General features: G+C 73.1%; 43 protein-coding genes and 1 pseudogene. 17 read left to right on the top strand and 27 right to left on the bottom strand.

Going from position 1 to position 43,835, the window contains the following annotated elements:
- Window positions 1-756 precede the first annotated feature (756 nt).
- The 4 genes and pseudogenes from ACEPPI_RS23115 to ACEPPI_RS23100 form a co-directional block, all read left to right on the top strand.
- Window positions 757-1,806: pseudogene (locus ACEPPI_RS23115) on the top strand (ADP-ribosylglycohydrolase family protein); the annotation flags it as partial.
- Window positions 1,803-2,696 carry a ribokinase gene (gene rbsK, locus ACEPPI_RS23110; RefSeq protein WP_373917155.1) on the top strand — a complete coding sequence of 298 codons (894 nt, stop codon included), beginning with the start codon at window positions 1,803-1,805 and terminating at the stop codon, window positions 2,694-2,696. The pseudogene ACEPPI_RS23115 and the gene rbsK, both read left to right, overlap by 4 nt.
- The gene (locus ACEPPI_RS23105) at window positions 2,693-3,907 is read left to right on the top strand and encodes a CaiB/BaiF CoA transferase family protein (protein WP_373917154.1); all 1,215 of its coding nucleotides are present in this window, start codon (window positions 2,693-2,695) and stop codon (window positions 3,905-3,907) included. Before rbsK ends, ACEPPI_RS23105 begins: the two co-directional genes overlap by 4 nt.
- Window positions 3,904-4,719 carry a CoA ester lyase gene (locus tag ACEPPI_RS23100; RefSeq protein WP_373917153.1) on the top strand — a complete coding sequence of 272 codons (816 nt, stop codon included), beginning with the start codon at window positions 3,904-3,906 and terminating at the stop codon, window positions 4,717-4,719. Before ACEPPI_RS23105 ends, ACEPPI_RS23100 begins: the two co-directional genes overlap by 4 nt.
- 60 nt (window positions 4,720-4,779) lie before the next feature.
- Here ACEPPI_RS23100 and lgt read toward each other — a convergent pair whose 3' ends face one another.
- The 11 genes from lgt to hisI form a co-directional block, all read right to left on the bottom strand.
- The gene (lgt, locus tag ACEPPI_RS23095) at window positions 4,780-5,766 is read right to left on the bottom strand and encodes a prolipoprotein diacylglyceryl transferase (RefSeq protein ID WP_373917152.1); all 987 of its coding nucleotides are present in this window, start codon (window positions 5,764-5,766) and stop codon (window positions 4,780-4,782) included.
- Window positions 5,767-5,856: 90 nt separating this feature from the next.
- Complete coding sequence (locus ACEPPI_RS23090) at window positions 5,857-6,783, bottom strand: thioredoxin domain-containing protein (protein ID WP_373917151.1); 927 nt, start codon at window positions 6,781-6,783, stop codon at window positions 5,857-5,859.
- Between the two features lie 95 nt (window positions 6,784-6,878).
- Window positions 6,879-7,697, bottom strand: a complete 819-nt coding sequence (gene trpA / locus ACEPPI_RS23085; RefSeq protein WP_373917150.1) for a tryptophan synthase subunit alpha — start codon at window positions 7,695-7,697, stop codon at window positions 6,879-6,881.
- A complete protein-coding gene (gene trpB / locus ACEPPI_RS23080) occupies window positions 7,694-8,956 on the bottom strand; it encodes a tryptophan synthase subunit beta (RefSeq protein ID WP_373917149.1) in 1,263 nt (420 codons plus the stop codon). Before trpB ends, trpA begins: the two co-directional genes overlap by 4 nt.
- A gap of 204 nt (window positions 8,957-9,160) precedes the next feature.
- Window positions 9,161-9,370 carry a tryptophan biosynthesis modulator TrpM gene (gene trpM / locus ACEPPI_RS23075; RefSeq protein WP_266838532.1) on the bottom strand — a complete coding sequence of 70 codons (210 nt, stop codon included), beginning with the start codon at window positions 9,368-9,370 and terminating at the stop codon, window positions 9,161-9,163.
- 8 nt (window positions 9,371-9,378) lie between these two features.
- Window positions 9,379-10,188: an indole-3-glycerol phosphate synthase TrpC gene (trpC, locus tag ACEPPI_RS23070; protein ID WP_030228144.1), complete on the bottom strand. Its 810-nt coding sequence runs from the start codon at window positions 10,186-10,188 to the stop codon at window positions 9,379-9,381.
- 181 nt (window positions 10,189-10,369) lie between these two features.
- Window positions 10,370-10,891, bottom strand: coding sequence for a DUF2752 domain-containing protein (locus ACEPPI_RS23065; RefSeq protein ID WP_373917148.1), 522 nt, complete (start codon window positions 10,889-10,891; stop codon window positions 10,370-10,372).
- Window positions 10,892-10,943: 52 nt separating this feature from the next.
- Complete coding sequence (locus ACEPPI_RS23060; RefSeq protein WP_356214246.1) at window positions 10,944-11,195, bottom strand: HGxxPAAW family protein; 252 nt, start codon at window positions 11,193-11,195, stop codon at window positions 10,944-10,946.
- 92 nt (window positions 11,196-11,287) lie between these two features.
- The gene (locus tag ACEPPI_RS23055) at window positions 11,288-11,935 is read right to left on the bottom strand and encodes a TIGR02234 family membrane protein (RefSeq protein ID WP_373917147.1); all 648 of its coding nucleotides are present in this window, start codon (window positions 11,933-11,935) and stop codon (window positions 11,288-11,290) included.
- A 14-nt stretch (window positions 11,936-11,949) separates the two neighbouring features.
- Window positions 11,950-13,440 (bottom strand): anthranilate synthase component I, encoded by a 1,491-nt coding sequence (locus ACEPPI_RS23050; RefSeq protein ID WP_373917146.1) that lies wholly within the window; start codon window positions 13,438-13,440, stop codon window positions 11,950-11,952.
- Between the two features lie 19 nt (window positions 13,441-13,459).
- Window positions 13,460-13,825, bottom strand: coding sequence for a phosphoribosyl-AMP cyclohydrolase (gene hisI / locus ACEPPI_RS23045; protein ID WP_373917145.1), 366 nt, complete (start codon window positions 13,823-13,825; stop codon window positions 13,460-13,462).
- An 84-nt stretch (window positions 13,826-13,909) separates the two neighbouring features.
- Here hisI and ACEPPI_RS23040 point away from each other — a divergent pair, with 84 nt between their 5' ends.
- Window positions 13,910-14,542 (top strand): TIGR03085 family metal-binding protein, encoded by a 633-nt coding sequence (locus tag ACEPPI_RS23040; protein ID WP_373917144.1) that lies wholly within the window; start codon window positions 13,910-13,912, stop codon window positions 14,540-14,542.
- 199 nt (window positions 14,543-14,741) lie between these two features.
- Here ACEPPI_RS23040 and hisF read toward each other — a convergent pair whose 3' ends face one another.
- The 8 genes from hisF to hisD are packed head-to-tail and all read right to left on the bottom strand — an operon-like array spanning window position 14,742 to window position 20,428.
- Entirely contained in the window at window positions 14,742-15,497 is a 756-nt protein-coding gene (gene hisF, locus ACEPPI_RS23035; RefSeq protein ID WP_373917143.1) for an imidazole glycerol phosphate synthase subunit HisF, read from the bottom strand.
- On the bottom strand, window positions 15,494-15,880 hold the full coding sequence (locus ACEPPI_RS23030; protein WP_373917142.1) for a RidA family protein: 387 nt from the start codon (window positions 15,878-15,880) through the stop codon (window positions 15,494-15,496). Before ACEPPI_RS23030 ends, hisF begins: the two co-directional genes overlap by 4 nt.
- A complete protein-coding gene (gene priA / locus ACEPPI_RS23025; RefSeq protein ID WP_373917141.1) occupies window positions 15,877-16,602 on the bottom strand; it encodes a bifunctional 1-(5-phosphoribosyl)-5-((5-phosphoribosylamino)methylideneamino)imidazole-4-carboxamide isomerase/phosphoribosylanthranilate isomerase PriA in 726 nt (241 codons plus the stop codon). The genes ACEPPI_RS23030 and priA overlap by 4 nt, the downstream gene beginning before the upstream one ends.
- The gene (hisH, locus tag ACEPPI_RS23020) at window positions 16,602-17,243 is read right to left on the bottom strand and encodes an imidazole glycerol phosphate synthase subunit HisH (protein WP_266838543.1); all 642 of its coding nucleotides are present in this window, start codon (window positions 17,241-17,243) and stop codon (window positions 16,602-16,604) included. Before hisH ends, priA begins: the two co-directional genes overlap by 1 nt.
- Complete coding sequence (locus ACEPPI_RS23015) at window positions 17,240-17,407, bottom strand: hypothetical protein (RefSeq protein WP_373917140.1); 168 nt, start codon at window positions 17,405-17,407, stop codon at window positions 17,240-17,242. The genes hisH and ACEPPI_RS23015 overlap by 4 nt, the downstream gene beginning before the upstream one ends.
- A 2-nt stretch (window positions 17,408-17,409) precedes the next feature.
- The gene (hisB, locus tag ACEPPI_RS23010) at window positions 17,410-18,003 is read right to left on the bottom strand and encodes an imidazoleglycerol-phosphate dehydratase HisB (RefSeq protein WP_030155936.1); all 594 of its coding nucleotides are present in this window, start codon (window positions 18,001-18,003) and stop codon (window positions 17,410-17,412) included.
- The gene (locus ACEPPI_RS23005) at window positions 18,000-19,127 is read right to left on the bottom strand and encodes a histidinol-phosphate transaminase (protein WP_373917139.1); all 1,128 of its coding nucleotides are present in this window, start codon (window positions 19,125-19,127) and stop codon (window positions 18,000-18,002) included. The genes hisB and ACEPPI_RS23005 overlap by 4 nt, the downstream gene beginning before the upstream one ends.
- Window positions 19,106-20,428: a histidinol dehydrogenase gene (hisD, locus tag ACEPPI_RS23000; RefSeq protein ID WP_373917138.1), complete on the bottom strand. Its 1,323-nt coding sequence runs from the start codon at window positions 20,426-20,428 to the stop codon at window positions 19,106-19,108. The genes ACEPPI_RS23005 and hisD overlap by 22 nt, the downstream gene beginning before the upstream one ends.
- A gap of 123 nt (window positions 20,429-20,551) precedes the next feature.
- On the opposite strand from hisD, the gene ACEPPI_RS22995 reads away from it, so the two are divergent.
- The 3 genes from ACEPPI_RS22995 to ybaK are packed head-to-tail and all read left to right on the top strand — an operon-like array spanning window position 20,552 to window position 23,418.
- Entirely contained in the window at window positions 20,552-22,141 is a 1,590-nt protein-coding gene (locus ACEPPI_RS22995; RefSeq protein WP_373917137.1) for an oxidoreductase, read from the top strand.
- A 34-nt stretch (window positions 22,142-22,175) separates the two neighbouring features.
- A complete protein-coding gene (locus tag ACEPPI_RS22990; protein ID WP_373917136.1) occupies window positions 22,176-22,916 on the top strand; it encodes an LON peptidase substrate-binding domain-containing protein in 741 nt (246 codons plus the stop codon).
- A 4-nt stretch (window positions 22,917-22,920) separates the two neighbouring features.
- The gene (gene ybaK / locus ACEPPI_RS22985) at window positions 22,921-23,418 is read left to right on the top strand and encodes a Cys-tRNA(Pro) deacylase (RefSeq protein ID WP_356214271.1); all 498 of its coding nucleotides are present in this window, start codon (window positions 22,921-22,923) and stop codon (window positions 23,416-23,418) included.
- A 178-nt stretch (window positions 23,419-23,596) separates the two neighbouring features.
- Here ybaK and ACEPPI_RS22980 read toward each other — a convergent pair whose 3' ends face one another.
- From ACEPPI_RS22980 to ACEPPI_RS22965, 4 genes are read right to left on the bottom strand one after another with little or no spacing between them, the layout of a single operon-like run.
- Entirely contained in the window at window positions 23,597-24,241 is a 645-nt protein-coding gene (locus tag ACEPPI_RS22980; RefSeq protein ID WP_373917135.1) for a hypothetical protein, read from the bottom strand.
- Window positions 24,242-24,275: 34 nt separating this feature from the next.
- The gene (locus ACEPPI_RS22975; protein WP_373917134.1) at window positions 24,276-25,061 is read right to left on the bottom strand and encodes an ABC transporter permease; all 786 of its coding nucleotides are present in this window, start codon (window positions 25,059-25,061) and stop codon (window positions 24,276-24,278) included.
- Complete coding sequence (locus ACEPPI_RS22970) at window positions 25,058-26,095, bottom strand: ABC transporter ATP-binding protein (protein ID WP_373917133.1); 1,038 nt, start codon at window positions 26,093-26,095, stop codon at window positions 25,058-25,060. Before ACEPPI_RS22970 ends, ACEPPI_RS22975 begins: the two co-directional genes overlap by 4 nt.
- 28 nt (window positions 26,096-26,123) lie before the next feature.
- A complete protein-coding gene (locus ACEPPI_RS22965) occupies window positions 26,124-27,443 on the bottom strand; it encodes an NYN domain-containing protein (RefSeq protein WP_373917132.1) in 1,320 nt (439 codons plus the stop codon).
- Window positions 27,444-27,665: 222 nt separating this feature from the next.
- Here ACEPPI_RS22965 and ACEPPI_RS22960 point away from each other — a divergent pair, with 222 nt between their 5' ends.
- Window positions 27,666-27,833 carry a hypothetical protein gene (locus tag ACEPPI_RS22960; protein WP_167456802.1) on the top strand — a complete coding sequence of 56 codons (168 nt, stop codon included), beginning with the start codon at window positions 27,666-27,668 and terminating at the stop codon, window positions 27,831-27,833.
- Window positions 27,834-27,935: 102 nt separating this feature from the next.
- Here ACEPPI_RS22960 and dnaE read toward each other — a convergent pair whose 3' ends face one another.
- Window positions 27,936-31,478, bottom strand: a complete 3,543-nt coding sequence (dnaE, locus tag ACEPPI_RS22955) for a DNA polymerase III subunit alpha (protein ID WP_373917131.1) — start codon at window positions 31,476-31,478, stop codon at window positions 27,936-27,938.
- 166 nt (window positions 31,479-31,644) lie between these two features.
- On the opposite strand from dnaE, the gene ACEPPI_RS22950 reads away from it, so the two are divergent.
- The 5 genes from ACEPPI_RS22950 to ACEPPI_RS22930 all read left to right on the top strand — a co-directional run bounded on the left by ACEPPI_RS22950 (window position 31,645) and on the right by ACEPPI_RS22930 (window position 37,561).
- The gene (locus ACEPPI_RS22950) at window positions 31,645-32,979 is read left to right on the top strand and encodes a DUF2252 domain-containing protein (RefSeq protein ID WP_373917130.1); all 1,335 of its coding nucleotides are present in this window, start codon (window positions 31,645-31,647) and stop codon (window positions 32,977-32,979) included.
- 62 nt (window positions 32,980-33,041) lie between these two features.
- Window positions 33,042-33,731, top strand: a complete 690-nt coding sequence (locus ACEPPI_RS22945; protein ID WP_373917129.1) for a hypothetical protein — start codon at window positions 33,042-33,044, stop codon at window positions 33,729-33,731.
- Between the two features lie 52 nt (window positions 33,732-33,783).
- Entirely contained in the window at window positions 33,784-34,578 is a 795-nt protein-coding gene (locus ACEPPI_RS22940) for a DsbA family protein (protein WP_373917128.1), read from the top strand.
- A gap of 119 nt (window positions 34,579-34,697) precedes the next feature.
- Window positions 34,698-36,380, top strand: coding sequence for an alkaline phosphatase (locus ACEPPI_RS22935; RefSeq protein ID WP_373917127.1), 1,683 nt, complete (start codon window positions 34,698-34,700; stop codon window positions 36,378-36,380).
- Window positions 36,381-36,604: 224 nt separating this feature from the next.
- The gene (locus tag ACEPPI_RS22930) at window positions 36,605-37,561 is read left to right on the top strand and encodes a zinc metalloprotease (protein ID WP_373917157.1); all 957 of its coding nucleotides are present in this window, start codon (window positions 36,605-36,607) and stop codon (window positions 37,559-37,561) included.
- Window positions 37,562-37,690: 129 nt separating this feature from the next.
- Here the strand turns inward: ACEPPI_RS22930 and ACEPPI_RS22925 are convergent, their stop codons facing one another.
- Entirely contained in the window at window positions 37,691-38,269 is a 579-nt protein-coding gene (locus ACEPPI_RS22925; protein WP_373917126.1) for a dienelactone hydrolase family protein, read from the bottom strand.
- 63 nt (window positions 38,270-38,332) lie between these two features.
- On the opposite strand from ACEPPI_RS22925, the gene ACEPPI_RS22920 reads away from it, so the two are divergent.
- Complete coding sequence (locus ACEPPI_RS22920) at window positions 38,333-39,370, top strand: mechanosensitive ion channel family protein (RefSeq protein WP_373917156.1); 1,038 nt, start codon at window positions 38,333-38,335, stop codon at window positions 39,368-39,370.
- Between the two features lie 20 nt (window positions 39,371-39,390).
- Here the strand turns inward: ACEPPI_RS22920 and ACEPPI_RS22915 are convergent, their stop codons facing one another.
- Together ACEPPI_RS22915 and ACEPPI_RS22910 are read right to left on the bottom strand one after the other, a co-directional pair.
- Window positions 39,391-40,770, bottom strand: a complete 1,380-nt coding sequence (locus tag ACEPPI_RS22915) for a sensor histidine kinase (RefSeq protein WP_373917125.1) — start codon at window positions 40,768-40,770, stop codon at window positions 39,391-39,393.
- Window positions 40,767-41,450 (bottom strand): response regulator transcription factor, encoded by a 684-nt coding sequence (locus ACEPPI_RS22910; RefSeq protein WP_373917124.1) that lies wholly within the window; start codon window positions 41,448-41,450, stop codon window positions 40,767-40,769. Before ACEPPI_RS22910 ends, ACEPPI_RS22915 begins: the two co-directional genes overlap by 4 nt.
- A gap of 73 nt (window positions 41,451-41,523) precedes the next feature.
- Here ACEPPI_RS22910 and ACEPPI_RS22905 point away from each other — a divergent pair, with 73 nt between their 5' ends.
- Both ACEPPI_RS22905 and ACEPPI_RS22900 read left to right on the top strand, forming a co-directional pair.
- A complete protein-coding gene (locus tag ACEPPI_RS22905; RefSeq protein ID WP_373917123.1) occupies window positions 41,524-42,705 on the top strand; it encodes a glycosyltransferase in 1,182 nt (393 codons plus the stop codon).
- On the top strand, window positions 42,702-43,700 hold the full coding sequence (locus tag ACEPPI_RS22900) for an SDR family NAD(P)-dependent oxidoreductase (protein ID WP_373917122.1): 999 nt from the start codon (window positions 42,702-42,704) through the stop codon (window positions 43,698-43,700). The genes ACEPPI_RS22905 and ACEPPI_RS22900 overlap by 4 nt, the downstream gene beginning before the upstream one ends.
- The last annotated feature ends 135 nt before the right edge of the window (window positions 43,701-43,835 follow it).

Genomic DNA, 43,835 nt, shown 5'->3' with positions numbered 1-43,835 from the left:
GCCGCGGGCGGCCGGCCGGCCCCCGCGCGGGCCGGCGCCTCCCCCGCCCCGGCCCCACCGGAACTCCGCGCCCTGGCCTGCCGGCTGCTGGACGAACTCGCCGCCCTCCCCGCCCCGTCGGCCTCGCTGGAACCCACCGCCTGGCCGGAGATCCGCGCCACCTGGACCCCGGACCCCGGTGCACGGACCTCAGGGCCCCCCGCCCCATCCCCGACCCGGGGCCCGGACGACGCAGGGCCGCCGACGAACGGCCCGCAACCGTCCCCCAAGACGAACCCCGCTCCGGAACCGGAGCCGGAGCACGGGCCGGGACGGGTGGGGCCCGGGCACGGGCACACGCCGGCGCCGGGGCCCGGGCACAGGGCGGCCCCGGAGACGGAGCACGGCCACGGACCGGGACCGACGCCCGCGCCGGGTCCCTGGCCGGGGCCGGAGTGCGGGCACGCGCCGGAACCGGGTCCCGGGCCGGGACCGAGGCCGGAGCACAGCCACGGACCAGGACCGGCACCCGCGCCGGGACCTGGCCCGGGACCCGGGCACGGCCATGGCCCGGAGCGCGGGCGCGGGCCCCGCCCGGGGCCGGAGTACGGGCGCGGGCCCGGGGCGGGTCCCAAGCCGAAGCACAGCCACGGACCGGGACCGACGCCCGCGCCGGGTCCCTGGCCGGGGCCGGGGCACGGGTCGGGGCCAAAACCCGGGATGGGGCCGGGGCCGGGGCGCGCGCCCGGGCCAGGGCCCCGGGTCGACCCCGTGCTGCGCCGCAGGCTGGAGGCCGCCTGGCTCGGCCGGGCCGTCGGCTGCGTGCTCGGCAAGCCCGTCGAGAAGCTCCCCCTCGACGGAATCCGCGCCCTCGCCCGCGCCACCGGCAACTGGCCGCTGGCCGACTGGTTCACCGCCCGCGGCGTCCCCTCGGAGCTCCTCGCCGCCCACCCGTGGAACCGCCGCTCCGCCGCCACCTCCCTCGCCGAGAACATCGACGGCGTCCCCGAGGACGACGACCTCGACCACCCCCTCCTCGGCCTCCTCCTGCTCCAGCGGCACGGCAAGGCCTTCGCCACCGCCGACCTCGCCCGCCTCTGGCTCGACGAGCTCCCGGCCGGCCGTGCCTTCACCGCCGAACGCGTCGCCTACCGCAACCTCCTCCTCGGCCTGGAGCCCCCGCGGACCGCCACCCACCACAACCCCTTCCGCGAGTGGATCGGGGCCCTGATCCGCGCCGACGTGCACGGCTGGACCAACCCCGGCGACCCGGTCGCCGCCGCCGAACAGGCCTACCGGGACGCCACCCTCACCCACACCGCCAACGGCGTCTACGCCGCCCTCTTCACCGCCGCGACGATCGCCGAGGCCGCCGGCGGCCGGGCCGACGTGCACACCGCGCTCCGGGCCGGGCTGGCCGTCGTACCGCCCCGCTCGCGCCTCGCCGACGCCGTCCGCTTCGGGATCCGTACCGCCCGCGACGAGGCGGACTTCGACCGGGTCGTGGACCGGCTGCACGCCTGCTACGGGCACTACCACTGGGTGCACGCCCTCCCCAACACCGCCCTGATCGCCGCCGCCCTCACCCACGCCGACGGGGACTTCACCCACTCCGTGTGCCGGGCCGTGTCCGGCGGCTGGGACACGGACTCCAACGGCGCCACGGCCGGCTCGGTCGCGGGGATCCTGGCGGGGTCCCCCGACCGCATCCCGGAGCGCTGGACGGCGCCCCTCAAGAACCGCCTCGCCACCACCGTCGCCGGTTTCGACGGCATCGGCTTCGACACCCTCGCCCACCTCACCGCCCAGGAGGCAGCCCGATCATGACGGCCATCGCCGTGCTCGGCAGTACGAACATGGACCTCGTCGCCTACGTGCCCAAGGCACCCCGTCTCGGGGAGACCGTCACCGGACGGGAGTTCCGCACCGTCCCCGGCGGCAAGGGCGCCAACCAGGCGGTGGCCGCCGCCCGCCTCGGCGGGGAGGTGGTGATGATCGGCGCCGTAGGGGCGGACGACTTCGGCGTACGGCTGCGCTCCGCGCTCACCGAGGCCGGGGTCGAGACGGCCGCGCTGCGCACCGTCGAGGTGGCCAGCGGCACCGCGCACATCACCGTCGACGACGAGGGCGCCAACAGCATCGTCGTCATCCCCGGCGCGAACGGCACCGTCACCGCTCTGGAGGCGGGCGACGCCTCCCGCATCGGAGCCGCCGACTGCCTGCTGCTCCAGCTCGAACTCCCCCTGGAAGCCGTCCTCGCGGGCGCCGCGGCCGCCCGCGAGCAGGGGGTCCGTACGGTGCTCACCCCGGCCCCCGCGCGTCCGCTGCCGCGGGAACTGCTGGAGCTGATCGACCTCCTGGTGCCGAACGAGCACGAGGCGGCGGCCCTCACCGGCTTCACCGATCCCCTCGGAGCGGCGGAGGCCCTGCTGCGCGACGTGCCGGAGGTGGTGGTGACCCTGGGCGCGGCCGGCGCCCTGTACGCGGCGCGCGGGCGGGAGCCGGTGACCGTACCGGCGCCCCGGGTGCGGGCGGTGGACACCACCGCCGCCGGGGACACCTTCGTGGGGGCCCTCGCCGTGGCCCTCGGGGAGGGCCGTCCGATGCCGGAGGCCCTGGCCTGGGCCGCCCGCGCGGCTTCCGTCTCGGTCCAGCGCCCCGGCGCCCAGGACTCGATGCCGACCCGCGCCGAGGTCGACCCCGGGGGCGAGCTGTGAGTGACCCCGGGTCCGGACCCCGCTCCCCGGGGCCACTTGAAGGGCTCCGGGTGCTCGACCTCGCCACCCTCTTCGCCGGGCCGCTCGCCGCCACCCTGCTCGGGGACTTCGGCGCCGAGGTGGTCAAGGTCGAACACCCCGACCGCCCCGACCCCTCCCGCGGCCACGGCCCCGCCAAGGACGGCGTCGGGCTCTGGTGGAAGCTGCTCGGGCGGAACAAACGGACGATCACCCTCGACCTGTCCACCCCCGGCGGCCGGGACACCCTGCTGCGGCTGGCCGCCACCGCCGACGTGGTCGTCGAGAACTTCCGCCCCGGCACCCTGGAGAAGTGGGGTCTGGGCTGGCCGGAGCTTTCGGCCGCCAACCCGCGCCTGGTGCTGGCCCGCGTCACGGCGTTCGGCCAGCGGGGCCCGTACGCCCACCGACCCGGCTTCGGCACCCTCGCCGAAGCGATGAGCGGCTTCGCCGCGATCACCGGCGAGCCGGACGGCCCGCCCACCCTGCCGCCCTTCGGACTCGCCGACTCGATCGCCGCGCTCACCACCGCGTACGCCGTGATGACGGCGCTCGCCGGACGGGACCGCACCGGCCGCGGGCAGGTCGTGGACCTGGCGATCATCGAGCCGATCCTCACCGTGCTGGGCCCCCACCCGCTCTGGTACGACCAGCTCGGCTACGTCCAGCCGCGCACCGGCAACCGTTCCACCAACAACGCGCCCCGCAACACCTACCGCAGCGCGGACGGCCGCTGGCTGGCGGTGTCCACCTCGGCGCAGTCCGTCGCCGAACGGGTGCTGCGCCTGGTCGGCCGGCCGGAGCTGATCGCGGAGCCCTGGTTCGCGACCGGCTCCGGCCGGGCCGCCCACGCGCACGTCCTCGACGAGGCGGTCGGCGGCTGGATCGGCCGTCACAAGGCCGACGACGTGGTCGCCGCCTTCGAGGAGGCCGAGGCGGCGCTGGCCCCGGTCTACGACGTCCGGGACGTGATGGCCGACCCGCAGTTCGCCGCGCTGGACACGGTCACCGAGGTCGAGGACCCCGAGCTGGGCCCGGTGCGCATGCAGAACGTCCTCTTCCGGCTTTCGGACACCCCCGGCGGGATCCGCTGGGCGGGCCGCCCGCACGGCGCCGACACCGATGCCGTCCTGACCGAGCTCGGCCTGACCGGGGCCGAGATCGCCGCCCTCCGAACGGAGCGTGCACTGTGATCCTGACCTGGCTCTACGCCCCCGGGGACCGCCCCGAGGTGGTGGCCAAGGCCCTGCGGTGCGGGGCGGACGCCGTCATCGTCGACCTGGAGGACTCGGTATCGGCCTCCCGCAAGGAGTACGCCCGCGCGGCCACCGCCGAGCTGCTCACCGAGCGGCCCCCGGTCCCCGTCCACGTCCGCGTCAACGCGCTCGGCTCCCCCTGGGCGGGCGCCGACCTCACCGCGCTGGTCCGCCTCCGCGGGCTCGCCGGACTGCGGCTGCCGAAGATCGACGCCCCCGAGCAGATCGGCCGGGTCGCCGACCGGGCGGGCGGGGTGGCCCTGTACGCACTGCTGGAGTCCGCGCTGGGCGTGGAGCGGGCCTACGAGATCGCCCGCGCCCACCCGTCCCTGCACGGGCTGACCCTCGGCGAGGCCGACCTCAAGGCCGATCTGGGCGTCACCGCGGAGGCAGGGCTGGACTGGCCGCGCTCCCGGGTGGTGGTCGCCGCCCGCGCGGCCGGGCTGGCGCCGCCGGCCCAGTCGGTGTTCCCGGACATCCGGGACCTGGAGGCACTGGCCGCCTCCTGCGCGCGGGGCCGGGCGCTCGGGTTCCTCGGCCGGGCGGCGATCCACCCCCGCCAGCTCCCGGTGATCGAGGGGGCCTACCTCCCCCGGCCCGAGGAGGTCACCGCCGCCGAGGAGATCGTCACCGCCGCCCGGGCCACCCCGGGGGCCCTGGCCCTGCCCGACGGCCGCTTCGTGGACCCCGCCGTGGTGGCCGCGGCCCACCGCACCCTGACCCTCTCCCGCCGGGCGGTCACGCGCTGACCCCGGGTACGCCGGAGGGGGCGCCGCGGCCCGCGCGACGCCCCCTCCGGTACAACCCGTTCAGCTCTTGTCGGCCCCGTTGGCCGCGCCGTCGGCGGCCTTGGTCAGATCCGCCTTCGCAGCGCCCTCGGCACCCTTCTCGTCCACGGGGGCGGCCTTGGTGAGGTCGGGCTTCGCGTCGGCTTCGCCCACCTTGGGCTTGTCGGCAGCGGCCACATCGCCCGGACCACCGGAGGTGTCGGGTTCCACGACCTCCTCACGGCCCGGCCGCAGCTTCGCCGAGAGGACGAAGTAGACCACCGCGGCGATGAAGACCACGATCGCGGTCCAGACGTTCAGCCGCACTCCGAAGATGTGGTGCGCCTCGTCGACCCGCATGTACTCGATCCAGCCGCGGCCCAGGCAGTACGCGGCCACGTACAGGGCGAAGGCCCGGCCGTGCCCGAGCCTGAACCGGCGGTCGGCCCAGATCACCAGCGCGGCGACGCCGAGGCACCACAGCGATTCGTAGAGGAAGGTCGGGTGGTAGGTACCGGCGACCCGGTTGGGTCCTTCGCTGATCTTCAGCGCCCACGGCAGGTCGGTGGCGCGCCCGTAGAGCTCCTGGTTGAACCAGTTGCCCCAGCGGCCGAAGGCCTGGGCGATGGCGATGCCGGGGGCCAGGGCGTCGGCCCAGGCGGGCAGCGGGATGCCGCGCAGCCTGCAGCCGATCCAGGCTCCGACCGCGCCGAGCGCGATCGCGCCCCAGATGCCCAGGCCGCCTTCCCAGATCTTGAAGGCGTCGACCCAGTCGCGGCCCTCGCCGAAGTAGAGCTGGTAGTCGGTGATCACGTGGTAGAGGCGGCCGCCGACAAGGCCGAACGGCACCGCCCACACGGCGATGTCCGCGACCGTGCCCGGCTTTCCGCCGCGCGCGATCCACCGCTTGTTGCCGAGCCAGACGGCGACGAAGACGCCGATGATGATGCAGAACGCGTAGCCGCGGAGCGGGATCGGTCCGAGATGGATCACGCCGGTCGACGGACTGGGGATATAGGCAAGGGTCATGGCAGACATGACGCTACCCTGCCGGGCGGTACCGACCGCAACCCGCCCGGCAAGCTGAAACCAAAACCACACACGGCGGAGGCCGGCCGGTCACCCCTGGGCTGCCCCCTTGGACAGGGACTTCGAGCCGCCCGACCCGGACGCCCTGCCCGAGGCCGACGCCGACGGCGACGCGGTGCCCGACGGGGACGCCGATCCGGACGGCTTGCCCTTCGAGGCCCCGGCGGCGGCCTCCACCTTCGCCTTCAGCTTCTGCGGGGTGAGCGGATCGGCCTGGTCGGCGAAGATGTCCTTGCCGTCGAGCAGGACGGTCGGGGTGCCCCGGAACTTGCCGGCCGCGAAGGCCCCGTGCGACTTGGCGACCCAGCTGTTGTGCGTGCCGTCCTCCACGCAGGCGCGGAACGCGGCGGTGTCCAGCCCGTCCACCTTCCCGGCCAGCTCCAGCAGCCTGGCGTTCTTGCCGTAGGCGTCGTCGGTCTCCTCGGGCTGGTTCTGGAAGAGGAGGTCGTGGTAGGCGGCGAACTTTCCGGCGTCCTGGGCGCAGGCCGCGGCGTTGGCCCCCTTGAGCGAGCCGCTGCCGCCCATGTTCCCGTCGATCAGGGTGACGAGGTGGTACTCGACCTTGAGCAGCCCCCTGGATTCGAGATCGTGGATCGTGTCCCGGTAGTTGGTCTCGAAGGCCTTGCAGGCGGGGCAGCGGAAGTCCTCCCAGACGGTCAGCTGGGACTTGGCCCCGGCCGGACCGGTCTGGATGGCGAGCGCGTCCTTGCCGGTGGCTCCCGACGGCGCGGCCACCGGACCGGCCTTGGCGGACTTGTCCCCGGACCCGGCGTTGGCGGCGATCAGGCCGACCACGGCCGCCAGGCCGAGTACGCCGACCACCGCCGCCGAGACGATGAGGGTCCGCCGGCGCTTGTCCCGGGTCTTCTGCCGCTCGCGCTCCTGCTGGAGTCGCTCCCGGGCCGATCGTTTCGTCGTCGCATCGCGGTTCGCACCGTCGTCGTTCTTCTCGCTCACGTTCGGCCAAACGAAGCGGGGAGGCACTCGCGTGCCTCCCCGCTCCCGTTTCCACTCGATCGGGCTACAGAACCCCCGTCGGGGCCCGCCCGGCGTCAGGACCTGCGTACGCCTTCCGCGAGCTCGCCCGCCAGGGCCCGTACGGCGGCCAGCCCGGCCTGCTCGTCCGGCGCGTCCAGCAGCAGCTTCACGAAGGCCGAACCGACGATCACGCCGTCGGCGAAGCCCGCCACCTTCTTGGCCTGGACGGCGTTGGAGACGCCCAGACCCACGCAGACCGGCAGCTCGGTGGTGGTGCGGGTGCGGCGCACCAGCTCCTGGGCCTCGTTGCCGACGGACTCGCGGGTGCCGGTGACGCCCATGAGCGAGGCGGCGTAGACGAAGCCGGAACCGGCGGCCGTGATGGTCGCCAGGCGCTCGTCACGGCTGCTGGGGGCCACGACGAACACGGTCGCCAGACCGTGCTCCGCCGCGTGCTCGCGCCACAGCGCGGACTCCTGGACCGGCAGGTCGGGCAGGATGCAGCCCGCGCCGCCCGCCGCCGCCAGCTCGGCGGTGAACCGCTCGACGCCGTAGCGGTCGATGGGGTTCCAGTAGGTCATGACGAGGATCGGGACCCCGGTGGCCTCGAAGGTCTCGCGCACGGTCCGCAGCACGTCGGCGATCTTGACACCGCCGCGCAGGGCGATGTCGTCGGCCGTCTGGATGACCGCGCCGTCCAGGACGGGGTCGCTGTGCGGCAGGCCGATCTCCACGACGTCCGCGCCGCCCGCGATGATCGCCTTGGCGGCCTCGATCGCGCCGTCGACGGTCGGGAACCCGGCCGGGAGGTAGGCGACGAGGGCCGCGCGGTCCTCGGACTTCGCCTTCGCGAGGGTGGCGCTCAGCAGTTCGATGTTGCCCTGGTTGCTCACTTGTTCTCCCCCTCGGTCCCGTTCTCGGACTCGCCGTCGTACAGGCCGAAGTAGCGTGCGGCCGTGTCCATGTCCTTGTCGCCGCGGCCGGACAGGTTGACCACGATCAGGCCGTCCTTGCCCAGCTCCTTGCCCAGGTCGAGGGCTCCGGCGAGGGCGTGCGCCGACTCGATGGCCGGGATGATGCCCTCGGTGCGGGAGAGCAGCCGCAGGGCCTGCATGGCGGCGTCGTCGGTGACCGCGCGGTACTCGCCGCGGCCGGTGTCCTTGAGGTAGGAGTGCTCGGGGCCGATGCCCGGGTAGTCCAGACCCGCGGAGATCGAGTAGGGCTCGGTGATCTGGCCCTCCTCGTCCTGGAGGACGTAGGAACGGGAGCCGTGCAGGATGCCGGGCTCGCCCGCGGTCAGGGTGGCCGCGTGCTCGCCGGTCTCCACCCCGTGTCCGGCGGGCTCGAAGCCGACCAGGCGGACGTCGGCGTCCGGAATGAAGGCGTGGAAGAGGCCGATGGCGTTGGAGCCGCCGCCGACGCAGGCCGCGACGGCGTCGGGCAGGCGGCCCGCGCGCTCCAGGATCTGGCGGCGGGCCTCGACGCCGATGACGCGGTGGAAGTCGCGGACCATGGCCGGGAAGGGGTGCGGTCCGGCGACGGTGCCGAAGAGGTAGTGGGTCTCCTCGACGTTGGCGACCCAGTCGCGGAACGCCTCGTTGATGGCGTCCTTGAGGGTGCGCGAGCCCGACTTCACGGCGATGACCTCGGCGCCGAGCATGCGCATGCGGGCCACGTTCAGGGCCTGGCGCTGGGTGTCGATCTCGCCCATGTAGATGGTGCAGTCGAGGCCGAAGAGGGCGCAGGCGGTGGCGGTGGCCACGCCGTGCTGGCCGGCGCCGGTCTCGGCGATGACGCGGGTCTTGCCCATGCGCTTGGTGAGCAGCGCCTGGCCCAGCACGTTGTTGATCTTGTGTGAGCCGGTGTGGTTGAGGTCCTCGCGCTTGAGGAAGATCCGGGCGCCGCCCGCGTGCTCGGCGAAGCGGGGCACCTCGGTGAGGGCGCTGGGCCGGCCCGTGTAGTTGACCATGAGCTCGTTGAGCTCGGCGGCGAAGGCCGGGTCACCCTTGGCCTTCTCGTACTCGACGGCGACCTCGTCCACGGCGGCGACCAGCGCCTCCGGGATGAACTTGCCGCCGAAGTCACCGAAGTAGCCCTCGGCGTTCGGGACGTGACCCTCCGGGTCCGGGATGAAGAACGAGCTGGTGGACATGGCCACTACTCCTACGTGTACGGAAATGCGCGACGGGGGCTGGTTGCACCGTATTGCGCCGTCGGTCCGCGGCCTGCGCACCCCGCTGGGGGTGCGCCGCCGTGCGGACGCCCGGCCCGCGCCGGAGCCTGGGGCTCGGGCACGGGGCCGTGCGCGGCCTCCCGTCCCGCACGTCTTCGCGTACCGGGCCGGGGTGGCCGTCGTCTACAGCGCGGCTCCGCCGCGCCATCGCATTCCGTTGACCTGACCGGGCTCGGAGCCGATCACGTACCGCACCCGCCGGCCGTGCACGCGCCGGGCCGGGGCGCGGCAGCCGCGGGGGCGGCAGCCGCGCGCCAGGGGCGCGTGCGCCGTCGGCACGCCGGCCGGGCCGTGGCCCGGTCGGGTGCGGACGGAGGGGCGGGAAGGAGGCATGGGAAGGGTCAGCTCCGGCCGTGGCGCAGGGCGGGGTGGGCTCCGGCGGCGACGAGGTCGGCGACGGCCGCCTTCGGGTCGCGCCCGGTGACCAGGGACTCTCCGACGAGGACGGCGTCGGCGCCCTCGTTGGCGTACGCGATCAGGTCGTGCGGTCCGCGGATGCCGGACTCGGCGACCTTCACGATGTGGGGCGGGATCTCTCCGACGACCCGCTCGAAGGTGGAGCGGTCGACCTTGAGGTCCTTCAGGTTGCGTGCGTTGACGCCGATGATCTTGGCGCCCGCGGCGACGGCCCGCTCGATCTCCTCCTCGTCGTGGACCTCCACGAGCGGGGTGAGGCCGATGGACTCGGCCCGCTCGATGAGGGAGACGAGGGCCTCCTGCTCCAGGGCCGCGACGATCAGCAGCACGAGGTCGGCGCCGTAGGCGCGGGCCTCCCACAGCTGGTAGGCCGTGACGATGAAGTCCTTGCGCAGGATCGGGATGTCCACGCGGGCGCGGACGGCCTCCAGGTCGGCCAGCGAGCCGCCGAAGCGACGCTGTTCGGTGAGGACGGAGATGACCGCCGCACCGCCAGCTTCGTAGTCGGCGGCGAGCCCGGCCGGATCGGCGATCGCGGCCAGCGCGCCCTTGGAGGGGCTGGAGCGCTTGACCTCGCAGATCACCTTGACGCTGTCGCCACGCAGGGCGGCGACACCGTCCTTGGCCTGGGGCGCCTTGGCGGCACGCTCCTTGAGCTCGTCGAGGCTCACGCGGGCCTGCCGTTCGGCAAGGTCTTCGCGGACCCCTTCGATGATCTCGTCGAGCACACTCACGCGAGCGGCCCCCTTCCGGGTTGATGACGGTCGGCCGCCTTGCAGACACGTTCCACTGCAAGGTCAGCACTCAAATGGTATCCGCAGCTCTCTACGCGCTCTGCACTGACTTCGCGGTTTCCCATTGACTGGACAGTCGGAATATGGCATTCCCATGGCTCCCCGCAAGGGCCGCCGCGCTTCACGGAGCGAGAACGGAACCGAACGGGAGATTACGGACGATCGAGAACAGCAGCACCAGCGTGCCGATCCCCCACCAGTACGCCGGCCGCAGCGCGAACCGCGGCGCCGGACGGCCGCCGAAGGCCCGGACCAGCCACAGGGCCAGGAAACCGGCGAAGACGAAATAGCCCGCGACGGCCACGGCATTGGCGCCGAGCGCCGCGGCCAGGTCCCCGTGGGCGAAGGCGTGCGCGCTGCGCAGCCCGCCGCAGCCCGGACACAGGATCCCGGTCAACCGCAGGAGCGGGCACACCGGGTAGTGACCGGGCTCGTTCGGGTCCACGGTGCCCACGTACGCGAAGGCCGCCACGGCCCCGGCCAGGGTGAGCACCGGCGCGGCGGCCCGCCGGACCCGCGACACCGGCGCGGGAGCCGGCCCGGACGGTACGGGCCGCCAGGGCCCGGACCCGCCGGGCGGGGCGGCGGGAGCGGGGGCGGCGGGGGTGCGAGAGGCGTCCACCCGCTGATTCTCTCCGGTCATGACAAAAGGCGCAGCCCGACCGGGCCGCGCCTTTCGAACCGCGCGATCGCGCTCAGACCTTGGCGGGAACGCGGTTGGCGGCGATGACCTCGGCGAGGTCGCGGTGGGCGGCCTTCGGCGCACCCATGCCCGCGGCCCGCATCGCGAGACCGACGACTCCGCCGAGCGCAACGATGACGAGACCCGCCCAGAACCCGAGCGGGTTCGCCAGCACCATGAAGGCGCCGGAGACGCAGAAACCGATGAAGGCGATGATGACACCGGTCCAGGCGGCCGGGGTGTGTCCGTGGCTCGTGCCCGCCATGAGTTGCTCCTCGTTGCTCTGTCGCGCGTGCGGTACGCACGCTCACTGTCATTGTCCCGCACGGGGCGGGCGGATTCTCCACTGGGTGGGGCTTAGCGGGTGGGATCCTCGCCCCGGTCCAGAGCCTTCCACAGGTCCTCCGGCCGGTCCGGGTCCACCGCCGCGGGCGTCCTGTGGCGCGGACTGCCGTCGCGCTCGTAGCGTCCGCCCATGGCGGGCCAGCCACGGCCGAAGCGGACCGCGAGCAGCCCGGCGAGCAGGATCAGGACCGCGCCGGCGGCCGTGATGTACGGCCAGGCCGTATGGGTCAGCTCCGCCGCCCGGGCAGCGGTGTCGGCCGTGGCGGTGACGGCCCGCTCGTCGAGCGCCCGGTGGTCGTCGGCGGCGGCCACCGCGGACAGCGCCCCGCCGAGACCGCTCAGCGCGAGCAGGACGGACACCAGCAGCCGCCCGCGGCCCCGTACGGCGAACACCGCCACCAGGGCCGCGAGGCCGACGATGGCCAGGGCCGCGGGCAGGCCCGTGACGGCCCGCCCGTCCGCCGTCAGCGGGAGCGAGCCGCCTCCCACGGCGGCGCTGCCCCGGGCCCAGACGCGGCCGGAGGCGAGCAGGACGACGGTGGCGCCCAGCGCGCCGAGCAGCAGGGCGACGGCCACGCTGCGGCGGGCGCTTCCGGCCTCGGGGGCCTCGGCGTCGGCGGTGGCGGCGGGGGGTGGGGGTACGGCACTCACGTACCCCACTATCCCCTACGCCCTCAGCCGTGGTGGAGGCGGTTCGCCGCTCCCACGGCGCGGAGCACGGCCGCCGCCTTGTTGCGGCACTCCAGGTCCTCCAGCTCCGGCACCGAATCCGCGACCACACCCGCTCCGGCCTGCACGTACGCCGTCCCGTCGCGCAGCAGCGCGGTGCGGATGGCGATCGCCGTGTCGGAGTCGCCCGCGAAGTCGAGGTAGCCGACGCAGCCTCCGTAGAGGCCCCGGCGGGAGGGCTCCAGCTCCTCGATGATCTGCATGGCGCGCGGCTTGGGGGCGCCCGAGAGGGTGCCGGCCGGGAAGCAGGCGGTGAGCACGTCGAAGGCGGTCTTGCCCTCCGCGACCCGCCCGGTGACGGTGGAGACGATGTGCATGACGTGCGAGTAGCGCTCGATGCTCATGAAGTCCACGACCTCGACCGAGCCCGGCTCGCAGACCCGGCCCAGGTCGTTGCGGCCGAGATCGACGAGCATCAGGTGCTCGGCGCGCTCCTTGGGGTCGGCCAGCAGTTCCTCGGCGAGCTCGTTGTCCCGCTGCGGGGTCGCGCCGCGGTGGCGGGTGCCGGCGATCGGGTGGACCATGGCCCGGCCGTCCTCGACCTTGACCAGCGCCTCGGGGCTGGACCCGACCACGTCGAAGCCGTTCTCGAAGCGGAAGAGGTACATGTACGGGGACGGGTTCGTGGCCCGCAGCACCCGGTACACGTCCAGAGCGGAGGCGCTGCAGGGGGTCTCGAACCGCTGCGAGGGCACCACCTGGAAGGCCTCGCCGGCCCGGATCCGCTCCTTGACGTCCTCGACGGCGGCCTGGAACTGCTCGCCGCCCCAGAGCGCCTCGAAGGCGGGCAGCTCGGACTCCGGGAGCGGGGCCGGTACGTAGGGCGCGGGCCGGGCGAGGTCCGCCTCCATCGCGTCGAGGCGGGCCACGGCATCCGCGTGGGCCTCGTCGGCGCCGGTGTCGAGCGCGTTGTGGTTGATCGCGTTGGCGATCAGCAGGACCGTGCCGTCCCAGTGGTCGAGGACCGCCAGGTCGGAGGTGAGCAGCATGGTGAGCTCGGGGAGGCGCAGGTCGTCGGAGGTGTGCTCGCCGATGCGCTCCAGGCGGCGGACGATGTCGTAGCCCAGGTAGCCGACCATGCCGCCGGTGAAGGGGGGCATCCCGCCCGCGAGGTCGCGGGGGGTGTGCAGGGCCTCGACGGTGGCGCGCAGCGCCTGCAGCGGGTCGCCGTCCGTGGGGACGCCGACGGGCGGGGTGCCGATCCAGTGCGCCTGGCCGTCCTTGACGGTCAGGGTGGAGGCGCTGCGGACGCCGACGAAGGAGTAGCGGGACCAGGAGCGGCCGTTCTCGGCGGATTCGAGGAGGAAGGTGCCCGGGCGTTCGGCTGCCAGCTTCCGGTAGAGCCCGACGGGGGTGTCCCCGTCGGCCAGCAGTCGGCGGCTCACGGGGATGACGCGGCGGTCGGCCGCGAGCTTGCGAAACGTCTCAAGATCCATGGCGTGGGAACCTAACTGGTTATTCGGCGGCCAGCGGGAGGACATCGGCGTCGAAACACGTGCGGGCGCCGGTGTGGCAGGCGGCGCCGACCTGGTCGACCTTGACGAGCACGGTGTCCGCGTCGCAGTCGAGGGCCACCGACTTCACGTGCTGGACGTGGCCGGAAGTGTCCCCCTTGACCCAGTACTCCTGGCGGCTGCGGGACCAGTACGTGCAGCGGCCGGTGGTCAGGGTCCGGTGCAGGGCCTCGTCGTCCATCCAGCCGAGCATGAGCACCTCGCCGGTGTCGTACTGCTGGGCGATGGCCGGTACCAGACCGTCCGCGGAGCGCTTGAGGCGGGCGGCGATGGCGGGATCGAGTGAGGACGTACTCATGCGGGCCATTGTGCCGCGTGATCGGGGCCGGAACGGATCACTGTCCGCCTGATGGGCACGCGCGGGGCGGTATCCGGCCGTAGGCTGTCGCGCATGTCTACCCATGCGAAGCGTGAACGCCTGCTGCTGGCGGACCTGTTGGAGGCGGCCGGGCCGGAGGCGCCGACGCTGTGCGAAGGCTGGCGGGCGCGGGAGCTGGCGGCGCACGTGGTGGTCCGGGAGCGGCGCCCGGACGCGGCGGGCGGCCTGCTGCTGAACGCGCTCAAGGCCCGCCTGGACCGGGCGATGGCGGAGTACGCGGCCAAGCCGTACGAGGAGCTCATCCAGCTGATCCGGACGGGGCCGCCCCGGATGTCGGTGTACTCGCTGAAGCAGATCGACGAGGCCGCCAACGCGGTGGAGTTCTACGTCCACGCCGAGGACGTGCGGCGCGCGCAGCCGGACTGGTCGCCGCGGGCGCTGGACCCGGTGTTCTCGGACGCGCTCTGGTCCCGCCTGGAGAAACTGGCCCGCCTCACCGGCCGGCGCTCCCCGGTCGGCCTGGTCCTGCGGCGCCCGGACGGGCGGACGGCGGTGGCGCACAAGGGGGTGCCGGTGGTGACGGTCACGGGGGAGCCGGGCGAACTGACGCTGTTCTGCTTCGGGCGGCAGGACGCGGCGGCGGTGGAACTGGAGGGCGAGAAGGAAGCGGTGTCGCGCTTGGCGCGGGCGCAACTGGGCATCTGACCCTTGCCCTGGCCGGGCGGGGTCGGGGGTGGCCGGGGTCGGGGCCGGGGTGGGGTGTCGTCCGGGACTGCATGATTTATGGCGCCCTGTCCGGGCCTCCAGTGGCCCAGGGCACCGCGCGCCGACACATCACGTTTCACGTCCCGGCCAACACCCCACCCCGTCCCCGCCCCCGGGGGCTGAGCCCCGGGGGCCCGGGTCAGCGGACCGGGTGGCCCGCTTCGCGGAGGGCGGTCTTGACTTCGGAGATGCGGAGGTCGCCGAAGTGGAACACCGAGGCCGCGAGGACGGCGTCGGCGCCCGCCGCGATGGCCGGCGGGAAGTGCTCCAGCCTGCCGGCGCCGCCGGAGGCGATCACCGGGACCGTGACGTGCTCGCGGACCGCCGCGATCATCTCGGTGTCGTAGCCGTCCTTCGTGCCGTCGGCGTCCATCGAGTTGAGGAGGATCTCCCCGGCGCCGAGTTCGGCGGCGCGGTGGGCCCACTCGACGGCGTCGATGCCGGTGCCCCGGCGGCCGCCGTGGGTGGTGACCTCGAAGGAGCCGGAGGCCGTGCGGCGGGCGTCGACGGACAGCACCAGGACCTGCCGGCCGAAGCGTTCCGCGATCTCCTGGATCAGCTCCGGGCGGGCGATGGCGGCCGTGTTCACGCCCACCTTGTCCGCGCCGGCCCGCAGCAGCTTGTCGACGTCGTCCGCCGTGCGGACGCCGCCTCCCACCGTCAGGGGGATGAAGACCTGCTCGGCGGTGCGGCGCACCACGTCGTAGGTGGTCTCGCGGTTGCCGGAGGAGGCGGTGATGTCCAGGAAGGTCAGCTCGTCGGCGCCCTCGGCGTCGTACAGCTTGGCCATCTCCACCGGGTCGCCGGCGTCGCGCAGGTTCTGGAAGTTGACGCCCTTGACGACCCGGCCGTTGTCCACGTCCAGGCAGGGGATCACGCGTACGGCGAGGCTCATCCGGCCACCGCCTTGTACGCCTCGACCTCCACCTCGACGACCATCGACGGGTCGACGAAGCCGGACACGATGAGCATCGAGGCGGCGGGGCGGACGCTGTCGAAGAGGGTCTTGTGGGCGCGGCCCACCTCCTCCACGTCCCGGGCGTGCGTGAGGTACATCCGGGTGCGGACGACGTCCTCGGGGCCGAGCCCGGCCTCGGCGAGCGCCTTGAAGGCGACCTCGAAGGCCTTGACGGCCTGGTCGTACGGGCCGCCCGCGTCGGCCGCGGTGCAGCCGGAGACGAGGACGAGGCCGTTGGGGAGGGCGACGGCGCGCGAGTAGCCGATGACGTCCTCGTAGGGGCCGCCGGAGGAGATGCGGCGTACGTCTGCGGAGCTCATGCGGAGACCACCTTCAGGGCTTCTTCCAGGGTGAAGGCCTTGGCGTACAGGGCCTTGCCGACGATCGCGCCCTCGACGCCCTCGGGGACCAGCGCGGAGAGCGCGCGCAGGTCGTCCAGGCAGGAGATGCCGCCGGAGGCGACGACGGGGCGGTCGGTGGCGGCGCAGACGTTCTTCAGCAGCTCCAGGTTGGGGCCGGTGAGGGTGCCGTCCTTGCCGATGTCGGTGACGACGTAGCGGGCACAGCCCTCGGAGTCCAGGCGGGCGAGGGTCTCGTAGAGGTCGCCGCCCTCGCTGGTCCAGCCGCGGCCCTTGAGGGTGGTGCCGCGCACGTCCAGTCCGATGGCGATCTTGTCGCCGTGCTCGGCGATGGCCTTGGCGGCCCACTCGGGGGTCTCCAGGGCGGCGGTGCCGAGGTTCACGCGGGTGCAGCCGGTGGCGAGGGCCGCGGCGAGCGTGGCGTCGTCGCGGATGCCGCCGGACAGCTCGACCTTGATGTCCATGGCGCGGGTGATCTCGGCGACCAGGGCGCGGTTGTCGCCGGTGCCGAAGGCGGCGTCCAGGTCGACGAGGTGCAGCCATTCGGCGCCGGAGCGCTGCCAGGCGAGGGCCGCCTGCAGCGGGGAGCCGTAGGAGGTCTCGCTGCCGGAGACGCCGTGGACGAGGCGCACGGCCTGGCCGTCGCGGACGTCGACCGCGGGGAGGAGCTCAAGCGTCTTCATCAGAGGGTCTCGATCCAGTTGGTGAGCAGCTGGGCACCGGTGTCACCGGACTTCTCGGGGTGGAACTGGGTGGCCCACAGGGCTCCGTTCTCCACGGCCGCGACGAAGGGACGGCCGTGGGTGGCCCAGGTGACCTTGGGCGCGCGGATGGCCGGGTTGGTGACCTCCAGGCTCCATTCGTGCGCCGCGTAGGAGTGGACGAAGTAGAAGCGGGCGTCGGCGTCGAGCCCGGCGAAGGCCTGGCTGTCGGCGGGCGCGTCCACGGTGTTCCAGCCCATGTGGGGGACGACGGGGGCCTTGAGCGGGCCGACCGTGCCGGGCCACTCGTCGAGGCCCTCGGTCTCCACCCCGTGCTCGATGCCGCGCTCGAAGAGGATCTGCATGCCGACGCAGATGCCCATGACCGGGCGTCCGCCGGAGAGGCGGCGGCCGATGATCCAGTCGCCGCGGGCGTCCTTGAGGCCCTGCATGCAGGCCGAGAAGGCGCCGACGCCGGGGACCAGGAGGCCGTCGGCGTCCATCGCCTTGTCGTAGTCGCGGGTGATCTCGACGTCGGCGCCGACGCGGGCGAGGGCCCGCTCGGCGGAGCGGACGTTGCCGAAGCCGTAGTCGAAGACGACGACGTTCTTTGCTGCGCTCATTCCCAGATTCCTTGGATTCGCAGGACTCCGGCCGCGAGGCACATCACGGAGCCGAGGGCGAGCAGGATGACGACCGACTTGGGCATCTTCTGCTTCTGGAAGGAGTAGACGCCCCCGGCCAGGAACAGACCGAGGACGATCAGGATGGTGTTGAGGCCGTTCACGGCTAGAGGGCGCCCTTCGTGGAGGGCAGGATCCCGGCGGCGCGCGGGTCGAACTCCGCGGCGTAGCGCAGGGCCCGGGCGAGGGCCTTGAACTGGCACTCCACGATGTGGTGGGCGTTGCGGCCGTACGGGACGTGGATGTGCAGGGCGATCTGGGCCTGCGCCACGAAGGACTCGAAGATGTGCCGGGTCATCGTCGTGTCGTACTCGCCGATCATCGGCGCCATGTTCTCGGGCTCGGTGTGCACGAGGTAGGGGCGGCCGGAGAGGTCGACGGTCACCTGGGCGAGGGACTCGTCCAGCGGCACGGTGCAGTTGCCGAAGCGGTAGATGCCGACCTTGTCGCCGAGGGCCTGCTTGAAGGCGGCGCCCAGCGCGAGGGCGGTGTCCTCGATGGTGTGGTGGCTGTCGATGTGCAGGTCGCCGTCGGTCTTGACGGTGAGGTCGAAGAGTCCGTGGCGGCCCAGCTGGTCGAGCATGTGGTCGTAGAAGCCCACGCCGGTCGAGACGTCGACCTTGCCGGTGCCGTCGAGGTTTATCTCGACGAGGACCGAGGTCTCCTTCGTGGTCCGTTCGACCCGTCCGATGCGGCTCATGCCTGCTGCTCCTTCTTCAGTGCGCGAACCGCTTCCAGGAACGCGTCGTTCTCGGCCGGGGTGCCGGCGGTGACCCGCAGCCAGCCCGGTACGCCGTTGTCCCGGACCAGGACGCCCTGGTCGAGGATCTTCTGCCAGGCGGTGTGCGAGTCGTCGAACTTCCCGAACTGGATGAAGTTCGCGTCGGACTCGGTGACCTCGTAGCCGATGGCCCGCAGCTCGGTGACGAGGCGGTCCCGTTCGGCCTTGAGCTGCTCGACGTAGCCGAGCAGGGTGTCGGTGTGCTCCAGGGCGGCCAGTGCGGTCGCCTGGGTGACGGCCGACAGGTGGTACGGCAGGCGCACCAGCTGGACGGCGTCGACCACGGCGGGGTGCGCGGCCAGGTAGCCCAGGCGCAGGCCGGCGGCGCCGAAGGCCTTGGACATGGTCCGGGAGACCACCAGGTTGGGGCGGCCCTCGATCAGCGGCAGGAGCGAGTCCCGGTGGCTGAACTCCACGTACGCCTCGTCCACGACGACCAGGGACGGCTTGGCCGCCTGCGCGGCCTCGTACAGGGCGAGGACCGTCTCGGCCTCGACCGCGGTGCCGGTGGGGTTGTTGGGCGAGGTGATGAAGACGACGTCGGGGGCGCTCGAAGCGATGGCCCGCTCGGCGGCGGCCACGTCGATGGTGAAGTCGTCCCGGCGCGGGCCGGAGATCCAGCCCGTGCCCGTGCCGCGGGCGATCAGCGCGTGCATCGAGTACGAGGGCTCGAAGCCCATCGCGGTGCGCCCGGGGCCGCCGAAGGTCTGGAGCAGCTGCTGGAGGACCTCGTTGGAGCCGTTGGCGGCCCAGACGTTCTCCTTGGCGACGGGGTGCCTGCCGGTACGGGTGAGGTAGGCGGCGAGCGCGGTGCGCAGCTCGACCGCGTCCCGGTCGGGGTAGCGGTTGAGGGTGCGGGCGGCGTCGGCCACGCGCTCGGCGATGCGCCGGACCAGCTCCTCGGGGAGCTCGTACGGGTTCTCGTTGGTGTTCAGCTGGACGGGTACGTCGAGCTGGGGGGCGCCGTACGGGGTCTTGCCGCGCAGTTCGTCCCGGATGGGGAGGTCGTCGATCCCGAAACTCACTGGGTGGGCACCTTCCATCCGAAGCGGGCCTTGAGGGCCGCGCCGTGCGCGGGCAGGTCCTCGGCCTCGGCGAGGGTCACCACGTGGTGGGTGACCTCGGCGAGGGCGTCCCGCGTGTAGTCGACGATGTGGATGCCGCGCAGGAAGGACTGCACGGACAGGCCGGAGGAGTGGCAGGCGCAGCCGCCGGTGGGCAGCACGTGGTTCGAGCCGGCGCAGTAGTCGCCGAGGGAGACCGGGGCCCAGGGGCCGACGAAGATCGCGCCGGCGTTGCGGACGCGGGCGGCCCACGCGGCGGCGTCGGCGGTCTGGATCTCCAGGTGCTCGGCGCCGTACGCGTCGACGACCTTGAGGCCGTCCTCCAGGCTGTCGACCAGGACGATCGCGGACTGCCTGCCCGCGAGGGCGGGCTTGATCCGGTCCTCGACGTGCTTGGTGGCCGCGACCTGCGGCTCCAGCTCCTTCTCGACGGCGGCCGCGAGCTCCTCGGAGTCCGTGACGAGCACGGCGGCGGCCAGCGGGTCGTGCTCGGCCTGGCTGATCAGGTCGGCGGCGACGTGGACCGGGTCGGCCGTGGAGTCCGCGAGGACCGCGATCTCGGTGGGGCCGGCCTCGGTGTCGATGCCGATCTTCCCGGTGAAGTAGCGCTTGGCGGCGGCGACCCAGATGTTGCCGGGGCCGGTGACCATGTTGACCGGGAGGCAGTCCTCCGTGCCGTACGCGAACATCGCGACGGCGACGGCGCCGCCGGCCGCGTACACCTCGTCCACGCCGAGCAGCGCGCACGCGGCGAGGATCGTCGGGTGCGGCAGGCCGCCGAACTCCTTCTGCGGCGGGGACGCCAGCGCGATCGACTCGACGCCCGCCTCCTGGGCCGGTACGACGTTCATCACGACGGAGGACGGGTACACGGAGCGGCCGCCCGGGGCGTACAGGCCCACGCGCTCGACCGGAACCCACTTCTCCGTCACGGTGCCGCCCGGGACCACCTGGGTGGTGTGCTCGGTGCGGCGCTGGCTCCGGTGCACGATCCGGGCGCGCCGGATGGACTCCTCCAGGGCGGCGCGGACCGCCGGGTCCAGCGCGTCGAGGGCGGCCTTGATCGCCTCGGCGGGCACCCTGACCTGCTCCAGCTCCACCCCGTCGAACTTCCGCGCGTACTCGATCAGCGCCGCCGTGCCACGATGATGGACGTCCTCGCAGATGGGCCGCACTTTCTCCAGTGCGGCTTCCACGTCGAACTCGGCACGGGGCAGCAGATCGCGCAGGGCGCCACCCTCGGGGAGGGTGTCACCGCGCAGGTCGATACGAGAGATCACGTCCCAATTCTCTCAGACCGGCTCCCACCACCGTTCGCCCGTATCACTGGCTGATACACGTCCCGGACGTCACGGCCGCCCCGTAGCGTTTCCCGTACACGCACGTGACAGCGGGGGGCTGCCATGACCGAAACGCAGGTGGACGGGCGACCGGCTGACCTGACCGACGCCGAACACCGCATGTGGCAGACCTTCCGGGCGGGCACCGTCTGTGACCTCAGTGCCCGGGTGGCCGAGCTGGACGACCCGCACGGCGACGCGGAGTGGGGTCCCGAGCGCCGGGTCCGGGCGGAGGTCGTCGCCCTGCTCCTGCTGGCCGGACCCGAGCCCGTCCCGGGCCGCGTCGGATGCCTGAAGCTGCGCGGCGCGCAGATCACCGGGCGCCTCGACCTGTCCGGCGGCACGGTGCCCCCGTACGTCGAGATCCGGGCGTGCCGCTTCGACGGCGAGATCCAGCTCTCCGAGACCCGCTTCGGCACCCTGCGGCTGGACAACTGCGCCGTCCCGCGCATCGAGGCGGCCCGGCTGCACACCGAGGGGGACCTGCACCTGGCGCGCTGCCGGGTGGCGCGCGGGATCCGGCTGACCGACGCGCAGATCGGCACCGACCTGCTGATCAGCCAGGCCGTCTTCCTGCGGGACAACCGGGGGCGGGCGATCGCCGCCGACGGGATGGCCGTCGCGCAGGACGTCCAGGCCGACCTGGTGGAGACCTACGGGGAGGTGAGCCTGCGCGGGGCGAAGGTGGGCGCCTCGATGAGCCTGCGCGGGGCGCGGCTGCGCAACCCGGACGGCCGGCGCGCGCTGAACGCCCCGACCCTGACCGTCGAGCGGACCCTGTACCTGACCTCCGTCGGCCTGCCCCGCGAGGCGCCCGATCCGGCCCGCCCGTACGACTGGGCCCAGACCCCCACGCGCGGCGGGCCGGAGCGGCACTTCGAGTGCCGGGGCGGGATGCGGCTGGACGACGGCCGTTTCGGGGACTCCGTCGACTTCTACGGGGCCCGGTTCGACCTCCGGCCCGACCAGGAGGTCTCCCTCCGGCGGATCCAGACCCCGGAGTTCCGCTTCGTCGGCGAGGCGCCGGAGCGGGGCCGGGTGGTGGTGTCGGGGGCGAAGGTGGTCAAGCTGGTCGACCGCTCCACGAGCTGGCCCGGCCCCGGCCGGCTGTCCATGGAGGGCTTCGTCTACGAGAACCTCGCCCCGCGGGGCCACTTCCCGCTCGCCCGCCGCCTCGACTGGGTGGCGGCGGCCACCCCCGAGTACTCCCCGGAGCCCTACGAGCGGCTCGCGTCCGTACTGCGGGACGGCGGGGAGGACGCGGACGCCCGCGAGGTGCTGGTCGCCAAGCACCGGCGGCGCCGGAGCACCCTGCCGCCCGCCGCCAGGGCCTGGGGGTACGTGCAGGACTGGACGGTGGTGTACGGCTACCGGCCGGGGCGGGCGGCGCTGTGGATGGCGGTGCTGTGGGCGGCCGGCGCCCTGCTGTTCTCCGGCCACCGGCCCGAGCCGCTCAAGGCGGACGAGCACCCACAGTGGAACGCCGCCCTGTACGCGCTCGATCTGCTGCTGCCGGTGATCGATCTCGGTCAGGAGGGCCAGTGGAAGGTGCAGGGCGGCTGGCAGTGGGCCGCGGCGGCCCTCGTCCTGCTGGGCTGGATCCTGGCCACGACGGTGGCCGCGGGCGCGTCCCGGCTGCTGCGGCGGGGGTGACGGCCCGGGCCGTCCGGCCACTACCCTGTGCCTCGTGACCACCGTTCGCCTGCCCCTCTTCCCGCTGAACCAGGTTCTGTTCCCGGGCCTCGTGCTGCCGCTCAACATCTTCGAGGAGCGGTATCGCGCCATGATGCGCGAGCTGCTGAAGACCGGGGAGGACGAGCCGCGCCGGTTCGCCGTCGTCGCGATCCGCGACGGCCGGGAGGTGGCCCCCACCGCGCCCGGCCTGCCCGACCCGACGGCGCTGCCCGCGCGGGGTCCGGCGGCGGGCTTCGGCGCGGACCCGATCCAGGCGTTCCACCGGGTGGGCTGCGTCGCGGACGCGGCGACGATCCGGGAGCGGGAGGACGGCACGTTCGAGGTGCTGGCCACCGGCACGACGCGGGTGCGGCTGCTGTCGGTCGACGCGTCGGGGCCGTTCCTGGTCGCCGAGCTGGAGGAGCTCGCGGAGGACGCGGGCGACGGTGCGGGCGCCCTCTCGGAGGGGGTCCTGCGGGCCTTCCGCAGCTACCAGAAGCGCCTGGCCGGGGCCCGCGAGCGCACCCTGGCCTCGACGCCGGACCTGCCGGACGAGCCCTCGGTGGTCTCCTACCTGGTGGCGGCCGCCGCCGTGCTGGACATCCCGGCCAAGCAGCGCCTCCTGCAGGCCCCGGACACCGCGACGCGCCTGGCGGAGGAGCTGAAGCTGCTGCGCGCCGAGACGGCGGTGATCCGGCACCTCCCGTCCCTCCCCGCGGTGGACCTGACCCGCGCCCCGACGAGCCCGAACTGAAGGCATGGCGAAGAAGCAGAAGCAGCAGACGGCGGGCACTCCGGCGATCGTCGCCCTGACCGCGGCCGGGGTGGACTTCACCACGCACGCCTACGAGCACGACCCGGCCCACCCCTCCTACGGGGAGGAGGCCGCCGAGGCCATGGGCGTCTCCCCGGACCGGGTCTTCAAGACGCTCGTCGCGGACGTCGACGGGGTCCTCACGGTGGCGGTGGTCCCGGTCTCGGGCTCGCTGGACCTGAAGGCCCTGGCGGGCGCGGTGGGCGGGAAGCGGGCGGCGATGGCCGACCCCGCGCTGGCGGAGCGCACCACCGGCTACGTCAGGGGCGGGATCTCCCCGCTGGGGCAGCGCAAGCGGCTGCGCACGGTGCTGGACGCGTCCGCCTCCGCGCACCCCACGATCTGCGTCTCGGCGGGCCGCCGGGGCCTGGAGGTCGAGCTCTCCCCCACCGCCCTGACCACCCTCACGGGGGCCACGGTGGCCCCGGTCGCCCGCCCTTAGCCTGGCCGGCTGAACCGGATCGGTGGAGCGGTTGTCCGTGCCGGGTGCGACCCACTGCACGGCGCTCCGCGGGGGTCCGGGGGCGGAGCCCCCGAACGGGTCCGGGCGGAGCCCGGGGAACGGTGGAAGGGCGGGTCGGGGAACGGCTCCGCGCAGCGGCAGCCGGGCGCCCGGTGGGTCAGGACGTGGCGCGCGGGGGTTCCGATGGAGTCGGGTCCGCGTGGACGTGGGGCGGTGGGTAGGTCCCGTACCACTCGGCGGACGGCGACGGGTCCCGCGGACCCCAGACGGCGGTCAGCCCGAGGTGGGCGGCGACGGCCGTCATCGGCCAGACCAGCAGCACCCCGTACGCCAGCACCTGCAGCGGCGCGTCGAACGGCACTCCCTTGCCGGCCTTCGCGGCGGCAGCCGGCACGTCGGAGCCCGGTCCGAGCCACAGCCCCAGCCGCCACCCCACCAGCGCGGCGAAGCCCGACCCGAGGGCCAGCCCGATCACCAGGGGTACGCCCCCGCGCCGCCGCCACAGGAACACCCCGAGCGCGCTCAGCACCCCGAACCCCAGCGCCAGCAGGAAGAACGTCCCGTCGGCCCCGATCCGCGCCTCGCTCTCGGTGTCGCGCAGGAAGACGGCCTCGCCGTTGGATACGTACTGGACGCGCGGCGCGAGCCACACCCACAGCAGCCCGAGGAGTACCCCGGCCACGCCCACCACGAGGGCGACGGCGGCCCCGTCACGGATGTCCGCCGGGGTCACGGCGGCCTCCGGCTTCGGGAGGTCGGGGAGGTCGGAGGGAGACGACGGCGGCGTCACGGCTTCGGTCACCCCCACATCGTGCCAGGTACGCCCGGCGACGGCGTCAGCGGACCGCCGCCCGCCGGTAGGCCCAGGTGGCGACGGTCAGGGACAGCAGCCCGACGGCCCCGCACACCCCGAGGTCGAGGGCGACCGCCGACCAGTGCGGGTGCGGGGCGAAGGTCTCCGCGAAGGCCTGCACCCCGTAGGTGGACGGCAGCAGGTCCCGCGCCCAGACGACGAGGCCGGGCATCCGCTCCGGCGGCAGCACCCCCAGCAGCAGCGCCGCCGACATGCCCAGCTGCCCGGCCAGCGTGGCCAGCTCCTGGCGCGGGGCGAGCAGCCCCAGCGCCGCGCCGAGCCCGGCGAGGGCGGCCCCGGCGAGCGGCACCACGGCGGCCAGGATCCACAGCCCGCCCATCGGCAGCCCGAACAGCGCGCAGCCGAAGACGGCCGTGACCAGGGTCCCCGGCAGGGTGAAGGAGGCGTACGCGGCGGCCGCGCCCAGCACCACCGAGGCGGGCGGCACCGGCAGGGTGGCGTAGTGGTCCAGCCCGCCGCTCGCCCGGAGCTGCCCGAAGTACTGCGCGAGCAGGTTCAGCGCGACGAAGGCGACCACCAGCACGGACGAGCCGGCGACGACGGCCCGCGCCTCGGAGCCGCCACCCCCGTCGACCACGCCCCGCATCAGGATCATGATCCCGACGGACTGGAAGGTGGCCACGAACAGCAGCGGGATCCGCGCCACGCGCGCCCGGGACAGCTGGGCACGGTAGACGGCGGCGAGCGCGGGGAAGAAGCGGGCGCGGGGCGCGAGCACCCCGGGTACCGCGGCAGCGACGTCGGTCACGACTTGACCAGACCCTTCATCCGTCCACCCAGCGCGAGGTAGACGTCCTCCAGGCTCGGCGTGGCCAACGTGAAATCGTCGAGGGCGGCGAAGGCCGGGCCGCCGGTGACGGCGGCGACGGCGGTGCGGGCCTCGTCCTGGCCCAGCCGCAGCACCCAGCGCCGCCCGGACTCGGCCGCCCGCGGGGCGAGCTCCGCGACCTCGGGGACCTCCAGCGGCGGGGCGGTGCGCCACACCAGCTCCAGGCGGACCTCGTCGGAGACGCGGGCCTTGAGCCCGGCGGGGGTGTCGCAGGCGATGACCTTGCCCTGGTCGATGACGGCGACCCGGTCGAGGACGGTCTCGGCCTCGATGACGTTGTGGGTGACCAGCAGGACGGTGGCGCCGTGGCGCTCGCGGCGCCGGTCCACGGCGGCCCACACGGCGCGCCGGGCGACGGGGTCCATGCCGGTGGTGGGCTCGTCGAGGACGAGCACGGGCCGCTCGCCGACCAGGGCCGAGGCGAAGCAGGCGAGGCGGCGCTGGCCGCCGGAGAGCTTCTTCAGGGGGCGCCCGGCGATCGCGGTCAGCCCCAGTTCCTCCAGCACCTCGTCCCGCGCGGTCCGCGCGTCGCGCGCGGCGAGTCCGCGCAGCCGGCCGGTGGTCTCGGCGGCCAGGGAGACGGTGAGCTCGTCGAGGGCGGTGGACTCCTGGCCGAGGTAGGCGAGGAGGCGGGCGGCCCGCTCGGGGTGGCGTACGAGGTCGTGGCCGAGGAGGGTGACGGTGCCCTCGTCGGGCCGCATCAGACCGGTCAGCTGGCGGACCAGGGTGGACTTGCCGGCGCCGTTGGGGCCGAGCAGGCCGAAGATCTCGCCGCGCCGGACCTCCAGGGAGATCCCGTCGTTGGCCCGGATCCCGGGCAGGGCGGGGGCGCCGCGCCGGCCGCGCACCGCCGGGTACGTCTTGACCAGGTCACGCACCGCGCAGACCACGTCGGAAGCCGCTCCGGCGGCCGCTGCCGTGGGGTGCCCTGCCTGTGCTGTGCCCGTACTCACGAGGGAGCAGCCTACGCGGCTTCCGCCCCTACTCGGCCGCCGGGGTCGGCGGGCCGGAGGGCACCGGGGTGCCCGCCGGACCCGGTGCGGCGCCGACGTGCTCGGCCGCCGCGCGGACGTCGATCTCGCGCCAGAACCCGGCGCGGATGGCGTAGCGGTCGTGTTCGTCGATCTGGTCGTCCTTGTGCGCGAGGAGTCCGAACCGGGCGGCGTAGCGGAGCAGCTCCCCGTCGATGCGGTGCGGGACGCGCGGGTACATGGTGGCGAGTTTCTGCAGGTGGACGGTCTCCGGGAGCCGTTCCATCCAGCGGCGGGCGAACACCTGGCCCACCTCGAACGGGTCGCCGCCGACGGTGGTGATGTCCTCCTCGCGGTCCGCCCAGCGCTGTTCGGCGCTGGTGAGCTGGGCGAGGGTGGGCAGCGAGGCGGTCTCCGCCGGTTCGCCGAGCGGTCCGGCGCGGTCGATCCAGCCCCGGTCGGAGGACCAGCGCAGGGCGCTGCCGGCCGGGGCCGGGGCGCTCTGGACCTGCCGCTCGGCCGGGGCCGGGCCGGGGGCGCGCAGCGAGGCGAGGTCCTTGGGGGTGGGGACGGGCTTGGCGCCTTCGGTGGCGGGCGCCGGTACGGGTGCTCCGTTCGGGGGGTTCCCGGGGGCTTCCCCGTCGGCGGTGACCGCGGCGGCGCCGTTGCCGTTGCGGGCGGCTTCGGCGAGGGCCGCCTCGGGCAGGGGCGCGGAGAGGATCGCGGCGATCTCGGGGCGCGGGGCGGGCGGCGGGGGGCAGAGCCCGGCGAGGTCGCGGGCGCGGACGGCCCGGGTGATCCAGGCCCGGTCCAGGACGCGGCGTTCGTCGGCTTCGGCGACGAGGTCCTCGGACTGGTTGTAGTCCCCGTCGGCGGCCTGGACGGCCCACAGGTGGACGGCGACCCCGTGCTCCTTGGCGGACATCAGGCCGGGGAGCAGGTCGCCGTCGCCGGTCACCAGGACCACGTCGGAGCAGGCCCGGTTGCGGGCGAGTTCGGTGAGTTCGGCGTGCATGGCGGCGTCCACGCCCTTCTGCGCCCAGCGGCCGTCGCTGCGGGTCAGGGCGCCGAGGCGGACGGTGACCCGGGGCATGACGCGCAGCCGGCGGTGTTCGGGCTGCGGCACCCGGTCGGGGGCTCCGTCGAACCAGTAGATCCGCAGGAGGGGCTGCTCGGTGTCGGCCTCGGCCCGCTCGCGCAGGCCCTGGATGAGGGCGGTGTGGTCGACGGTGATGCGGGAGCGGGAGGGCTCTCCGGCGAGGAGGCTCGCGGCGGCGCCGAGCAGGTATCCGGCGTCCACCAGGACGACGCAGCGGTCCACGCGTTCCACCCTCTTCCGTGGGGTTCCCAGGGGGTACTCGTTAGGTTTTCCCCGAGTCTGCCCGACCGCAAGGGTGTTGACGGCCGGAACTCGATCATCGGCGTGGCGGATCTCCCGGCGGGCCGGACGAGGGGCTCCACTACGCGCAGTAATGATCCAAAATGCGTGGTTTGTGCGGGTGTGTGAGTGTGAAGGCGGCCCTGGCCCCTACACCCCCCACGGAGGCATCCCATGGCCAAGAACAAGAACCAGAAGCAGCCGGCCAAGCAGCAGCCGCGATCGGCGCAGGATCCGTCGAAGGCGTCGATGGAGTCCGCGCCGGACGAGCGCTCCTCCCAGTCGCCGAGCCCGCTGGACATGGCCCACAAGGGCAAGCAGAAGCGCTTCGGCCACAACTGACGCCGCCGCCCAGGTACGCGCGAGGGCGCGCCCGGATCTCCGGGCGCGCCCTCGCTCGCGCGTGGCCGCGGGTCCGCTCCTGCGTCCGCGGGCCCCTACGGTCTAGCCGGCCAGGCAGGAGGGGCCGAGGAGCACCTTGAGGTCGCCGAAGAGCGCCGGGTCGGGCTGGACCCGGTGCCGGTCCAGGCGCAGCACGGTGGTGGTCCGCGGCCCCTGGAGCTTGATCCGCACCTCGGTGTTGCCCTTGTGGTGGCGCAGGATCTCGCCCAGACGGGTCACCATCGGCGGGGTGACCTTGACGGTCGGGATGGTGAGGACGACGGGGGCGTTGGTCCCGGCGGAGGAGAGGTCGGGGACCATCATCTCCATGGCGACGAGCCGGGGGACGTCCTCGCGCTTGTCGAGGCGGCCCTTGACGAAGACGACCGTGTCCTCGACCAGCTGGGTGGAGACGAGCTGGTACGTCGCGGGGAAGAACATGCACTCGATGGATCCGGCGAGGTCCTCGACGGTGGCGATGGCCCAGGCGTTGCCCTGCTTGGTCATCTTGCGCTGGAGGCCGGAGATGATGCCGCCGATGGTGACGACGGCGCCGTCGGAGTGCTCGCCGCCGGTCAGCTGGGAGATCCCGGCGTCGGTCTTGTCGGAGAGGACGTGCTCCAGGCCGAAGAGCGGGTGGTCGGAGACGTACAGGCCGAGCATCTCGCGCTCCTGTGCGAGCAGGTAGGACTTCTCCCACTCCACGTCGGAGAACTCCACGTCGAGGCCGAAGCCGGGCTCGTCGCTCGCGCCCTCGTCACCCATTCCGCCGAAGAGGTCGAACTGTCCCTCGGCCTCCTTGCGCTTGACGGCGACCACGTTGTCGATCATCGGCTCGTGGTGGGCGACCAGGCCCTTGCGGGTGTGGCCCATCTCGTCGAAGGCTCCGGCCTTGATCAGCGACTCGACGGTGCGCTTGTTGCAGACGACGGCCTCGACCTTGTCCAGGAAGTCGGGGAAGGTGGAGTACTTCCCCTTGCTCTTCCTGGTCTTGATGATCGACTCGACGACGTTCTGGCCGACGTTGCGCACGGCGGTGAGGCCGAAGAGGATCACGTCGTCGCCCTGGGCGGCGAAGTTCGGCTCGGACTCGTTGACGTTCGGCGGGAGCACCTTGATGCCCATGCGCCGGCACTCGTTCAGGTAGATCGCGGACTTGTCCTTGTCGTCCTTGACCGAGGTGAGGAGCCCCGCCATGTACTCGGCCGGGAAGTTCGCCTTGAGGTAGGCGGTCCAGTAGGAGACCAGGCCGTACGCGGCCGAGTGGGCCTTGTTGAAGGCGTAGCCGGCGAAGGGGACCAGGACGTCCCAGAGCGCCTTGATCGCCGCGTCGCTGAAGCCCTTGCCCCTGGCGCCCTCCTCGAAGATGACGAAGTTCTTCGCCAGTTCCTCGGGCTTCTTCTTGCCCATCACGCGGCGCAGGATGTCGGCCTCGCCGAGCGAGTACCCGGCGATGATCTGGGCGGCCTTCTGGACCTGCTCCTGGTAGACGATCAGGCCGTAGGTGACCGCGAGCACCTCTTCGAGCGGCCCCTCCAGCTCCGGGTGGATCGGGGTGATCTCCTGCTGCTTGTTCTTGCGCAGGGCGTAGTTCGTGTGCGAGTTCATGCCCATCGGGCCCGGCCGGTACAGGGCCGAGACGGCGGAGATGTCCTCGAAGTTGTCGGGCTTCATCAGGCGCAGCAGGGAGCGCATGGGGCCGCCGTCGAACTGGAAGACGCCGAGGGTGTCGCCGCGGCCGAGCAGTTCGAAGGTCTTGGGGTCGTCGAGCGGGAGGGCCAGGAGATCGATGTCGATCCCCTTGTTGGCCTTCACCATCTTGACGGCGTCGTCCATGATCGTGAGGTTGCGCAGGCCCAGGAAGTCCATCTTCAGCAGGCCGAGCGACTCGCAGCTCGGGTAGTCCCACTGGGTGATGGTGACGCCGTCGGTGTGCCGCACCCAGACGGGCACGTGGTCGGTGATCGTCTCGCTGGACATGATGACGCCGGCGGCGTGCACGCCCATCTGGCGGACCAGGCCCTCGACGCCGCGGGCGGTGTCGATGACCTTCTTCACGTCCGGCTCGTTCTCGTACATCCCGCGGATCTCGCCGGCCTCGCCGTAGCGGGGGTGCTGCGGGTCGAGGATGCCGGAGAGCGGGATGCCCTTGCCGAGGACGTCGGCGGGCATGGCCTTGGTGAGGCGGTCGCCCATGGCGTAGGGGTAGCCCAGGACGCGCGCGGAGTCCTTGATCGCGTTCTTGGCCTTGATCGTGCCGTACGTGCCGATCATGGCGACCTTGTCGGCGCCGTACTTCTCGGTCACGTACCTGATCACCTCGACGCGCCGACGCTCGTCGAAGTCGATGTCGACGTCGGGCATGGAGACGCGCTCGGGGTTCAGGAAGCGCTCGAAGATCAGGCCGTGGGTGATCGGGTCGAGGTCGGTGATGCCCATGGCGTACGCGACGATCGAACCGGCCGCGGAGCCTCGGCCCGGACCCACCGCGATGCCCTGGTTCTTGGCCCACATGATGAAGTCGGCGACCACGAGGAAGTAGCCCGGGAAGCCCATCGAGATGATCGTGTCCATCTCGTACTCGGCCTGCTGCATCCGGTCGTCCGGGATGCCCCCGGGGTAGCGGCGGTTCATGCCGCGCATGGTCTCCTCGCGGAACCAGCTGACCTCGGTGTGGCCCTCCGGGATGTCGAACTTCGGCATCAGGTTCCGGAACGTGAACATGCCCTCGGTGTCGATCTGGTCCGCGACCAGCCGCGTGTTGGCGCAGCCCTCCTGCCAGGCGTCCGAGGAGTCGATCGCGTACATCTCGTCGGTCGACTTGAGGTAGTAGCCGGTGCCGTCGAAGCGGAAGCGGTCCGGATCCGAGAGGTTCTTGCCGGTCTGGATGCAGAGCAGGGCGTCGTGCGCGGTGGCCTCGCTCGCGTACGTGTAGTGCGAGTCGTTCGTGACCAGCGGCGGGATGCCGAGCTTCTTGCCGATCTCCAGCAGCCCGTCGCGGACCCGGCGCTCGATCTCGATGCCGTGGTCCATCAGCTCCAGGAAGTAGCGGCCCTCGCCGAAGATGTCCTTGTAGTCGGAGGCGGCCTGCACGGCCTCGTCGAACTGGCCGAGGCGCAGCCTGGTCTGCACCTCGCCGGACGGGCAGCCGGTGGAGGCGATCAGCCCCTCCGACCACTTGCTGATGGTCTCCTTGTCCATCCGCGGCCACTTCGTGAGCCAGCCCTCGGCGTACGCGTCGGAGGACAGCCGGAAGATGTTGTGCAGGCCGGTGGCGTTCGAGGCCCAGATGGTCTTGTGGGTGTAGCCACCGGAACCGGACACGTCGTCGCGCTTCTGGTGGGGCTGGCCCCACTGGATGCGCCGCTTGTTGCGCCGGGACTCCGGTGCGACATATGCCTCGATGCCGATGATCGGGGTGATCCCGGCCTTCTGGGCGGTGTGGAAGAAGTCGTACGCCCCGTGGAGGTTGCCGTGGTCGGACATCGCGATGTGCGTCATGCCCATCTCGTTGCACGCGTTGAACATGTCCTTCAGCCGCGCGGCACCGTCCAGCAGCGAGTACTGGGTGTGGACGTGCAGGTGCGTGAACGGCGTCTTGGTCACGGTGGGAGCCTCCGGGGGGAGAGAGGGGCGGCAGCTTTGAATCCTACGTCTCCCGGCTGACACAAACGGGGCACCGACCGGTACCTTCATCCGTTGCAGACCCAAGGACACCTGTCCGAAATGCGATCCCGTACGTGATCGACCAGCGCCATCAGGAGGATCCGCCATGGCGGTACCCGAGACGACCGACGAGCAGCGCGCCGAGCAGATACTCGACGTGTTCGACACAGCCTTCGGAGAGCTGCTCGCGGCCGACCCCGCCGCCTTCCAGGTCAAGTTCCGGAAGATGGCGGCCTCGGCCTTCGCCTTCTACCGGGGCACCGCCTGCCTCTTCTACGCCGACCTGGAGCACGACCGGCACGGCGGCCCGTACCTGGACGAGCAGACGGGCCGGGTGTGGATCCACGGCGACCTGCACGCCGAGAACTTCGGCACGTACATGGACTCCAACGGCCGGCTCGTCTTCAACGTCAACGACTTCGACGAGGCCTACGTCGGCCCCTTCACCTGGGACCTGAAGCGCTTCGCCGCCTCCGTCGCCCTGATCGGCTACACCAAGGCCCTCGGCGACGACCAGATCAGCGAGCTGGTGCGGGTCTACGCGGACGCCTACCGGGAGCGCATCCACCACCTGGCCACAGGGGGCCGGGCCCGCTACGAGGACGTGGTTCCCTCCTTCACCCTGGACACCGCCGAGGGCGCGCTGCTCTCCGCCCTGCGCTCGGCCCGCTCCCGCACCCGTTTCTCCCTGCTGGACTCGATGACGGAGATCCGCGACCACGAGCGCCGCTTCTCCGACGGCGGGGGCGCGATCGAGCTGGACGCGGCCACCCGGTACAAGGTGCTGGCCGCCTTCGACGGGTACCTGGAGACCCTGCCCGAGGAGTCCCTGGTCCGCCCGGACTCCTACCGGGTCAAGGACGTCGTGGGCCGCCGGGGCGTGGGCATCGGCTCGGCCGGCCTGCCCTCGTACAACATCCTGCTGGAGGGCCACAGCGACGCGCTGGAGAACGACGTCGTGATCTACCTCAAGCAGGCGCAGACCCCGGCCGTGTCCCGGCACATCACCGACCGGTCGGTGCGCGAGTACTTCGAGCACGAGGGCCACCGCACGGTGATCTCGCAGCGCGCCCTCCAGGCACACGCCGACCCGTGGCTGGGCTGGACGGAGCTGGACGGGGCCGGGCAGCTGGTCGCGGAGGTCTCCCCGTACGCGGTGGACCTGGACTGGTCCGACCTGGACGACCCGGAGGAGATCGCGTCGGTCGTCGCGGACCTGGGCCGGGCCACGGCCACCATGCACGCGGCGGCCGACGCCGCGGAGAGCGGCCACTCCCTGGTCCCCTTCTCCACCGAGCGGGCCATCGACGCGGCGATCGCCGCCGACGAGGAGGGCTTCGCGACGCTCCTGGTGGACTTCGCGCACGCCTACGGGGCCCGGGCGCGGGCCGACCACCAGATCTTCGTGGACCTGTTCCGCAACGGCCGGATCATGCCGTAGGTCCGGGACCGCGACGGCCCCGGGGCCCTGGATTCACAGGGAGGCATGAAAGACTCGCGACGATGGACATATCAGGGGCAGGACCGAGGGCACTGAGGGCCGCGCTGTTCAGCGCGCTCGTCGTGCTGCTCTCGGCGGGCTCCCACGTGCTCCTGTCCCGGGTCCCGCTGCCGCCCGCATTGGCCGCCGGGGCCTTCGCGGGGGTCTTCGCGATCGCGTTCGCGCTGGCGGGCCGCGAGCGCGGCTTCGGACCGATCGCCGGGCTGCTGGTCCCGCTGGAACTGGCCGCCGACACGGTCTTCACCGCCGGGCAGCGCGTCTGCTACGGCCCCGCGGGCGGTCCGGTCTCCGGGCCGCTGCACGCGCTGGGCCTGGACGAGCTGTGCGGCGGCACCCCGGTGGGCGGCTCGCTGACCACCGTGGCCGGCCCCGTCGGCGACCCCGCCGCCCTGCTGGCCGCCCCCGGGCCGTGGACGCCCTGGCTGCTGCTGGGCGGACACGTCGGCGTCGGGCTGCTGGCCGCCGCGTGGCTGCGGCACGGCGAGCGGGCCCTGGCCCGGCTGCTGCGCGCGGTGGCCGCCCTGGCGTTCCGGCCGCTGCTGCTGGCGGTCGCCTCGGTGACGGCGGGCGCCGGGCCCGCCGGGCGGGCGCCGCGCCGGCCGTTCCCGGGCGCGGGTGCCCGTACCCGCTTCCCGGCGCATTCCGTGGGACGGAGGGGACCTCCCGTACGCGCGGCGCTCGCGAGCGCCTGACACACGTACGGCAGTCCCTTCCCCCGTCCTTCCACGTCCCACGGAGATCGTCATGAGCTCACGCAACAGCCAGCAGAACAAGGCCGCCGCCCGCGAGAAGCTGCGCGCCGAGCGCGAGAAGCAGGCCAAGAAGGACAAGGCCCGCCGCCAGGTGTTCGTGGCCGGCGGGATCGTCGCCGTCCTGGCCCTGGCGGCGGGCGTCGGCTACCTGGTCGTCAAGGGCAACGAGCCCGGCTACTGGGAGAAGGCCGCCGACGCCACCCTGGTCAAGCCGAAGAACACCGAGGGCGCGGACGGCCTGACCGTCGTCATCGGCAAGCCCGAGGCCAAGAAGACCCTGGAGATCTACGAGGACTCCCGCTGCCCGGCGTGCGCCGCCTTCGAGCAGTCGTCCGGCGAGCAGGTCAAGAAGGACGTCGACGCCGGCAAGTACAAGCTCCGGTACTTCGGCGCCACCTTCATCGACAACGCGTCCAAGGGCGAGGGCTCCAAGAACGCGCTGAGCGCGCTGGGCGCGGCGCTGAACGTCAGCCCGCAGGCCTTCCTCGACTACAAGGCCGCGCTGTACTCCAAGGCCCTGCACCCCGACGAGAGCGTCGACAGCTTCGCCAAGGACGACTACCTGATCAAGGCCGCGGACACGGTTCCGGCGCTCAAGGGCAACGCCGAGTTCAAGAAGGCCGTCGAGGACGGTACGTACGACCGGTGGGCGATGGACATGTCGAAGGCCTTCAACAAGTCCGGGGTGACGGGCACCCCGACGCTGAAGATGGACGGCAAGAAGATCGACACCCCGGCGACGCCGGAGGCGTTCACGGCCGCGATCGACAAGGCCCTGGCCGGCTGATCCGTCCGCATCCGGCCGCAATTGTGCGGACAACGGGTGGGTGAACTCCCAGAGTTCGCCCACCCGTTCCCTTTTCGAGACTGTTCCTGGCTGAATACTGATCAGTAATATGACCGCCCGTGACCAGTCATCTCACCCCCTCCGCCGACGGCGCCGCCACGGCCGCCCGCCCGGCACATCCGCGCCGCCGTTCGGTCGTCCTGGCCGCCGCCGCCACGGCCGCGCTCGCGCCGATCGCCGCGCTCGGCGCCCCCGCCGCCCACGCGGCCGGATCCGCCCCCGCCTTCCTGCACGGCGTCGCCTCGGGCGACCCGCTGCCCGACGGGATCCTGCTGTGGACCCGCGTCACCCCGACCGCGGAGTCCGTCCCCGGCTCCGGCCTCGGCCCCGACACCGCGGTGGGCTGGGAGGTGGCCGAGGACAAGGCCTTCTCCCGGATCGTCGCGAGCGGTTCCGTCACCGCCCGCGCCGCCGGCGACCACACCGTCAAGGCCGACGTGCGCGGACTGCGCCCGCAGACCCCGTACTGGTACCGGTTCACCGCCGGCGCCACGGTCTCCCCGGCCGGGCGGACCCTGACCGCCCCGGCCGCCGACACCCGCACCCCCGGCGTGCGCTTCGGCGTGGTGTCCTGCGCCAACTGGGAGTCGGGGTACTTCTCGGCGTACCGGCACCTGGCCGCCCGCAGCGACCTGCACGCGGTCCTGCACCTCGGCGACTACATATACGAGTACGCCACCGGGACCTACCCGGAGGCCAAGTACGTCGTGCGCCCGCACGAGCCCCGCAACGAGATCGTCTCGCTGGCCGACTACCGCACCCGGCACGGCAAGTACAAGACGGACGCCGACCTCCAGGCCCTGCACGCGGCGCACCCGATCGTCGCCATCTGGGACGACCACGAGTTCGCCAACGACTCCTGGTCCGGCGGCGCGGAGAACCACACCCCCGGCGCCGAGGGCGACTGGGCGGCCCGCGCGGCCGCCGCCAAGCAGGCCTACTTCGAGTGGATGCCCGTCCGCCCCTCCATCGCGGGTACCGTCTACCGGCGGCTGCGCTTCGGCACCCTCGCCGACCTGCACCTGCTGGACCTGCGCAGCTTCCGTTCGCAGCAGGCGAAGGTCGGAAGCGGCTCGGTGGACGACCCCGAGCGCACCATCACCGGACGGGCCCAGCTGGACTGGCTCAAGGCGGGCCTGGCCTCCTCGAACGCGACCTGGCAGCTGGTGGGCACCTCGGTGATGATCTCGCCGCTGGCCTTCGGCGCGCTGCCCGCGCACCTGCTGAAGCCGCTCACCAAGCTGCTCGGCCTGCCCGAGGGTGGAATAGCGATCAATGTGGATCAGTGGGACGGCTACACGGACGACCGCAGGGAACTCCTGGGCCACTTGAAGGAAAAGAACATCAAGAACACGGTGTTCTTGACCGGCGACATCCACATGTCGTTCGCGAACGAGCTCCCGGTGGAGAAGGCGACGTACCCGGGTTCGGGCACGGCGGCGACCGAGTTCGTGGTGACCTCGGTGACCTCCGACAACCTCGACGACACGCTGCACGTCCTGCCGGACACCCTGTCGCTGGTCGCGGAATCGGCCGTCAAGGCCGCGAACTGGCACGTGAAGTGGGTGGACATGGACGCCCACGGATACGGCGTCCTGGACGTGACGGCCGAGCGCTCGCAGATGGACTACCACGTGGTTTCGGACAAGCGGCGGCAGGACGCGACCTCCTCCTGGGAGCGCTCGTACCGCACGCTGAACGGCACGCAGAAGGTGGAGCGGGCCGACCGCCCGGTTTTCTGACGTACCGTCAAATCTGCTGTCGGTAGGGGTTTCTGGCGCAAGACCAGGGGCCCCTACCGCACCATCGGCAACAAATCTTTAACCTCCGGGTACTTGCCAACTGAATGACATGCACACGTAAGCTTCCGGCCAGCGTGAGGAAATACCTCACCCCCCACCACGCTTCGCGAGGAGTCAACGTGCGCGCTGTTGCCCGCATATCCCCCCTGCTCCGCCGCCGCCTCATGGGCACGGCCGTCCTGGCCTCCACCCTGGCCTTCGCCCCGCTGACGGCCCCGACCACGGTCGCCGCCGCCGCGGCGAAGACCCCCGCCGAGGTCTGTGCCGAGCAGGGCTCCGCCCCTGCCAACGCCCGGGTGGCGCGCCCCAAGGACCACCACGCGGCCGACCCCAACGAGGTCAGCGACGCCCAGGTCAAGTCCATGGACGCCGACCTGAAGAAGAAGCTCGCCCAGCTCCAGCTCTCCCCGCAGCAGAGCGAGGGCATGCGCGCCGGCGCGGCGGCCGCCGTCACGACCATCCCGGTCTACGTGCACGTCATCACCTCCGGCACCACCGGCAAGCTGACGGCCGCCCAGATCAACAACCAGATCTCGGTCCTCAACGCGGCCTATGCGGGCCAGGGCACCGGCAACGTCAACTCCGGCTACCAGTTCAGCCTGGCCGGGACCGACTACACCGACAACTCGACCTGGTACAACGTCTCGGACGGCACCAAGGCCGAGAAGGACATGAAGAACGCCCTGCGCAAGGGCGGCAAGAACGCGCTCAACCTCTACACCGCCAACCTCGGCGGCGGGCTCCTGGGCTGGGCGACCTTCCCCAGCTCCTACGCCTCGGCGCCCAAGATGGACGGCGTCGTCATCCTCAACTCCTCGCTGCCCGGCGGCTCCGCCACCAACTACAACGAGGGCGACACCGCCACCCACGAGGTCGGCCACTGGATGGGTCTGTACCACACCTTCCAGGGCGGCTGCTCGGGCAGCGGCGACTCGGTCTCCGACACCCCGGCCGAGGCCAGCGCGGCCTTCGAGTGCCCGACCGGGCGCGACACCTGCACCGCGCCGGGCGCCGACCCGATCCACAACTTCATGGACTACACGTACGACTCCTGCATGTACCAGTTCACGGCCGGCCAGGTGTCGCGCATGAAGAGCATGTGGACGGCCTACCGCGCCTGACCCGCGGCCGGTCCTCCCCGCTCCATCCGCTCCACCGCGCCTCCCGCGCGACCGGCAGGGCCCCCGGCATCACCGCCGGGGGCCCTGCCCGCGTCCGTCCCGCGGACCCGCGTCCTACAGGCCCGCTTCCTACAGACTGTCGAGGAAGCCGAGCGCGACCTTCCAGGTCTCCTCCGCCGCCTCCGCGTCGTAGTCGTCCAGGTCCGGGTCCGTGAACAGGTGACCGGCCCCCGGATAGGTGTGCACCTCCACGTCCGCCCCGGCCCGCCGCATCCGCAGGTACCAGGCGGTCAGCCAGTCGTGCGGCTCGAAGGGGTCCGGGTCGGCGACGTGCAGCTGCACCGGCAGCTCATCGGCCGAGGCGTCCTCGTCCAGGTCCGCCGTGCCGTGCAGGAGCAGCAGTCCGCGCGCCTTGTCGTCGGCCAGCGCCAGGTGCTGGGCGACGGAGCCGCCGTAGGAGAAACCGGCGTAGACCAGACCCCGGTCGGAGTACGGCGCCACGGCCAGGACCGCCCGCTTGAGCAGCTCGTCGCGGCCGACCTCGTCCTGGTGGGCCATCCCCTCCTCGACGGTCGCGAACGTACGCCCCTCGAAGAGGTCGGGCACCTGGACCTGATGCCCGGCCGCGCGCAGCCGGTCGGCCGCCGCGTGCACCGCGGGCCGCAGCCCGTACGTCGAATGGAAGAGCACGATGTTCATGCCTCCCATCGTGCCATTCACGGCGAAGGCGGGAGTGGCGGGACCCGTCGCGGTTAGGTTCTGGGTATGGAGATGGAGAACGTCCTGCGTCCCGTCGTGGCCCTCGCGGCCGTGCTGGTCCTCACCCTGCTCGCCGGGTGGCTGCTCGACCTGCTGCTGCGCAAGGCGGACGCCCGGCACACCGAGACCCCGCTGTGGGAGCTGCTGCGCCGCTGCGTCCCGCCCTTCCGGCTGGTCCTGGCCACGGGCCTGCTGCAGGCCTCGTACCGGCGGGCGGGCGTCTTCCCCGCCCACCGGGCCGCCGTCGGTCACGTCCTGGCCCTGCTGATGATCGCCTCGACCGCCTGGCTCCTCGTCCGGATCGCCACGGCGGTCGTGGACTCCGTCTACTCCCGCTACGCCGCCTCCCACCCCAACGAAGCCCGGGTCCGGCGCGTGCGCACCCAGGTCACCCTGATCCAGCGGGTGCTCGTCGCCGTGGCGGTGGTGGTCTCGGTCGCCGCGATGCTGCTGACCTTCCCCGCCATGAGGGTGGCCGGCGCCTCGATGCTGGCCTCGGCCGGCGTCCTCGGCATCGTGGCCGGCATCGCCGCCCAGTCCACCCTCGGCAACCTCTTCGCCGGACTCCAGATCGCCTTCGGCGACACCGTGCGCATCGGGGACACCGTGGTCGTGGACAAGGAGTGGGGCACGGTCGAGGAGATCACCCTGACCTTCCTCGTGGTCCGCACCTGGGACGAACGCCGCATCACGATGCCCGTCTCGTACTTCACCAGCAAGCCCTACGAGAACTGGTCGCGCGGCGGCGCCGAGATCACCGGCACCGTCTTCTTCCACCTCGACCACGCGGCGCCGGTCGCCCTGATGCGGGACAAGCTCGCGGAGCTCCTCAAGGACATCCCCGAATGGGACGGCCGCACCGGTTCCCTCGCCGTCACCGACACCACCCCGAACACCATCGTGGTGCGCGCCGTCGTCACGGCGAGGAACGCCGACGAGGTGTGGACCCTGCGCTGCACGGTGCGCGAGCAGCTGGTCACCTGGCTGTCCGCCCAGCACCCGTACGCCTTCCCCCGCGTCACGACCTCGGAGACCGACCCCCGCCCCTAGCCAGGTCGGGGGCGGACCGGTCAGAACGTCAGGCGCAGCAGCGCGCCGCCGCCGGGTGCGGCCTGCGCCGTCAGTTCCGCCGCGTGCGCCCGCGCGATCTGCCGGGCCATCGCCAGCCCCAGTCCCGAGCCCGGCAGGGCGCGGGCGGTCCCGGCCCGGTAGAAGCGGTCGAAGACGTACGGCAGGTCCTCCGCCGCGATGCCCGGACCGTGGTCGCGGACCGTCAGCTCGGGGGCGCCGCCGTCGCGGACCGTCAGCTCCACCTCCACCGGCAGCCCCGGCGGGCTGAACTTCGCCGCGTTGTCCAGCAGGTTCCCCACCAGGCGGCTCAGCCGCGCCGGCACCCCCGGCACCACCGCCTCGGCCGTCTCCACACGGAACTCCACGGCGGGCCAGTGCGCCCCCGCCGCCTCCGCGCAGTGCCGCACGAGGAGGTCCAGCCGCACCTGTTCGACCAGCGGCGTCGGCTCCTCGTCCCGCGCCAGCTCGATCAGGTCGTTCACCAGCCCCGTCACCTCCCGCAGCTGGCGCCCCAGCGCGGCCGCCGCCCGCTCGCGCTGCGCCGTGGTCAGCCGGTCGCCCCGGGCCAGCAGTTCCGCGTTGGTCCGCAGCGCCGTCAGCGGGGTCCGCAGCTCGTGCGACGCGTCCGCGACGAGCCGCCGCTGCGCGGTGACCGACTGCTCCAGTTCCCCGAGCATCGTGTTGAAGCTCCCGGCCAGCCGCGTGATCTCGTCCTCCCGCCCCGGCGGCGGCAGCTCGATCCGGTACCGCGGATCCCGGGTCGCGGCGATCCGCTCGGCCATCGCGGTCAGCCGGGTCACCGGGGCGAGGCCGGTCCGGGACACCCAGTGGCCGAGTACGGCGGCCAGCAGCACCCCCGCCACCGCCGTCAGGACCAGCCACCAGGCGGCCTCCTCCGTACCCCCCTCGACGCTGTCGGCCCGCAGCGCCACCTGGAGGGCCCGCCCCTCGGCGTAGTCGGTGGTGAGCATCCGCGCGGGATGCCCGTCCACCGTGATGTTGGAGAAGTACGGGGCCCGCGTGCCGGCGGCGACCTGCCGCGCGGCCGGGGCCACGGGCAGCAGCCCCGGCGCGGGCGGGTCCTGGGCCGGGTCGGCCGGCACCACCTCCGCGCACGCGGGGGCGGCCAGAAAGCGGCACTCCCCCGCCAGCGTGCCGGGCACCTCTGCGGGGTGCCGCTGGGCGGCGAGCCGGGCGGACTGGGTCAGGTTGAGATCGAGCTGCCAGTACAGGGCGTCCCGTACGACGAAGAGCGCGGTCACGCACACCACGACGGTCACCAGGGCCACGGCCGCGGTGACGGACAGCGCCAGCCGGGTCCGCAGCGGGCCCCGCCTGCGCCAGGACGCGGCGCGCCGCCGCCGGTCACCGCGTTTCACGCCGTGTCCAGCCGGTAGCCGACCCCGTGCACGGTGTGGACCAACCGTGGCTCGCCCCCGGCCTCCAGCTTCCGGCGCAGGTAGCCGACGTACACGGCGAGCGAGTTGGAGTCCGGCCCGAAGTCCTGCCCCCACACCAGTTCGAGGATCAGCTCGCGCGGAAGCACCTGCCCGGGGTGGCGCAGGAGCAGTTCCAGCAGCGCGGCCTCGGTCCGGCTGAACTCCAGCAGCCGCCCGCCCCGTCGGCCGGTGCGGGTCCCGGGGTCCAGGACGAGGTCGTCGAAGCCCAGCGGGGCGGCGCCCGGGGGCTCGGGGGCGGCCCGCCGCAGCAGGGCCCGCACCCGCGCGACCAGCTCGTCCAGAGCGAACGGCTTGACGAGGTAGTCGTCGGCCCCGGCCTCCAGCCCGTCGACGCGTTCGCTGACGGAGTCCAGCGCGGTCAGGACGAGCACGGGCGTACGGTCGCCCATCGCACGCAGCTGCCGGCACACCCCCAGCCCGTCGAGCACCGGCATCAACACGTCCAGGACGACCGCGTCCGGCCCCCAGCGCGCCACCTCGGACAGCGCGGCCAGCCCGTCCGGCGCTCCGCGCACCTCGAACCCCTCGATGGCCAGGCCGTCTTCCACCGCGGCCCGCACCTCGGGCTCGTCGTCGACCACCAGAATCCGCTGCCTCATAGGACAAAGCCTGCCAAAGGAAGCGATGAGAACCTCTTAGAACCTTCTTAGGACGCACCGCGAGTGTGCGTCCATGACCACTCGACACACTCCTGCGGCACTCTCCGTCGTGATCGGTGCGGGCGGCACCGGCGGCCACATCTACCCGGGGCTCGCCCTCGCCGAGGCGCTGCGCGCGGCCGTCCCGCGGGCCGTGGTCTCGTTCATCGGGACCGAGCGGGGCCTGGAGACCGAGCTGATACCGGGCGCCGGCTACCGCCTGCACACCGTTGACATGATCCCCTTCGACCCGGCACTGGGCGCGAAGCGGTACCTGCTGCCCGCGGCGCTGCTGCGCTCGGCGCACCAGGCCCGTTCGGTGATCCAGGCGCAGGGCGCGCACGCCGTCGTGGGCATGGGCGGCTATCCGAGCGCGCCGGCGGTGCTCGGCGCCCGGCTGGCCGGGCTGCCGGCCGTGATCCACGAGTCGAACGCGGTGCCCGGCCGGGCCAACCGGTTCGCCGCCCGGCTCACCCCGCACATCGCGGTGGCCTTCGACCGCAGCCGCGCCCACCTGGCGGGCGGCGCGAGGGCGCTGACCACCGGAATGCCGATCTCCGCGGCGCTGGCGGGGCTCGCGGACCTCCCCGGACCGGAGCGGGCGGAGCTGCGCGCCGAGGCCCGGCACGCCCTGCGGGTCCCCCCGGGGCGACGGCTGGTGGTCTTCAACGGCGGCAGCCTGGGCGCCGTACGCCTCACCGGGGCGGCCGTCGCGCTGGCCGGGCTCTGGCAGGGGCGGGACGACGTACAGCTGCTGATCAAGACGGGCCCGGCGGCGCTGCCCGACACGGTGGCGGACCTCACCGCGACGGGCGGGCGGCGGATCGCCGGGGCCGTGCCTTACCTGGACCGCATGGACCTCGTCTACGCGGCCGCCGACCTGGTGGTGTGCCGGGCGGGCTCCGCGACGGTGGCCGAGCTCGCGGCGACCGGGGTCCCGGCCGTGCTCGTCCCCTACCCGCACGCCCCGGGCGACCACCAGACGCACAACGCCCGGGTGCTGTCCGACGCGGGCGCGGGGCTGCTGCTGTCCGACGCCGAGGCCACCGCCGAACGCCTCGCCGCGCTCATCGGCCCGCTGCTGGCCGACCCGGCCCGGCTGGCGTCGATGGCCGGCGCCGCCGACCCCGGCCCGCACGCGCGGGCCGCCGAACTGCTGGCCGCGGAGGTCCTCCGCGTGGCCGGCGTCCAAATTCCCACCCTGGAGCACGCATGACCACGAACTGGACCGACCGCACCGTCCTCGTCACCGGGGCCGAGGGCTTCATCGGCTCGACGCTGGTGGACCTGCTGGTGGCTCGGGGCGCCCGGGTCCGCGCCTTCGTGCACTACAAGCCGTACGCCGAGAAGGGCCACCTGGCCCGCTACCTCGCCGACCCCGACGGCCCGGTGGAGATGTGGGCGGGCGACGTCCGCGACGCGGGCCGGGTCAGCGACGCGGTGGCCGGCTGCGACACCGTCTTCCACCTCGCGGCGCTGATCGGGATCCCGTACAGCTACGCCTCGCCGGGTGCGTACGTGCAGACGAACGTCACCGGCACGCAGAACATGGCGGAGGCCTGCCGCCGGCACGGCGTGCGCCGTCTGGTCCACACCTCCACCAGCGAGGTCTACGGCACGGCCCGCACGGCGCCCATCGCGGAGGACCACCCGCTCCAGCCGCAGTCCCCGTACTCCGCCTCGAAGATCGGCGCGGACATGATGGCTCTCTCCTTCCACCACGCCTTCGAACTGCCGGTGACGGTGGTGCGCCCCTTCAACACCTACGGCCCGCGCCAGTCGGCGCGCGCGGTGATCCCGACGATCCTGGCCCAGCTGCACGCGGGCGCCCGCGAGGTCCGCCTCGGCTCCCTGTCCCCCACCCGGGACTTCACGTACGTGACGGACACGGCCGAGGGCTTCCTCGCGGTGGCGGAGTGCGACCGGGCGCTGGGCGAGGTGGTCAACCTCGGCTCCGGCCAGGAGATATCCGTCGGCGACCTGGCGCAGGCGCTGATCACGGCCTCGGGCCGGGACGCGGAGGTGGTCGTGGACCCGTCCCGGCTGCGCCCCTCGGGCAGTGAGGTCCAGCGCCTCCTCTCGGACAACTCCCGCGCCCGCGCATGGGCGGGCTGGAAGCCCGAGGTCTCCCTGCCGGAGGGCCTGCGCCGCACTTCCGACTGGATCGCGGCGAACCCGCACCTCTTCGCACCGGACCGCTACCAGGTCTAGTGCCGCGCGCCTCCCGTCCCGGGGGGGGGGGCGCGCCCCGCCCCCGCGGCCCGGCCCCGCGCCCGGGCGGCGGCGCCCCCCCCCCCCCCCCCCCCCCCCCCCCCCCCCCCACCCCCCCCCCCCCCCCCCCCCCCC

The organism is Streptomyces sp. AB3(2024), from assembly GCF_041862025.1.
GTDB lineage: Bacteria > Actinomycetota > Actinomycetes > Streptomycetales > Streptomycetaceae > Streptomyces.
This window is presented reverse-complemented; position numbering and strand designations above follow the sequence as displayed.

Excerpts from the sequence above, each read along its gene's own strand:
- rbsK (WP_373917155.1), top strand. The coding sequence starts at position 1,803 with ATGACGGCCATCGCCGTGCTCGGCAGTACGAACATGGACCTCGTCGCC.
- trpB (WP_373917149.1), bottom strand. The coding sequence starts at position 8,956 with ATGTCCACCAGCTCGTTCTTCATCCCGGACCCGGAGGGTCACGTCCCG.
- ACEPPI_RS23005 (WP_373917139.1), bottom strand. The coding sequence starts at position 19,127 with ATGGAAGGTGCCCACCCAGTGAGTTTCGGGATCGACGACCTCCCCATC.
- ACEPPI_RS22900 (WP_373917122.1), top strand. The coding sequence starts at position 42,702 with ATGACCACGAACTGGACCGACCGCACCGTCCTCGTCACCGGGGCCGAG.
- ACEPPI_RS22910 (WP_373917124.1), bottom strand. The coding sequence starts at position 41,450 with ATGAGGCAGCGGATTCTGGTGGTCGACGACGAGCCCGAGGTGCGGGCC.
- ACEPPI_RS22940 (WP_373917128.1), top strand. The coding sequence starts at position 33,784 with ATGAGCTCACGCAACAGCCAGCAGAACAAGGCCGCCGCCCGCGAGAAG.
- ACEPPI_RS23060 (WP_356214246.1), bottom strand. The coding sequence starts at position 11,195 with ATGGCGGGCACGAGCCACGGACACACCCCGGCCGCCTGGACCGGTGTC.
- ACEPPI_RS23030 (WP_373917142.1), bottom strand. The coding sequence starts at position 15,880 with ATGAGCTCCGCAGACGTACGCCGCATCTCCTCCGGCGGCCCCTACGAG.
- ACEPPI_RS22960 (WP_167456802.1), top strand. The coding sequence starts at position 27,666 with ATGGCCAAGAACAAGAACCAGAAGCAGCCGGCCAAGCAGCAGCCGCGA.
- ACEPPI_RS23040 (WP_373917144.1), top strand. The coding sequence starts at position 13,910 with ATGTCTACCCATGCGAAGCGTGAACGCCTGCTGCTGGCGGACCTGTTG.
- ACEPPI_RS23065 (WP_373917148.1), bottom strand. The coding sequence starts at position 10,891 with ATGACCGGAGAGAATCAGCGGGTGGACGCCTCTCGCACCCCCGCCGCC.
- hisF (WP_373917143.1), bottom strand. The coding sequence starts at position 15,497 with ATGAGCCTCGCCGTACGCGTGATCCCCTGCCTGGACGTGGACAACGGC.
- ACEPPI_RS22905 (WP_373917123.1), top strand. The coding sequence starts at position 41,524 with ATGACCACTCGACACACTCCTGCGGCACTCTCCGTCGTGATCGGTGCG.
- ACEPPI_RS22930 (WP_373917157.1), top strand. The coding sequence starts at position 36,605 with ATGGGCACGGCCGTCCTGGCCTCCACCCTGGCCTTCGCCCCGCTGACG.
- hisI (WP_373917145.1), bottom strand. The coding sequence starts at position 13,825 with ATGGCCCGCATGAGTACGTCCTCACTCGATCCCGCCATCGCCGCCCGC.
- ACEPPI_RS22925 (WP_373917126.1), bottom strand. The coding sequence starts at position 38,269 with ATGGGAGGCATGAACATCGTGCTCTTCCATTCGACGTACGGGCTGCGG.
- ACEPPI_RS22995 (WP_373917137.1), top strand. The coding sequence starts at position 20,552 with ATGACCGAAACGCAGGTGGACGGGCGACCGGCTGACCTGACCGACGCC.
- hisH (WP_266838543.1), bottom strand. The coding sequence starts at position 17,243 with ATGAGCGCAGCAAAGAACGTCGTCGTCTTCGACTACGGCTTCGGCAAC.
- ACEPPI_RS22950 (WP_373917130.1), top strand. The coding sequence starts at position 31,645 with ATGGCGGTACCCGAGACGACCGACGAGCAGCGCGCCGAGCAGATACTC.
- ACEPPI_RS22945 (WP_373917129.1), top strand. The coding sequence starts at position 33,042 with ATGGACATATCAGGGGCAGGACCGAGGGCACTGAGGGCCGCGCTGTTC.
- ybaK (WP_356214271.1), top strand. The coding sequence starts at position 22,921 with ATGGCGAAGAAGCAGAAGCAGCAGACGGCGGGCACTCCGGCGATCGTC.
- lgt (WP_373917152.1), bottom strand. The coding sequence starts at position 5,766 with ATGACCCTTGCCTATATCCCCAGTCCGTCGACCGGCGTGATCCATCTC.
- ACEPPI_RS23050 (WP_373917146.1), bottom strand. The coding sequence starts at position 13,440 with ATGGATCTTGAGACGTTTCGCAAGCTCGCGGCCGACCGCCGCGTCATC.
- hisB (WP_030155936.1), bottom strand. The coding sequence starts at position 18,003 with ATGAGCCGCATCGGACGGGTCGAACGGACCACGAAGGAGACCTCGGTC.
- priA (WP_373917141.1), bottom strand. The coding sequence starts at position 16,602 with ATGAAGACGCTTGAGCTCCTCCCCGCGGTCGACGTCCGCGACGGCCAG.
- trpM (WP_266838532.1), bottom strand. The coding sequence starts at position 9,370 with ATGCCTCCTTCCCGCCCCTCCGTCCGCACCCGACCGGGCCACGGCCCG.
- ACEPPI_RS22920 (WP_373917156.1), top strand. The coding sequence starts at position 38,333 with ATGGAGAACGTCCTGCGTCCCGTCGTGGCCCTCGCGGCCGTGCTGGTC.